Source organism: Chryseobacterium sp. LJ668, from assembly GCF_019613955.1.
GTDB lineage: Bacteria > Bacteroidota > Bacteroidia > Flavobacteriales > Weeksellaceae > Chryseobacterium.
On the sequence record NZ_CP080443.1, the window covers coordinates 2731716 to 2789386 of the forward strand.

The 57671-nt window shown below is 35.5% G+C and carries 42 protein-coding genes, 1 tRNA gene and 2 pseudogenes (2 of these 45 cut by a window edge); 20 read left to right on the forward strand and 25 right to left on the reverse strand.

The window, feature by feature from the left end; genetic code table 11:
• The 11 genes and pseudogenes from K0U91_RS12795 to K0U91_RS12845 form a co-directional block, all read right to left on the reverse strand.
• Window positions 1-685 carry the 5' portion of a hypothetical protein gene (locus K0U91_RS12795; RefSeq protein WP_220179925.1) on the reverse strand. Its footprint begins 8 nt before the window's first position, so the window shows 685 of its 693 coding nt (coding positions 1-685); the start codon lies at window positions 683-685; the stop codon falls past the left edge of the window.
• 544 nt (window positions 686-1229) lie between these two features.
• Complete coding sequence (locus K0U91_RS12800) at window positions 1230-2726, reverse strand: reverse transcriptase domain-containing protein (RefSeq protein WP_220179926.1); 1497 nt, start codon at window positions 2724-2726, stop codon at window positions 1230-1232.
• A 152-nt stretch (window positions 2727-2878) separates the two neighbouring features.
• Window positions 2879-2975: pseudogene (locus tag K0U91_RS12805) on the reverse strand.
• The gene (locus tag K0U91_RS12810; protein ID WP_220179927.1) at window positions 2966-3823 is read right to left on the reverse strand and encodes a hypothetical protein; all 858 of its coding nucleotides are present in this window, start codon (window positions 3821-3823) and stop codon (window positions 2966-2968) included. Before K0U91_RS12810 ends, K0U91_RS12805 begins: the two are co-directional and overlap by 10 nt.
• A 228-nt stretch (window positions 3824-4051) precedes the next feature.
• Window positions 4052-4678, reverse strand: a complete 627-nt coding sequence (locus K0U91_RS12815) for a hypothetical protein (protein WP_220179928.1) — start codon at window positions 4676-4678, stop codon at window positions 4052-4054.
• Between the two features lie 86 nt (window positions 4679-4764).
• Window positions 4765-5442, reverse strand: coding sequence for a hypothetical protein (locus tag K0U91_RS12820; RefSeq protein WP_220179929.1), 678 nt, complete (start codon window positions 5440-5442; stop codon window positions 4765-4767).
• 1 nt (window position 5443) lies between these two features.
• Entirely contained in the window at window positions 5444-6172 is a 729-nt protein-coding gene (locus K0U91_RS12825) for an ankyrin repeat domain-containing protein (protein ID WP_220179930.1), read from the reverse strand.
• A 45-nt stretch (window positions 6173-6217) separates the two neighbouring features.
• A complete protein-coding gene (locus tag K0U91_RS12830; protein ID WP_220179931.1) occupies window positions 6218-6589 on the reverse strand; it encodes a hypothetical protein in 372 nt (123 codons plus the stop codon).
• A complete protein-coding gene (locus K0U91_RS12835; protein ID WP_220179932.1) occupies window positions 6586-7293 on the reverse strand; it encodes an AAA family ATPase in 708 nt (235 codons plus the stop codon). The genes K0U91_RS12830 and K0U91_RS12835 overlap by 4 nt, the downstream gene beginning before the upstream one ends.
• A 165-nt stretch (window positions 7294-7458) precedes the next feature.
• Window positions 7459-7920: pseudogene (locus K0U91_RS12840) on the reverse strand (MepB family protein).
• 559 nt (window positions 7921-8479) lie between these two features.
• Window positions 8480-9211 (reverse strand): DNA-formamidopyrimidine glycosylase family protein, encoded by a 732-nt coding sequence (locus K0U91_RS12845; RefSeq protein ID WP_220179933.1) that lies wholly within the window; start codon window positions 9209-9211, stop codon window positions 8480-8482.
• Window positions 9212-9282: 71 nt separating this feature from the next.
• Here K0U91_RS12845 and K0U91_RS12850 point away from each other — a divergent pair, with 71 nt between their 5' ends.
• Window positions 9283-10638 carry a deoxyguanosinetriphosphate triphosphohydrolase gene (locus tag K0U91_RS12850; protein ID WP_220179981.1) on the forward strand — a complete coding sequence of 452 codons (1356 nt, stop codon included), beginning with the start codon at window positions 9283-9285 and terminating at the stop codon, window positions 10636-10638.
• A 69-nt stretch (window positions 10639-10707) separates the two neighbouring features.
• On the opposite strand, the gene K0U91_RS12855 is transcribed toward K0U91_RS12850, so the two are convergent.
• The 6 genes from K0U91_RS12855 to K0U91_RS12880 form a co-directional block, all read right to left on the reverse strand.
• A complete protein-coding gene (locus K0U91_RS12855; RefSeq protein ID WP_220179934.1) occupies window positions 10708-11781 on the reverse strand; it encodes an NAD(P)H-dependent flavin oxidoreductase in 1074 nt (357 codons plus the stop codon).
• A gap of 31 nt (window positions 11782-11812) precedes the next feature.
• Complete coding sequence (locus K0U91_RS12860; RefSeq protein ID WP_220179935.1) at window positions 11813-12265, reverse strand: nuclear transport factor 2 family protein; 453 nt, start codon at window positions 12263-12265, stop codon at window positions 11813-11815.
• Between the two features lie 2 nt (window positions 12266-12267).
• Window positions 12268-12999, reverse strand: a complete 732-nt coding sequence (locus K0U91_RS12865) for an SDR family NAD(P)-dependent oxidoreductase (RefSeq protein ID WP_220179936.1) — start codon at window positions 12997-12999, stop codon at window positions 12268-12270.
• Window positions 13000-13006: 7 nt separating this feature from the next.
• Entirely contained in the window at window positions 13007-13225 is a 219-nt protein-coding gene (locus K0U91_RS12870; protein WP_047446301.1) for a tautomerase family protein, read from the reverse strand.
• 34 nt (window positions 13226-13259) lie between these two features.
• Window positions 13260-13742 carry a YceI family protein gene (locus K0U91_RS12875; protein ID WP_310796507.1) on the reverse strand — a complete coding sequence of 161 codons (483 nt, stop codon included), beginning with the start codon at window positions 13740-13742 and terminating at the stop codon, window positions 13260-13262.
• Between the two features lie 159 nt (window positions 13743-13901).
• Window positions 13902-14474 (reverse strand): Crp/Fnr family transcriptional regulator, encoded by a 573-nt coding sequence (locus tag K0U91_RS12880; protein ID WP_220179938.1) that lies wholly within the window; start codon window positions 14472-14474, stop codon window positions 13902-13904.
• A gap of 217 nt (window positions 14475-14691) precedes the next feature.
• Here K0U91_RS12880 and K0U91_RS12885 point away from each other — a divergent pair, with 217 nt between their 5' ends.
• Entirely contained in the window at window positions 14692-15624 is a 933-nt protein-coding gene (locus tag K0U91_RS12885) for an SPFH domain-containing protein (RefSeq protein WP_220179939.1), read from the forward strand.
• 85 nt (window positions 15625-15709) lie between these two features.
• Here the strand turns inward: K0U91_RS12885 and K0U91_RS12890 are convergent, their stop codons facing one another.
• Both K0U91_RS12890 and K0U91_RS12895 read right to left on the reverse strand, forming a co-directional pair.
• Complete coding sequence (locus tag K0U91_RS12890; protein WP_220179940.1) at window positions 15710-16033, reverse strand: DUF962 domain-containing protein; 324 nt, start codon at window positions 16031-16033, stop codon at window positions 15710-15712.
• Between the two features lie 128 nt (window positions 16034-16161).
• The gene (locus K0U91_RS12895) at window positions 16162-17829 is read right to left on the reverse strand and encodes an amino acid permease (protein WP_220179941.1); all 1668 of its coding nucleotides are present in this window, start codon (window positions 17827-17829) and stop codon (window positions 16162-16164) included.
• A gap of 249 nt (window positions 17830-18078) precedes the next feature.
• Here K0U91_RS12895 and K0U91_RS12900 point away from each other — a divergent pair, with 249 nt between their 5' ends.
• The 18 genes from K0U91_RS12900 to K0U91_RS12985 all read left to right on the forward strand — a co-directional run bounded on the left by K0U91_RS12900 (window position 18079) and on the right by K0U91_RS12985 (window position 50156).
• Window positions 18079-21042 (forward strand): tetratricopeptide repeat protein, encoded by a 2964-nt coding sequence (locus tag K0U91_RS12900; protein WP_220179942.1) that lies wholly within the window; start codon window positions 18079-18081, stop codon window positions 21040-21042.
• Window positions 21039-21536: a hypothetical protein gene (locus K0U91_RS12905; RefSeq protein ID WP_220179943.1), complete on the forward strand. Its 498-nt coding sequence runs from the start codon at window positions 21039-21041 to the stop codon at window positions 21534-21536. The genes K0U91_RS12900 and K0U91_RS12905 overlap by 4 nt, the downstream gene beginning before the upstream one ends.
• A gap of 32 nt (window positions 21537-21568) precedes the next feature.
• Complete coding sequence (locus K0U91_RS12910; protein WP_220179944.1) at window positions 21569-23338, forward strand: TonB-dependent receptor; 1770 nt, start codon at window positions 21569-21571, stop codon at window positions 23336-23338.
• A 66-nt stretch (window positions 23339-23404) separates the two neighbouring features.
• A tRNA-Arg gene (locus tag K0U91_RS12915) sits at window positions 23405-23478 on the forward strand.
• 226 nt (window positions 23479-23704) lie between these two features.
• Complete coding sequence (locus K0U91_RS12920; RefSeq protein ID WP_220179945.1) at window positions 23705-25084, forward strand: rhamnogalacturonidase; 1380 nt, start codon at window positions 23705-23707, stop codon at window positions 25082-25084.
• Complete coding sequence (locus tag K0U91_RS12925; RefSeq protein WP_220179946.1) at window positions 25081-27936, forward strand: glycoside hydrolase family 2 protein; 2856 nt, start codon at window positions 25081-25083, stop codon at window positions 27934-27936. Before K0U91_RS12920 ends, K0U91_RS12925 begins: the two co-directional genes overlap by 4 nt.
• Before the next feature lie 5 nt (window positions 27937-27941).
• Entirely contained in the window at window positions 27942-29261 is a 1320-nt protein-coding gene (locus K0U91_RS12930; RefSeq protein WP_258561880.1) for a rhamnogalacturonan acetylesterase, read from the forward strand.
• A 212-nt stretch (window positions 29262-29473) separates the two neighbouring features.
• Entirely contained in the window at window positions 29474-32251 is a 2778-nt protein-coding gene (locus tag K0U91_RS12935) for a glycosyl hydrolase (protein ID WP_220179948.1), read from the forward strand.
• Between the two features lie 84 nt (window positions 32252-32335).
• Window positions 32336-33130: a DUF4350 domain-containing protein gene (locus K0U91_RS12940; protein WP_220179949.1), complete on the forward strand. Its 795-nt coding sequence runs from the start codon at window positions 32336-32338 to the stop codon at window positions 33128-33130.
• Window positions 33131-33377: 247 nt separating this feature from the next.
• Window positions 33378-35270 carry a rhamnogalacturonan lyase gene (locus K0U91_RS12945; protein ID WP_310796506.1) on the forward strand — a complete coding sequence of 631 codons (1893 nt, stop codon included), beginning with the start codon at window positions 33378-33380 and terminating at the stop codon, window positions 35268-35270.
• A gap of 25 nt (window positions 35271-35295) precedes the next feature.
• Window positions 35296-36459: a glycoside hydrolase family 88/105 protein gene (locus tag K0U91_RS12950; protein WP_219969317.1), complete on the forward strand. Its 1164-nt coding sequence runs from the start codon at window positions 35296-35298 to the stop codon at window positions 36457-36459.
• Window positions 36460-36691: 232 nt separating this feature from the next.
• On the forward strand, window positions 36692-37780 hold the full coding sequence (gene rhaT / locus K0U91_RS12955; protein ID WP_220179951.1) for an L-rhamnose/proton symporter RhaT: 1089 nt from the start codon (window positions 36692-36694) through the stop codon (window positions 37778-37780).
• 357 nt (window positions 37781-38137) lie between these two features.
• Window positions 38138-41185 carry a SusC/RagA family TonB-linked outer membrane protein gene (locus tag K0U91_RS12960; protein ID WP_219969315.1) on the forward strand — a complete coding sequence of 1016 codons (3048 nt, stop codon included), beginning with the start codon at window positions 38138-38140 and terminating at the stop codon, window positions 41183-41185.
• A gap of 10 nt (window positions 41186-41195) precedes the next feature.
• A complete protein-coding gene (locus K0U91_RS12965; protein WP_220179952.1) occupies window positions 41196-43256 on the forward strand; it encodes a RagB/SusD family nutrient uptake outer membrane protein in 2061 nt (686 codons plus the stop codon).
• Between the two features lie 294 nt (window positions 43257-43550).
• On the forward strand, window positions 43551-45653 hold the full coding sequence (locus K0U91_RS12970) for a bifunctional aldolase/short-chain dehydrogenase (protein ID WP_219969313.1): 2103 nt from the start codon (window positions 43551-43553) through the stop codon (window positions 45651-45653).
• Window positions 45654-45829: 176 nt separating this feature from the next.
• Window positions 45830-47107 carry a TIM barrel protein gene (locus K0U91_RS12975; protein ID WP_220179953.1) on the forward strand — a complete coding sequence of 426 codons (1278 nt, stop codon included), beginning with the start codon at window positions 45830-45832 and terminating at the stop codon, window positions 47105-47107.
• A gap of 396 nt (window positions 47108-47503) precedes the next feature.
• Window positions 47504-48889, forward strand: coding sequence for an FGGY-family carbohydrate kinase (locus K0U91_RS12980; RefSeq protein ID WP_219969311.1), 1386 nt, complete (start codon window positions 47504-47506; stop codon window positions 48887-48889).
• Window positions 48890-49004: 115 nt separating this feature from the next.
• The gene (locus K0U91_RS12985; protein WP_220179954.1) at window positions 49005-50156 is read left to right on the forward strand and encodes an alpha-hydroxy acid oxidase; all 1152 of its coding nucleotides are present in this window, start codon (window positions 49005-49007) and stop codon (window positions 50154-50156) included.
• Between the two features lie 21 nt (window positions 50157-50177).
• On the opposite strand, the gene K0U91_RS12990 is transcribed toward K0U91_RS12985, so the two are convergent.
• The 6 genes from K0U91_RS12990 to K0U91_RS13015 all read right to left on the reverse strand — a co-directional run.
• On the reverse strand, window positions 50178-50666 hold the full coding sequence (locus K0U91_RS12990) for a hypothetical protein (RefSeq protein ID WP_220179955.1): 489 nt from the start codon (window positions 50664-50666) through the stop codon (window positions 50178-50180).
• Window positions 50667-50800: 134 nt separating this feature from the next.
• Window positions 50801-51244: a nuclear transport factor 2 family protein gene (locus K0U91_RS12995; protein ID WP_219969307.1), complete on the reverse strand. Its 444-nt coding sequence runs from the start codon at window positions 51242-51244 to the stop codon at window positions 50801-50803.
• A gap of 128 nt (window positions 51245-51372) precedes the next feature.
• Window positions 51373-52419 (reverse strand): GntR family transcriptional regulator, encoded by a 1047-nt coding sequence (locus tag K0U91_RS13000; RefSeq protein ID WP_219969306.1) that lies wholly within the window; start codon window positions 52417-52419, stop codon window positions 51373-51375.
• A gap of 142 nt (window positions 52420-52561) precedes the next feature.
• The gene (locus K0U91_RS13005) at window positions 52562-53962 is read right to left on the reverse strand and encodes a pectate lyase family protein (RefSeq protein WP_220179956.1); all 1401 of its coding nucleotides are present in this window, start codon (window positions 53960-53962) and stop codon (window positions 52562-52564) included.
• 317 nt (window positions 53963-54279) lie between these two features.
• Window positions 54280-56415, reverse strand: a complete 2136-nt coding sequence (locus K0U91_RS13010) for a hypothetical protein (protein WP_220179957.1) — start codon at window positions 56413-56415, stop codon at window positions 54280-54282.
• A 75-nt stretch (window positions 56416-56490) separates the two neighbouring features.
• Window positions 56491-57671, reverse strand: the 3' end of a protein-coding gene (locus tag K0U91_RS13015; RefSeq protein WP_220179958.1) for a DUF4450 domain-containing protein. The gene runs 2383 nt beyond the window's last position; the window shows 1181 of its 3564 coding nt (coding positions 2384-3564); the start codon falls outside the window, past its right edge; its stop codon occupies window positions 56491-56493.

Genomic DNA, 57671 nt, shown 5'->3' on the forward strand with positions numbered 1-57671 from the left:
GACTAACAGGCGGCGTTTCCGGCAGTCCGCTTGGCGTATCATAAATGAGGTAATCGTTGTATTTGGCTTCGTTGGTTTCATAGAAAATATCCTGGCCGATGCCTGCGTATTTGATGAGCAGCTCATACAATGTATTGAGTGCTTCAATACGGCTTTCGGTAGCAACATCACGGTCAGAAATACCTTGAGCCTGTGCATCGATGGCTACATCCAAAATATCACGCTGCGTAATCAGGGTATTGATTTTGTCGGTAGTTAGACCTTCATCCGCAAGCTCGTCAAGATATTTCTCAGCCGTTAAGCTCATGATCTTGGCGACCCGTACGATCTCGGCATCACTTTGCTGGCTGATCTCTGCATTTCCGAATTCCTTGTACTTGGCACTTTGCTGTCCGAAAACATTTTCTGCCCTGTTAAAAATACTGCGCATGGATTTTTCCAGTGCTTTTCGGGCGGCATCTTTTTGTTCGGTAAGATCTATTTTAACGGCTTCCAGCTGCTCATCATTTGGGAAGTTGTCTACCGTGTTTCTGGCGGTGGTCAGTTCGGTCTTTTTGGCGGCGTTGTAGCCACGGTCTGTAAATTCGATGAGATCTCTGTCGATCAAAGTGATCATTTCATCTGCCTTCTGTTTTAGGACAGCATCGGTCAGTTTAAAATTGCGGGTAACCTGGTTTTTTTTCATAATGCAATTATTTTTTGTGTTTAAAAATTAGTTTAAAGTCTGTATATATTGATCAGTTACCATTATTGATCCTTCCGAAACGGCTGTAAAGTACTGAAATAGAACAACCTGTACTTGATTGCCTCAACGGAATGGTTGATCGCTTCAACGGAATGGTTGATTGCCGTAACGGAACCCTTGAACGTCTTCACGAAGGAGTTGATGCGCCCAACGGAATGCTTGAATGCTATTTCTAAGCGATTGAAGCGATCACCTAACTACTTTGACGCTACAACGAAATGGTTGACGGGTTTTTCGAAATCACCAATAGGTGTGATGCCATTGAATGGGCTGTTGAATCGTGTAATTGTGGGAGGTGCTGCATGAACTGCAGGGGAGTGGGTATAGATCATCATTTTGTTTTTTCTTCAACAAATATAAAAATATTTTTGAATAGTAGGGGATTGGTTTGTTTTTTTAATGGGAAAAACCTCGCGGGAGGGCAATATATTTGATTGTTTTAATAAAGATTATTATTGAACGCAAATTCGAAGACTTTCTATTATTAGTAATCATTGGAATTTCTGGTAATAAATTTAAGTTCAATTTTTAATAATTTTTCTTTTGATTTGATTACTTTTCTATAATCAACTATTTCAGTATGATCAATTATTTTTTTCAAACTACCATCTAACCACTCCGAATTCCAAATCTCTACATTTTTATTTATGACTTTTTTACATAGCAATTCTTCAAAAGTTATAGTTTTACCAATTGTTAGATATAGACGTTGAAACCAGATCATTATTAATGAGGAATTTGGAATAGATGTGAAAGATTTCTTAATATTTTTAATAATTATCTTTTTATCACTACCATCTTTAATTTTAGATAGAAAAATACTTAAAATTGCTATAGCTGTAGGAACTACTCTTGGGTTTTTAATAGCGATCTGTGTTGTGAGACTCACTAAAGTAATTACATCATAATCCGTTCTTTTTGATTTTTGCAAAACTTTTAAAAATTCTCTCATTTCTGTATCAATTGTTCCTGAATTTGGATAATTTTCAGAAAGAAAATATAGCTGCAATAACCACTTCTGTTTATTTCCAGCTATTCTTTTATTCAAAATCCAATATTTTTTATCAGATTTGATTGCACTTTTTATTAAATCATTTGAAGATTGTGTCTTCTCGGCATTGATTTTCAATCCTAATCCAGATAATATTTCTGCTAAGTATTTAGAAATTTCTTCTGCTAAAAGCGAATTATTTGTAAATATTCTGTAGTCATCTCTATATCTCAATATTTTATACTCTTCAATTTTTAGACTTTTTAATTTTTCAGATAATAGTAAATCAACATATCCTAAAAGAATCTCGGCAATAAAATCCATTAGCGCACTTCCTTGAGGTATTCCATTAGTTTGACCGTAGCTCATATCTTGCAAATGATTATCAATAATATTTCCAATACTGCCAGAATTTCTATTTACTCTTTTTTTTGCTTCCTCTTTCGTATGTAAAGCCCAAGGTATAGAATGAGTATAGATTGAACCATAGCAATCAGTTATATCAGTGTGGACAGTATATTTATATTCTAATGAAAGATGTAAAGACCTTTGCTCTATTAATTGCCACCATGACAAAATTTGTCCTCTTTTATCATCTTTATCTATTGTTATTGAGATGAGTGGTAAGCTATGACATTCTATATTTTTATTATTCCTAAATATTTTAAATCGATCAATAATAAATTTCCAATTTCCCTCATCTGTGATTCGATTAACAAGATTAACATATATGGCAGGATGTATTAATTGAAATGGTCTCCAAGCATATTTACCATCTTTATTTGTAATTAATTTATAATTAACATTTTCAAACTCACGAGGACTACTTGAACGAAAATCTTTTAAGTCACTATTTATAAGTTTTTCATCAATTTTATTTATAATTAGTTGAAAATTGAAATAATGTGGAAGCTCTAGACGTGAATATGATTCTTTTTTTAAAAAAAAAATTTTTGCTTCGTGAGAACTAACTTCGAGAATATTCTTCATTTAATAATAGTTATTAGTATTATTTATAAATGTCATGTACTCAAAGTTTAATTCTATTACTATTTATTTAATCACCATATTGGGTTAATAAAAACAATTCAATTTAAAATTTCAACTATCTTATAAAGATACCTTTAGTAGCATAACATTTGTGATGGTAATTGGGATCGAACCAATATATCTCCTTGGAAAAGGCTGTAAATAAAACATTTTCCAAGGGAACGCTCTAACCAGTTAAGCTATACCATCGCTTCAAGATCTTGATCTGATGGTTCAAAACCATACTCCATTTTACAAAAGCCTATAATTTTTTTTCTGTTTCTTTTGTCGGCTAAACTATAGTTTTTATAGCCATTTATTTTCATGAATTCGACAAATACCTCTTTTTTTATAAATGCTGATTGCTCAAAATTATGTATTATAAAATTATCTAAATAATTTGAAATACTCCTTACAATATTCAAAGAGTCAATAAGAATATTATATGAGATTTGATTTGCATTTTCATAGTTAGAAAAATCTATTCCTTGTAATTGCTTAGGAAGTATCTCATTCCAAAATAAATTTAGTTGTACTCCATTTACTTTTATAAATTCTCTAAAAGATCGACTGATATTATTAGAACTTTGATGAATAAGGCGATTTCGTTTGAATCGAATATAGTCTAAAGTTAATAAATATTTGGATTCCAGATCTTCTTTATTCAAGTTAAGTCTATTGATTACTTTTAATACAACAATATCATCATTATCAAATTTGCCTTCATTCAATTCCGGTAATGAATCATCAATCTTCTTTGCAAGTAAATATATCTCTTTTAAATAATTTTCAAAATATGAATAGATTATAGTAAAAATACCATTAAGAAGTGTTTGATTTGTTTTTTCATGCTCATCTTTTAATTTTGATAATCTAATATTATGCTTTTTAGAAAAGTCATTTTTTTTAAATATATCTGATGTTAACTTATTAGTTTTATCATTAATTACATGTGTATAATCCAAGCCAAATTGTGTCCAAACAAAAAAATAGTGTGTGAATGAATTATTTAAATTAGATAATTCTTGAAATAATATTTTTAATTGTTTGCTTCTCATATTATTATTTATGTTTTAGGACTATTAAAATTCTAATTATTATTTGTTAAGAATAATTATTACCCAAATTAAACTATTTATTTTAAGTATAAAAAGAATAATAACAAAGTTTTTAATTGGCTTAGAATAAACAAAAAAGTCAAACCCGAAGGTCCAACTACAATATAATATAATTAAACATGAATAAGGATAATGATCAATTATGTTGATTTCAGAACCAATTCTTGCCTAAAGTGTCTCGGCTGTAGTTTTCGAATTAAAGAAATCAATATATTCCGGGATCGAAAAAAAACTTCCCCGCTGATCTTCGATTTCTTCGATCTCTGAAACAATAGTTTTGTCAAATATATCAGAAACGTTTTTCTCTTTGAACCATTCAATGTTTGAAGGAAGCTTATTTAAGTTTTTCAAATGATGCATCAGTGTCATAATATGTGATCGGATATGGGTTGTAAATCTTCCTTTGGATCTAAAGTTTTGTTCAGAATGTTGACTTTTCATTCCTACAAAATAGGTTGTAGGATTTTCTTCTTCCGCTACAATATAGACGTAAAGAAGGCCTTCGAAGGTGATCAATAACAAATCTCTTTTTTCTTCAGTAAACTGCATGGCGCTTTCTTCTTCGTCTTGCAGTTCTATCAATTTTTCCAGTGAATAATCTTCAAAATAGGGGAAACTCAATAAGCAGTTGACGTTTCCAAAAATCTTAAGCCATTCTTTATACGCTAACGGAATTTTTTGAGAAGCTTTATCAATTTCTATTTCAGGAATCTCAATGAAACTGTGTTTTTCCTCAAGTTGATGGTCTATGAGAAAAGCTTTAAGGTCTTGGTAGAAAGTGATATATTTATTCATATGTGGTAAATGATGATTTAAAGTTTCGCCAATTTAGGATTAGTGTATTGCTAAATCAAAAACATATTTTTCTTAAAAGTAGATTATTATCGTGTTGTAATTCTAATGAATCCATCAATCCCATCTTTTCCGTATAAATTAACTGATTGTTGTTTTGATGTGTAATCTATCTGTTTTATATCCAACGTATTTAAATATTCAATGAGCTTACCTTCTTCATAGCTTGTAATTTTCTCATCAACCATTAATAAAGGATTTTCACCAAGCTCATTTTCGGTGATTTTTGCTTTCATAAATTCCAAAATATTATATTTTTTTTCGAAATCGTTTTGCAAACTATAATCAGTTGGTTCAGTAATTTTTAAATTATATTCCTTGATCAAATACCAGAATTTTTCTGACCAATTTCCTGTATCCCAGATTTTGATTTTTGAATTTAAAATGCTTTCAATTTCCGGTTTATTATGCTCGTTCTCGAGTAAAATTTCTGCCAGTAAATTAATATCGTATGGATATTTAGCATCCTTTAATTTATCCATCAGGATTTTATGATACAGATCCAGGTCTACTTTAGATTCTTTTAAATGGTAGATTACATTTCCTAAATCAACACCATTACTTATTTTAATATTTGATGAGATAAAATCAAATCGTTCATTTTTATTCATTTTTCTCAATGAAAAGCTATCGGCTGTTTTACAACAAACCAATAACAACAAAATGACAAACTGATAAAATGGAATTCTTGTTAGAATTTTCCTCATTCTATTTCATATTTTCCTGAATCAACTTCGCCACTTCCAGATGGTTTTTTTCTTTTGCAAAATCCAATGCTGTTTTGCCGTCTTTGTTCTTTACAGATAAATCAGGTTTGTATTGAAGGAGAAATCTTACTGTCTCAATTTTTCCACTTCCGGCACAATACATCATCGGAGTTTCGTGATCCTTATCAATGTTATTAATATTTGCCCCTTTTTGTATTAGAAATTCAGCAATATCGATATATCCTTTTCCGATTGCACTTGCAAATGGCGTTGCTAAATCTGCTGCCTGTGCATCAATTTCAGCTTTGTTTTCAACCAGAAGTTTTACTATTTCAAGCTTATTATTCCTTACTGCGAATCTTAACGCTGTCCAGCCATTTGCATCCTTATAATTCGGATTGGCATTCTTCTTCAAAAGTATTTCTACAACCTTAGTATATCCATCTTGAGAAGCTAAATTTAGAGGGGTTGCTGTTGTTTTTAAAGGCTTATTGACATCAGCTCCTTTTGCAATTAATAGTTCAACAAGCTTTTCGTTACCTGTTCCTGCGGCTGCATATAGCGGTGTAATCTGATGTTCTTTGGAAAATTGATTTGCGTCTTCACCTTTTTCCAGTAATTTATTTACTTTCTCGATATCCTGATCAGAAATAGCATTAAATATCTTTTGAGAATAAGCCAAGTTAGATGCTGATAATAGTAAAGCTAAAATAAGAGTTTTGATTTTCATGCGGTAAGGTTTATTTTAAAGGCTTAAATATAAAACATTATCTTTTTAGTCAGCCAAAATTCTGTAATCAAAAATTTCTTTTCTGCTTTTTAAAATGGAATCAAAATCTATGGGTTTAAACTTATTCTCCCTATGATAATATTGAAAGTCATCACGATAGATGGTGAGAATCTTTTCCATGATTTCTTTATCCCGATTTTGTAAATATTTTTCACAAAGACAAAGAGCCAATTCCTGTTTTGCAGATTCAAATCTCCATTGATTTCCGACCCTATTTTGACCGTTGATTTTGTGCTCTTTTTTTTCATCCAGAACATCATATTTAATCGTACAAGATTTAAAACTTACTTCTCCTGTAAACTTTTCAGCACAAGAAAAAAATATTGTAAAAAGAAAAAACAAATAGATTAATTTCATTTTCTAGATTCCAGTTGGCCAATTAAATTACCCTTCACCACCGTAAAAGCATAATCCTTCGCTTCAGCAAACGAAATTCCATAGCTCCTGTCAATATTCCTTAAATCTTCCGGGAATTTGGCGAGAAGACTGTCGTAAAAAAAATCCAGAAATTCTTGTGAAGGCATTTCGTATTTTATTTTCAGTTGGAAACGCCTGATGATAGCGGTATCGATGATTTCAGCGTGATTGGTGGCGCAAAGCAACAACGCATTTTCAGGATAATAGTCGATCAGCTGAATCAAAGTGTTGACGAGCCTTCTCATTTCTCCCACATCTTTGTCGTCGCTTCCACGAGCTTTCCCGATCTGGTCGAGTTCATCAAGAAAAAGCACAGACCTTTCTCTTGCAGCTTTGTCGAAAATCATTTTGATATTTTGCGAGGTTTCGCCGATTCTTGAGGAAACGATATTGCTGAGGTTGAGAATGATGATATTTTTTCCCAAAGCATTCGCAATGGCTTTTGCGGTCATGGTTTTTCCGCATCCTGAACTTCCTTCGAGAAGGATTTTATTGTTGACGGGAAGTCCATATTCAAATAATTCTTTGGCGTAGGTCTGTTCTTTGATAAGCTGTACAAACTGTTCCTTATTTTTAGGTTCCAGGAAAACATCATCGAGCGTTACTTCTTCTTTGTCCTGAATGATGAGATTGTACAGATTCATTATTTTGATTTATTAAAAGAGTTGTCGTGGCAAAGATAATTCTTTCTAAACTTTTTGTCGACAGAGTGGATTTTTTAGAAATTATGTCACTTCGAATAAATTTAAAAAGTATAGGGAAGTTTTCACTTTAACGACTGTACGAGTCTCACTGATTCTTGATATATTTTAATTCATGTTGAAACAATTTAACTGACAGACTTTTGTAAAAAAATCGTCATCTGAAAAATCAATGAAAAAATCCTTTTGCCACCTTTGGGTTTTCGTGGCTTGATTATTTTCAGGAGAATCCCAATTAGGATAGACTCTGAAACCTCTCTTTCCACCTTTAACAAGGGTAGTTAGAATGTTTTTCTGAATAAGAATTTGTTATGGAAAGAAGAAGAATCCTGATCTGTCATCATGATCACAAAAGATAATGTAAAAATCGAACGGATCTTCAGAAGTGAATGGTCCGGTTTGTTTGCTTTCAGGATTTCTCTTCCATAAAGTCACAAACTGACCGACTTTCGTGGGGGTGATTTTAGCCTTTCTGAATTTAATATTGAAATGATTCAACCGAAAACTGTAACCACAGTAATCTTCACATTCAGAATCTGGCTGGAGATGAGAAATGATCAAGCTTAGCACAGAAAACTGAATTTTGAATCTGCTCAAGACTTATAATCACTTTTTTATGTTTTTTGAATCTAACTTCGACTGAAATGAACAAAGATAGATCAGTCGTTGACTGCAAACATATTATTAATAATGATAAAGATATTTAGTTATTTTCTTTTTTTACAGTTGCGATGTAAGAAGAAACTAAAACTGCGCATGTTGCGATTCCGATGTAAGCGATCATATTGTTAATTTTTTAATTATTTGGTTTATTATTGTGAATTCTATAATGCAAAAGTAAGGGTTTTAATTTTACCTCCAAATTAAATATATATGATGTATATCAGGGTTTTATACATGTTTAGTTCATATTTACAAGAGTTTTTGATTTTATTATTCACCGATTTAATCAAAAAACATTAATCAAATAAATTATTCTATTCGCAAAAAATTGCAAATATGTTAATGTTTTCGTATTTTCTGTTTAAAATTTGACAATACCAAAATATATTTCAGCGGTAATTAGAAAATAAAAAAAGCATCCAATGAGAATGCTTTTTGTCTAAAATGATCTGAGAAAAAATAGAGATCAATACAATTTCTGATCGTTTTCACAAAAGAAACTGGTCCGTTTACTTTTTCCGGTATCTTTTTTAATCACTTCTAAACCGCAAATCGGACATTTTTTCTGATGATAAATCTGAAAATGTTTGCTCAAAACATTTGCTTTTTTCCATTTTTTAAAATCAAAACCATAATTTCGGGCTTCTGCGATCACTTCTTTCAGTTTTTTTTCCGGTAGATTTCCAATCAGACTTTCCGGATGAATGCCGGTCCTGAACAAAGCCTCATTTTTAATAATATTCCCAACGCCGGAAAATATATCCTGATTCATTAATGCATCACAAATCATCATTTTAGAAGCTGTTTTTAAAGTTTGCTCAGTTTTTTCGGGATTCCATTTCCTGCTCATGATATCGGCTTCCCAATTTATTTTTAATAATAAACTCTCATCTACAATTTTTACCACGCAGGTATAAAAATACATTCCGTCATCTTTAAAAGTTAATCCCAGTCGGAGCGTGTCAATATCTTTTCTTTTGTACAAACTATATGAACCGAACATCATAAGATGAATTTTGAAAATAATCGTATCAAAAATAAGATAAGTCTGTTTTCCAAAAGTTTTTATCTCGCGGAGAATTTCGCCATTGACTTTGGAAATTTCGGGAACTTCACTTCCGCTAACTTCAGTAACTTTTTCACCTACAAATTTTTGCAGATCTTCTTTCATCAGAACAATTGTTGGACCTTCAGGCATAGCTTTGTTTTTAAAGAAAAACTCAAATATTATTCCTTTAAAAGTAAAAATTGAATTAATTTTGGAAAATGATGAACTTGAATCAGATTTTTACGAATCAGCGCACAGGAAATAATCCACATACAAAAGCTTCACGAACAGATTTTCAAAGAGATTTTGACAGAATTATCTTCTCCTCGGCTTTCAGAAGACTGCAGAATAAAACGCAGGTTTTTCCGCTTCCGGGAAGTGTTTTTGTGCACAATCGTCTGACGCATTCATTAGAAGTTTCGTCTGTAGGAAGAAGTTTGGGAAGTGTTATCGGAGAATTTATTCACGATAATTATCAAAATGATCTGACGGAAGATTCTAAGAATTTTTATCTTCATAATTTAGGAAATGTAATTGCGGCAGCCTGTCTTTGTCACGATGTTGGAAATCCTGCTTTCGGACATTCAGGAGAAGATGCGATTGCGAGTTATTTTGATAAAAATGAAAAAGATTTAAAGTTAAAATTCTCAGAAAAAGAATGGGCAGATCTTGTTAATTTTGAAGGAAATGCCAATGCTATAAGAGTTCTCGCCCATCAGCAGCAAGGTAAAGATCTGGGTGGAGCACAACTTACCTTTGCCACATTGGCGAGTATTGCGAAATATCCTTGTGAAGCTGTAGCCAGAAAAAAAGGAATTCTGCACCGTAAGAAATTCGGTTTTTTTCAAAATGAAAAAGAAACTTTTCTAGAAATTGCTAAAGCAACAAACATGATTTCTGAGGGCGATGAGCCGCAGATTTTTAAGAGACATCCTTTTGTTTGGCTTGTAGAGGCAGCAGATGACATCTGCTACAATATCATCGACATGGAAGATGCTCACAGACTGGGAATTGTCTCAACAGCAGAATGTGAAAACCTCTTTTTTGAACTCGTAAAATCTGAAACCAATGATATTAAAAGGGTAAAAGATAAACTGTCTGCAATCTCAAACGATAATGAAAGAATATCTTATCTGCGCGCTAAAGTAATTAATGCTCTGATCAATAAATCTTTAGAAATTTATAAGCAGAATTTTAATAAAATTCTATCCGGAGATTTAGACAAGGCATTACTTGATATTTATAGAGATGAAAATAAAGCTTTAAAGGATATTGAAAGTTTTTCTATTGATAAAATTTACAATCACAAAGCTGTGGTAGAAATTGAAAACGCAGGCTACAATGTAATGTATGAATTGCTGAATCATTTTATACCCTCAGTTTTAAAAGTGAAAGAAGAAAGAAAATCATACGATAAAATGGCGCTGAAACTTCTGCCGCAGCAATTTGTTTACGAAGAGGGGAGCGATTATCAGAAAACTCTGGGTGTTATTGATTTTGTTTCAGGAATGACAGACAATTACGCAACAGATTTATATAGAAAAATAAAAGGAATTGATATCGGAATGACGATGTAAATTTTAGGTTAGGAAGATTGGAGATTGAGGCTGGGAGTTTGTTTAGTCAAAATGACAACATCCAGCAAATCAAACTAACAATTCATTTGCATCTTCTATTAATGAATGCATTAATGTTGATGCTTTTTTATGTTTTAAAATTGGAGCGATTTGTCCTGACCAGAAGAAAACCAATTCATGTTTTTTTTGTTCCAATGCTGCTTTTCTCATGGATGAAATGAAAGTTGTCTGCAAAGGAAATGGCAAGGTTTGATCTGTTGCTGTCAAGAGTTTTCTTGTGATTTCTGTGGTAATCCCGCGTCCTAATCTTCCTGTGTAAGCTCTGGAAAGGGTAGTGGATTTTGCGGCTTCTGAAAACAGAAATTCTTTGTGAATCGGCAATGCTCCGGATTCGTCGGTTGCTAAAAATGCAGTTCCGATTTGTGCGGCTTCTGCTCCTAAAGTCATTGCTGCAGCGATTCCGCGACCGTTGGCAATTCCGCCGGCGGCTACAATGGGAGTTTTCACTTTATCTTTAACCAATTGAATTAAAGCAAAAGTTCCCGTCGTTGAAAGTTCAGCTTTATCCAGAAACGAAGGTCTGTGACCGCCACTTTCAAAACCTGATGCGACAATCACTTCTACACCGATGTTTTCCAAAGCGATGGCTTCGTCTAACGTTGTGGCATTTCCCGCAACGATCGTTCCCTGATTTTTCAATCTTTCAATAATGTCCTGATCCAAAAGTCCGAACATGAAACTGAAAACTTTAGGTTTAATATCAAAAACAACCTGCAACTGATTCTGAAATCTCGACTCAAAAGTGGGTGGAAGCGCAGGAACCTCAATATTTAAGCTGTCATAATAAGGCTTGAAAATTTCAACCGTCTTTTTATATTGATTTTCAGTATGTTCCTCATCAATAATATCATGATCGTTTACCCAAAGATTGAGATTGTAAGGCTTGTCTGTCTTTAACTTTATCTGTTTATCAATTTCATAAATTTCTTCGGGAGACGATGTATAAGCTCCGAAACCGCCCAATCCACCGAGATTACTGACCGTAGAGGTTAATTCAACTGTTGATAATCCGCCACCAAAAGGTCCCTGAAAAATTGGATATTCTATGCCCAATAAATCTGTTATTCTGTTTTTATTCCACATGATTTTGATGATTTTGGTTTAAAATTTAAAATTAAAGTTCTACATCAGTTAATGTTTTGTTGACGATGAGCCATTTACCATCAATTTTATGGAAAGTTATAAAATTATAGTAATTAAAATCATACATTTTTACATTTAATTTTGCTGTGGCAATCGTGTTTATCACGTCGATAGAGATAATTGTCGGCTTAAAATCTTTCCCCGATTTTTGAGGACTTATTCTGCTTCCGACACCTTCAATATATTGTGTGGCGGTTTTGTAGTAAGGAACTCCTTTTATATCTCCGAAAAGAAGAGCATCTTTATAAAAAACCTGTTTTAGAAGCCCGGTATTTCCTTCATAAATTCCTTTAAAATAATATTGCTCGATGGCATTTCTTATTTCTGTTTCTTGTACTGTGTCTGTTTTCATGACTTTGATTTTTTGAGCAAAGCTGTTTACCGGAAAGATAAACAGCCATGCAAATAATAGTAGAACTTTCATTTTTACAATTGATGACCGGCGCCCATTCCTCCATCTACATTAATGATAGCGCCTGAGATAAATGTGTTTTTAGCAATAGCATGAACCATTTGAGCGACCTCTTTCGGTTCTCCAATACGGTTGATCAAGTGAATTCCTGCATTGTTATCGATACTTTCATCGTGCATCGGTGTTCTGATCAGCCCTGGTGCAACGACATTTACCCTGATATTATCTTTTCCGAATTCTGCTGCCAATTGCAATGTCAAAGCGTGAATGGCTCCTTTGCTCGAAATTGGTGCCGTTGACGGAGATTGTGCGATCGCGTGATACACAAGCGGAGTTCCGATATTGATGATCACTCCATCTTTTTGTTTCTGCATTTGAGGAATTACGGATTGCGTTGTGAAGAATGTTCCTTTTAAATTGGTATTTAAAAATTTATCTAAATAGTCTTCCGTAACTTCTAAAAACGGTTTGTTTTCGTAAATTCCTGCATTGTTGACCAATACATCAATGGAACCGAATTTTTCAATCGCTGTTTTTGCTAATTTTTCTCCAACGGCTTTATCTGCAACACTTCCTGCGACCATTGCAAGGTTTTCGCCTGCTCCCAATTCGTCGTAAACCTGTCGTAATTTTGATTCTGTTTGTGAATTTATGACCACATTATCACCTCTGTCCAGAAAATAACGGGCAATTTCCAAACCGATTCCTGATGATGCGCCTGTAACGATTACTGTTTGTTTTTTCATGTCTGATTTACTTTTTTTCAGTTGAAAATCCTTGTTCTTTCAGGACGGTAACCTGTTCTCCGGCGTATCCCCAGTTGTCGTCTTCTATTTCATTGATCACGATGTGTGTCAAGTGTGGATCTTTATTCAAAACTGTTGTTACAGCTTTACTTATTTCTCTGATTAATTGTTGTTTTTTTTCGCGATTAAGATCTTCGCGCAAAACATCTACTTTTATGAATGGCATGATGTTAAATTTTAAGGTTAATTTTAAATTTAGGTTAATTTGCGTCTGCAACTAAGTGAACATTCAAATCAAAATTGTTGAAGATCAAAGTATCTCCAAGATTGCTGAAGAAATTGGATGATCTGAATTTGATATTGAATTTTGTTCTGTCGATCACAATTTTAGTGTCTAAAACTGCAGCGTTATTTGTCTTCACGATCTGTAAAGTCGTTTCCAGTGAGTGTGTAATTCCTTTGATGGTAAGGTCTCCGGTTACGTGGTAAAAATTGTTTTCACCCGGTTCTGCGTGTTTGATCTCGAAAACTGCATCAGGAAATTGATCTGAGTTAAAGAAATCATCAGAAGCCAAATGATTGGCGAATTGTGCGTTTGTTTCAGAATCATCGATGTCAAGAATTTTGATTGATCTTGTATTGATGACAAATTTTCCTGAAGAAAGAATGTTGTTTTCAAAAGTGAAATTTCCTTCTTTTACTTCGATTGTTCCGTTGTGAGCTCCGGTTACTTTTCTTCCGATCCATTCAACTAAGCTGTTTTCGCTGTTACTTTAAAATTTTTTGTATCCATTTTGATTTGTTTTAAATGATGATACAAATGTCAGCTGATTAAAGAAAAATGTTACGTGATGTAGATCACGAAATATGGGGAGTTATGTGAACGGTTTTAACTGTAATATTTATTGACGTAGCCTGCTCAAAGTTTCTCTTGTAACTCCCAGATAAGAAGCAATCAGATGTTTTGGAACTAAATTGTATAGTTGAGGATACAACGCTAAAAGCTCTTCATATCTGAATTTTACATCATTATCCATGAAAGAAAGCAGACGTTTTTGAGCTGCAACATAGCCTTTATTCGTACGCCATCTGAAAAAATGCTCAACCTCATGAATTTCTTTACAGATTTTTTCTCGGTCTTCATTTGAGATTGATAAAATATTGGCACTGGTGATGCAGTCAACGTTAATGGTTGCTCTGTTTTTGCTGTAAAGAGCGTCAAAATCTGATACCCACCAGTTCGGCATTGCAAACTGCAGGATAAACATTTTCATATTGTCATTAAGGTAAAATGCTTTCAGGCAACCATCAACAACGAAATACTCGTGATCAACGGAATCTCCCTCTGTGATCAGCATTTGCCCTTTTTGTAAATTGATCATATTAAAATGCGAAAAAAAATAATCAAATTGTTCTTCATTGAGAGAAGCAAAGTTTGAGATATGTTCTTTTAATATTTCTTTTGGATCGGGCATAATGAGTAATTAGTAATCAAAATTAGGTTTTTTATTGAAATGTTTTCTATGTAAAAAAAGAATTAATGGTATCTTTTGAACATTATAATAAAGGTTTTTATTTTCGTAATATTAAATATAATTATTTTACTTATTTTTGAAGATATAGGCTTATAAATTTTGTCTTATATTGAAGAAACATAAATAACTTCTCTACATTTAAAAAAAATTATTAACTATGATATACTTAGGTATTTTGGTCTTTTTCGGACTTATTACATTATTCGCTTCTTTTTTCACCGTCAAGCAAGAATCTGCTGCTGTTGTAGAGAGATTAGGTAAGTTTTTAAAAGTGAGCCATGCTGGTCTGCATTTAAAAATTCCTTTTTTGGATCAGATTTCAAAACGCCTGAATCTTAGAATTCAGCAATTGGACGTTATTATTGATACCAAAACTCTGGATAATGTTTTTATCAAAATGAAAGTTTCCGTACAGTATCAGGTGATCAGAGAAAATGTAAAAGACGCTTATTACCGTTTAGAAAATCCTGAAAATCAGATTACTTCTTATGTATTTGATGTTGTACGTGCAGAAGTTCCGAAAACGAAATTGGATGATGTTTTCGTAAGAAAAGATGATATTGCTGTGGCTGTAAAAAGTGAACTTCAAGAAGCAATGCAAAGTTATGGTTATGATATCATTAAGGCTTTAGTAACTGATATTGATCCCGATGAGCAGGTAAAACATGCCATGAACAGAATCAACGCTGCGGAACGTGAAAAAACTGCAGCAGAATATGAATCTGAAGCGCAGAGAATAAGAATTGTTGCCGTTGCAAAGGCTGAAGCTGAATCTAAAAAACTACAGGGACAAGGTATTGCAGATCAGAGACGAGAGATTGCAAAAGGTCTTGAGGAATCAGTGAAAATGCTGAATGCTGCAGGAATCAATGCACAGGAGGCTTCAGCATTGATTGTGGTGACGCAGCATTATGATACTTTACATTCCATCGGAGCCAATAACAGAAGTAATCTGGTGCTACTGCCCAATTCGCCACAAGCAGCAAGCTCTATGCTGAATGAATTGGTTGTTTCTATGGCTGCAACGCAGAAAATGGATGAAGTCAATAAAGCGCATTTACCCGAACCTCCCAGAAATCATGAGCATTAATATAATTTAATGTAAATATAAATCCCTTTCAATAGATATTGAAAGGGATTTTTTATGTCATATTGATCTTAATTTGAAAAGATAATTACTCTTTATCTCTGGCTTTAAACTTCTGCTTCCCGATTAATAATTCAAAAAACAGTTTAAAATCTGACATTAAAGACCAAAGCGGATATTTAAAAGTTGCAGGTTGATTTCTCTCAATAAATGCGTGACTCAGCCATGCGAAACCATAGCCTAAAATCGGAATATACCACAAGAATCTTTCTTTTCCGGTGTAAATGACAAATCCAATCACTAGAAAAACAAACAGGATTCCAATGAAATGAAAAATTCTTGTTCCTAGTTTCTTGTGTTCATCGAGATAAAACTCGTAGAACTCATTGTATGTTTTGATTCTTTCGGACATGGTAGGTAGTTTTAAAGTTCTTATAAACTTTAGCAATAATTTCGCCAATTTAGTAGAATAATAAAAGAAAAAAGGCAATGCTGTAACGAATACAACATTGCCTTTTGTTGTTTTTAGTTTTAAATGAATTAAGCTTTTCTCAACTTGCTGTTTCTATAACCATAACAGAAGTAAAATACCAGTCCGATAATCAGCCAGACCCCAAACCATTTCCAGTTTGAAACCGCCATTCCCGTCAGAAGATAACAGCATGAAACTAGTCCTAATAAAGGAATTAATGATAAATTTTTTATAAAAGCCAGCGCCGACATTACAATGCACAGAATAAAAAATACCACCATCGAAATATTGGTTGCGAAATGATCTTCTGAAAATTTAAAGGTATCTGCAAAAAATGTTGGGAATAAATATTGAATTAAACCCGCTGACACAATGACAAAAATCGGAAAAATAAACTTTGAATTCACATACGGAATTCTGAATTTACCTTTTGTAGCACGCTCTTTAAGTTCTGCCTCGCTCTGTGGGGAAAGCATCAAAACGCCGCCGCAAACCAATACAAAAGCAAACAAAGTTCCTATGCTCGTGAAATCCAACACCATATTCTCGTTGGTGAAAAATATTGGAAGTCCTACAACCAACCCCGTAATAATCGTTGCAAATCCTGGTGTTTTATATTTCGGATGAATCTCTGAAAATTTATTTGGCATCAAGCCGTCACGAGACATTGTCATCCAGATTCTCGGTTGCCCAAGTTGGAAAACAAGCATCACGCTCGTCATTGCAACAACTGCAGCAATTGATACAATAAACAACATCCACTTTACGCCTTTTAAGGCAAAAATTTCTGCCAAAGGATCACTTACACCAAGCAATTGGTAAGAAACCATTCCGGTTAAAACCAATGCTAAAATGATATAAACAACGGTACAGATCACCAAAGAATAGATCATTCCTTTTGGCAGATCTCGTTGTGGATTTTTTGATTCTTCTGCCAAAGTTGAAACTGCATCAAAGCCAATATAGGCAAAAAATACCGCTGAAACTCCACCCATTACGCCGCCAAAACCGTTTGGCATAAATGGGGTCCAGTTGTCAATATCGACATAAAAAGCGCCGACTATAATCACCAGTACAATAATTGCCAATTTAATATATACCATGATGTTGCTGAAGTTTCTTGATTCTTTTGCGCCTCTGTAGACCAAATAAGTTATCATCACATTAATGATAACAGCGGGCAGATCAAAAATTATTTTTAAACCTCCGAAAACGGGTGCGTTTCTCCATGCAGCTAGACCTTCATCACCCTTACTGGTAGCAAATGCTTCCTTTGCAGATTGATAATTAATCGTCAGCCACTCCGGCAAATGAATATGAAAAGTTTCCAAAAGATTGGTAAAATAACCGCTCCAGGAGAAAGCAATGTAAATATTTCCGATAGAATATTCCATAATTAAAGCCCAACCGATAATCCATGCAAAAATTTCCCCAAAAGAAACATAGGCGTACGTGTATGCACTTCCGGAAACAGGGACCCTGGATGCAAATTCAGCATAACACATGGCAGTAAATCCGCAGGCAATAGCACAGATGATATACAAAATAACAACACCGGGACCTCCTGAAAAACATGCATTTCCTATGGCACTGAAAGTTCCGCCACCAATAATTGCAGCGATTCCAAAAAAAGTTAAATCTTTTACTGTAAGAACCTTATTTAGTCCGGAATGCTCGCCATCTCCACCTTGATTAATTGTCGCATTTGTTGATTTCCTTCTGAAAAGTTGATTCATTAATGTTGATATATATGTTGAAAAAAACAAATGTAATTATTTCTGTTAAATAATTAATATTTTCTTAATATTTCTTCTTAAAAAGTTAACAAGTATTAAAAATTAATCCACATATTAACAATATGTTAAAACCCTTGCTTATACAATATCTTTTCAATATTTTCGTTGATAATTTGTTGATAACTCTTATCATGAATTTAAAATCTAAGTCACAATTTAAAGGCTTCCAATTTTAAAATTTGATCATTAATGAAATCAAAAAAAATACTTTTAGCGGCTGCTGTTTTCTATTTTGGGTTATCCGAAGCGCAACAGTCACAGTACTTTATCCAAAAGGAAAACTACAGGTTTAATCTTGCTCAGAATCTTTATCAGACCAAAATATACAACGCTTCTCAATACGAATATGCCCGTCAGTATTTCTACAATCAGAATTTGGAGCAGTCAAAGAAAGAAGCCGCACAGTTTTTTGATAATGTGATAGGCGTTATTCTTCAGAAAAATCATGCAGAAGAAGGGTTAACAGCCTTTATGAAACAATATCCGAACTCTGCATATTTTGCTCAGGCAAATTTACCTTTGGCGGATTATTATTTAGCTAAAAAAGATTTTAAGGAAGCTTTGGAGACTTTAAAGAAAGTCAATCAATATCAACTGACCAAAGAAGAAAATACACAATATATTCTGAAATTGGGCTACGCTAAATTTATGATGGGAGATTCTAAAGGTGCAATTGATGCGCTGGAAGAAGCTCACAAAACTGCTGATGAATCTCAGAAAAGCGATATTGCCTACATGTTGGGTCATTTATATTATTCAAACAAGCAGAATGATCAGGCGTTTCAGTATTTTGATTCTGTAAAAGACCAGCCTAAATTTTCAAAGTTGGTGCGTCCATATTATGTACAGATGCATTACAATGATAAAGATTACGATAAGGCAATTTCAGAAGGAAATGCTTTATTGAACGAAGATATTTCTGCGTCTTACAAGGCGGAAGTTCATAAGATCATTGGTGAGTCTTACTTCATGAAAAATGATTATGAATCGGCTTATCCACATTTGAAAGATTATTTGAGCGTTCAGCAAAACCCGTCAGAAAACGATCTGTATGAAATGGGATTTGTGGCGGCCCAGCTTAAAAAATATGATGAAGCGGTTTCTTATTACAACCAGTTAATCAACAGCAATTCGGCGCTGGCTCAGAATGCGTATTATCAGTTAGGAAATGCGTATTTAGCGGTTGATAAAAAGCAGGAAGCGTTATCAGCATTCCGTTCGTCTTATCAGATGGATTACGATGCGAGTGTAAAACAGTTAGCTCACGAACAGTACGCAAAATTGGGCTACGACATCGGAAACCCGTTTGAAAGTCCAACAACGGTAATTCAAAATTACATTACAGCAAACCCAAGTGGACCTAAAAATGTAGAAATGAGATCGCTTTTGGTGAAATCTTATCTGTATTCAGGAAACTTTAAAGAGACATTAAACGCGATTGATAAATTAACGAATTCAACTCCTGAAACCGATAAAGTAGATCAGGAAGTTTCTTATTTATTAGGAACGGAAGAATTTAACAAAGGGAATTTTGATGAAGCTGAGAAATACTTTTTAAGAAGTTTAGAATTTGATTTAAATAAAGAATTCCACAGCAGAGCTTTGTATTGGTTGGGTCAGGTTTATTACCAAAAAGGAAATTATCCTTCTGCGATTGCCCGTTACGAGAAATTGACGAATGAAACTTTCCCTGAAAAGCAGCAGTTGCCTTACGACATAGGTTATGCTTATTTTAAATCTAAAAAATTCGATCAGGCTGAACAGTATTTTACACAATATCTAAAAAATCCAAAACCTGAATTTAAAAATGATGCAGAACTTCGTTTAGCTGATATTTATTATGCAAATAACAATCTCAACGAGGCAATTGCAATCTACGATAAAAACGAAGATGTTACCGATTATACTTTGTACCAAAAAGCATTGGCTTTAGGATTTAAGGATGAGAACGCAGCAAAAATCACCAATTTAAAATCATTGATTTCTAAGTATCCTTCATCTGAGTATATTGACGATGCGCAGTATGAAATAGGTGTTGCGTACGCGGCTCAGAATGATTTTGCTAATTCAAACGATTTCTTTGAAAAGGTTATTAAATCTTCTTCAGATAAAGACCTGGTTGCGAATGCATCAATTTACAAAGCACAGAATTTCATTGATCAAGATCAAAATGATAAAGCCTTGTCAGAATTAAAATCTTTAGGTGAACAATATAAAAATTCGGCTTACGCTCAGAAAATCGTTCAGGCTGCAAGACCGATTTTTATAAAAAATGGTGATGTTTCAGGTTACGCTGACTTTGCAAGAAATCTAGGGGTCAATATTGATGCATCTGAAATTGATGAAATTAATTTGTCTACCGGAAAACAATATTTCTCGAAGAAAGATTATAAAAATGCAATCGCTTATTATGAGAAATATCTGACACAGAACCCGACCGGAGAAGGTCTTTATCAGGCTAAATATGAATTGGGTGAAAGTTATTATCAGACGAATAATCCTACTAAAGCTTTATTGGTTTTAGAAGAAATTGCAAATGTTCAGAATGATTATCAGGATGATGCGCAGACTCGTGTTGCCCAGATTTACATTGCTCAGGGAAATTCTGCGGAGGCTAAAAAATATCTCGAAAACATCAGAAATTCTTCAGACATCAATATAAGAAACTACGCCAATGTAGAATTGATGAAAATGTATGCGGAAGAAAAGAATTTCTCAGAAGCTGAAAAATTAGCCGATGCTGTAATTGCCAACAACAAAAACTCAGCAGCAGTTATTGAAACAGCAAAAGTAATTAAGGCGAGAAGTCTGATGAATTCAGGGAAAGATAAATATGCTCAAACCGCTTATACTTCGCTCGAAAAATCTTCAAACACTGAAGTTGCGGCAGAAGCTCTTTACGCAAAAGCATTTTATCAGAACAAGGGAAAAGCTTTTAAATCTTCCAACGAAACCATCTTTAAATTAGCGAACAATTACGCTTCAGAAGATTATTGGGGAGCGAAAGCATTGGTTTTGATGGCGAAAAATTATATTGGGTTGAAAGATAATTATCAGGCGAGTTATACTTGCGATCAGATCATTTCAAACTATGCAGATTTCCCTGAAATTGTAGCAGAAGCGAAGGAAGTTAAAAAAATGATTAAGAAATGATTTTTTTAGAAGAGGATATTTCTTTTGAATATTCAACTTCCGAACCCATGAATCCAAGAATTTGTGCAGAATATTTTGCAACGATAATGGAAAGGAAAGGATTTGTTCTCAATTTTTCAATAGAAAGTTTAGAAATAGAAATTGATAAAATTTTAGAGAAATACTCAAAATCCGTAGACAGTGATCGGGAAATTTTAGAAGATTTTTTAACTTCATATATTGGTGAATCTCTTATCAGATTATTTGGAGGAGATTGGGACGGAAATTTTTATGGTCCCTTAAACCGAGTGGGAGTTAATTTTTATACATCCTATATTATAATAAATGATTTTAGATTTAACCCTAATCATTTTATAGCTTATTATTTTAGTAATGGTAAAAAATCTGAAGGAACATTTTATGATTACTTATATAAAAGAGATGAAAGTAGTGGAATCTTCCGAGATTTTTTAGGAGGAGGACTAATTAAAAAAATAAACAATAATATTCAATAGATTTAAAATCCTTTGTGATTAAAATTAAGAGTATGAACAAGAAAATTCAAATATTATCTATATTATTTCTAGGAATTTCGTCGGTGGCGTTTTCTCAGATCAAAGAGGAAAAACTGATTCTGAATAAGAAAAGAGAACCCGAAGTCAAGAAAATTGAGAAGAAAAAAACTTCAGTGGAAACAGTGAAAAACTATCCGCCGGAAGAAAAATCTGCAAATCCTGTAAAATATACAATTACAGACGTTCCTGCGGTTTCAGATTTTAAAACTTCAACCATTCAGAGTGAAGATGTTGCGCCAAAATTTGATGCAACGGCTCAGAACAACTATTTCCAATTTGGAATGGGGAATTATGGAAAGATTTTAGCAGATGCCAATATTTCTAAAACACTTGAGAACAAAATTGAAGTAGGAGCAGACGTTCATGTGCTTTCCACCAACGGTTTGAAAAAAGTGTATGCTTGGGATTCTGATCAAAGTTCGGCAACTTTAGGAGCTTTCCTCAATGCTTATGGCGAAAAAGGAAAAATCAATCTGAATGCAGAATACGGTTTAGATAAGTACAACTATTACGGTATTTATGCACTGACGCCTTCTGCAGATGTAGATTTGAAGCAGAAAGTGAATCAATTTAAAGTAAATGGATATTATGATTTTTATTCAAATGAAATTTTAAATGATGTAAGAGTAAAATCTTCATTTTTAAGTGACCATTTTGATGCAAAAGAAAATCAGGCTTCTATTTTGGCGAATCTTTCTAAACATGCTGTAAAGCTATCTGATAACGGAATCGTTTTGAATGCAGATTTAGGTTTAGGTTTGGAAACTGTAAAAACAGATTTTGCTTTACTAAATGAAAATTCTTCAACATTTTTTAATGGGAATATTGCACCGAAAGTAACGTTTGCAAAAGGTGAATCTTATTTGATGTTGGGTTCTTCATTTTCTTTTTTAAATGCGAGATATTCAAATTTAATATTAGCTGATGAGTTAAAAAATAATAAAACCTACTGGTTTCCACAGGCTGAATTTCAGGTGGCAGCAGCTAAGGAATTTAAATTCTATGGTGGAGTAGACGGTGGTTTAAAACTGAATACCTATAGCGAATTGCTGCAGGAAAATCCGTTCTTGGTTTCAGACCAGATGTTAAGACCTACGGAAACACAGTATCATTTTTATGCAGGTTTAAGGGGTGATATTGACGAAACTTTTAAATATGATGTCTCTGCAGGATTTGGAAAAATGAGAAACATCATGTTTTTTCAGGGGAATAATTTATTCGACAATACCTATACTTTAGACCGACCGGGTTATGATTTTGCAAACACATTTTCTGCCGTTTATGATGACGGAAATGTAAGCGATATCAAAGGTAGTTTACAGTATTTCCCGTTGGAAAACCTGATTGTTGATGCTGATGTAAGATTTTTAAAGTATGATTTAAAGAATTATGAAAATATTTATAATGTTCCTTTGGTCACAGGAAGCATTGGTGCAAAATATACTATGTTTGAGAAAAAGCTATCTTTAGGTTTCAAAGGAATCTTCGCAACAGACAGAACGACAAACTCTTACATGTTGGAAGGAGTGGGAAACCCGTCATTGATTTTCCAGTCAACAGAAGATACCAATGATAAAGTTGGCGGTTACGCAGATTTAAATTTGTCTGCAGAGTATAAAATTCATAAAAATTTCAGTATTTTCGCACTCGGAAATAATCTTCTGAGCTCAAAATATCAAACGTACAAAGGCTATAAAGTTCTTGGTGCACAAGTTTTAGGAGGTGTGAAGATCACGTTTTAGAGCTGGAGAGTGATAGAGTTCAATTTGCCTATAATTCTACCACTCTCAGACACTCAAAAAAAAAATGGCTGCGTAGTTCAACTGGATAGAATATCAGATTTCGGCTCTGAGGGTTGGGGGTTCGAATCCCTTCGCGGTCACACAAATTATTCATTTTATAAACCAATGAAATTTTCATTGGTTTATTATTTTTTTACGTCGGATTTTGTACTTATTTAGTTACCAATAGCTTTTGCAGTCATTCAACTTTATCATCAACTCTATCAACATGAAAGAGCAGGATGCTGTAAATCATCAGAATGTCTATTTTTATGAAAATGAAACAAGTTCCATAAAGGCTTAGTTAAGTTTTTCAATAAAATAATTATGAAATTTCAAAATACCTCAAACTTTATATTATCCCTGTTCGCACTTTTCATATTTTCGGCAAGTGTGAAAAGCCAGGATCTATTCCCCGACGGTACAAAAATTCCAAAATGGTTTAAAGAAAATAAACCGACCGACATTAGCAAATTAGGTAAAAAATACATCCTTACTGCTAATGGAATGAAGAACGACAGTACAATTCTCCAGACCAAAGAACTTCAGGCAATCATCGATTTGGCAGCTAAAAATGGAGGTGGAGTTGTTGTGGTTCCAAAAGGGACATTTCTCATCAGTTCTGTTTTCTTCAAACAAGGAACACATTTGCATTTAGAAAATGGGGCGAAACTAAAAGGAAGCGACAATATCAATGACTTTCCGGTGGTGACTACAAGGATGGAAGGTCAAACTGTTAAATATTTTCCGGCTTTGATTAACGCAGATGGATTAGACGGTTTCACGATTTCAGGAAAGGGAACACTTGATGGAAACGGACTTCGTTTCTGGAAATCATTCTGGAAAAGACGCGAATGGAATCCCAAATGTACCAATATGGATGAAATGAGGCCTAGAATTCTCTATGTTTCCAATTCTAAAAATATTCAGATTGAAGGAATAACGATTAAAAATTCACCATTCTGGAGCACTCATTACTACAAAAGTGATTTTGTAAAATTATTAAATTTGACAATCTTAGCTCCGAAAAAACCTGTAAAAGCACCAAGTACGGATGCAATCGACATCGATGCTTGTACAAATTTCTTGGTTAAAAATTGTTATCTTTCAGTAAATGATGATGCCATCGCTTTAAAAGGCGGAAAAGGCCCGAAAGCCGACAAAGATCCAAATAATGGTGAAAACAGAAATATCATCATTGAAGATAATACTTTCGGATTCTGCCATTCTGCATTGACTTGCGGAAGCGAATCGATTCACAATTACAATATCATTTTCAGAAATTCAACCGTGAATGGTGCTTCAAGATTATTGCACTTGAAAATGCGTCCTGATACGCCGCAACATTATGAATACATCACTGTTGAAAATATCAAAGGAAACGTAAAAACTTTCTTATATGTAAAAGGCTGGAGCCAGTTTTTTGATTTGAAAGGAGAAGAAGCGCCGAAAAAGAGATTGGCAAATAATATTGTTTTAAAAAATATCGATATCAGTTGTGAAACCGGTTTTGATATTGAAAAATCAGACTTATACGAGCTGAAAGATTTTACTTTTGAAAACCTGAAAATAAAAGCAATAAAGCCTAAAGAAGAAAATTTAGAGGTGATCAAAAGTCTGAAGAAGGACAAAGTCTCTATAATTCAAGTTGCTTCTTTAGCTCAGTCATATGATAAAAAAGACGATTCCGACATTGCCGCAAAATGAGTTGCTTTACAAAAATATTCTTTCTTTTATGCTTTTGCTCCAACTTTCTGCATGCTCAAAGTAAGCAAATCCAATTCCTGAGCGGGACAGATTCTGAGCATACAAAAGAATGGGATTTTTGGATAAGTGGAGGTCGGAAATCCGGAAGTTGGAGCAAAATTCAGGTTCCTTCTCAGTGGGAACAGCAGGGATTTGGCTCGTACAATTATGGAAGAGATTATGTGACGTACGGTAAAAATTTTAAATTTAATGATGAAGTAGGTTTATACAAACACAAGTTTCTAGTTCCAAATTCATGGAAAGGAAAATCAGTCAACATCGTTTTTGAAGGATCAATGACCGATACCGAAGTGAAAATTAATGGAAAGCTTGCCGGAGCAATTCATCAAGGTGCTTTTTATGAGTTTAAATATGACATTTCAGACAACTTAAATTTCGGAAAAGAAAATATTCTTGAAGTTAAAGTTTCAAAAATGTCCGCCGACAAATCTGTCAACAATGCAGAACGTCTTGCCGATTACTGGATTTTAGGTGGAATTTTTCGTCCTGTTTATCTCGAAGCTATTCCAAGTGAAAATATCTCATCGACAGCAATTGATGCAAAAGCAGATGGAACTTTCCGCTCAAATATTCATTTAAAAGGAATCCAAAATGTCAATAATTTAAAAGTAGAAATTTTTGATGTTGAAAATAATTTAGTTGGAGATTCTCAGATTTCAATTCAAAAAGGAGATACTTTAAAACAGATTCAATTTTCCGTTAAAAATCCAAAACTCTGGACAGCTGAAACCCCTAATTTATACAAAGCCAAATTCAGTTTAAACAAAAACAGGAAAAATATCTTCCAAAGTGAAGAAAAATTTGGTTTCCGAACGATTGAAATTCGAAAAGGCGACGGAATTTACGTCAACGGAACCAAAATCAAAATGAAAGGCATCAACCGTCACGTTTGGTGGCCTGAAACGGGAAGAGCTGTTAATAAAAACATCGATTTAATGGACGTTCAGCTCATCAAAGAAATGAATATGAATGCCGTTCGCTGTTCGCATTACCCACCCAATAAATCTTTTCTTCAGATTTGCGATTCGTTAGGTTTATATGTTTTGGATGAATTGGCAGGCTGGCAAAAAAAATACAGCACTGAAGTTGGTAAAAAACTCGTCAGAGAAATGGTTACGAGAGATGCCAATCATCCGTCAATCATTTTTTGGAGCAATGGAAATGAAGGCGGACATAATTTTGACTTAGATAGAGAATTTGCAAAATATGATCTTTCGAATCGTCCCGTAATTCACGCTCATCATAAGCCTGGAAATGCTTTCAACGGCATCGACTGCAATCATTACGAGGATTATTACAGCACTAAAAAAATTCTCGAAGGAGAAAATATTTATATGCCGACCGAGTTTCTGCACGCGCAGGATGACGGAGGTGGCGGAACTTCTTTGGCCGATTATTGGGAACTTCACTGGAATTCCAAAAAAGGCGCAGGCGGATTTCTCTGGGCGTTTGCGGACGAAGGTTTGGTAAGAACCGATTTTAATAATCAACTCGATGTGAACGCCATCAATGCTCCAGATGGAGTTGTAGGTCCGCATCGTGAAAAAGAGGGAAGTTTTTACGCCATCCGTGAAATTTACAGTCCGGTAAAAATTGATTTTAAAACGTTGCCAAATGATTTTAATGGAACAATTCCTGTTGAAAACCGTTATCATTTTACCAATCTAAATGAATGTCAGTTTGAATGGAAACTGGTTAAATTTAAAACACCATTTTCGTCAGAATCTGGATTTGATGTGATTCAAAAGGGAAAAGCAGAATCTCCGAATATAAAACCGACAGAAAAAGGAAATGTCAATCTCAATCTTCCTATAAATTGGAAAGAAAGTGAGGGTTTATTACTAGTTGCAAAAGACAAATTTGGTAAAGAAATCTACACGTGGACCTGGAAATTGAAGTCTAATGATGAAATTTCAAAACAATTTTCTAAATCTTTAATCAAAGAATTTCCGGTTTCAATGATCGAAAATGATTCGTTGTTTATTTTAAAATCAGACGATAAAGAATTTTCCTTTGGTAAAAAAGATGGATTATTAAAATCAGTTATTTTAGATAAAAAAGGTAAAAAAATGACCTTCCGAAACGGACCTGTTTTTGTGAACGGAAATTCGGAATTATTATCCTTCAAAGCTTTTTTAGAAGAAGGAAATGCGGAAATAGAAGCTCGTTTTAAAGATGGCAAAGTAATAGTTTGGAAACTGAATCATAATGGAATTTTAGAATTAAATTATGAATATTCGCTTTCCGGAGATTATTCGTTTGCGGGAGTAAGTTTTGACTATCCTGAGAATTATGTGATCAGCGCAAAATGGCTGGGTAAAGGCCCATATCACGTTTGGAAAAACAGAACGCAGGGACAGACTTACAACGTTTGGCAAAATCTAAAAAACTCAACCCGAACAGGATTTTCACCTTGGGTTTATCCCGAATTTAAAGGATATTTCGACGATATTTCTTGGTTGCAACTCAATACAGTAGAAGGAAAAATCACGGTTGGAACGAGAGAAGAAAAAATGTTCGTCAGACTTTTTGATTTTTACGGAATTTATGGTGCTGAAGGTTATCCAAAATTGCCAACAGGAAATATTTCTTTCCTTGATGCGATTCCGTCCTTGGGAACAGTTTTGGCGTTTAACATTAATAATGATACTGCGACATTAGGCCCAGAAAGTGAACCGAATCATTTGAACGGAACATTCAAAAGAACATTATATTTCTACTTTGGTTTGCCCGATTTGGGTGATGAAAATAAGCAGTTTACAATGCCGAAAGAAAATATTTTAACAGATTAATGATGATGAACTGGATAAAATTTTTGACACTTTTCTTAGGTTCGTTTTTGTTTGCGCAACAGACGGCTTTCAAATTTGATTTTGGTACAGACAGAACTGAAAAAGGATTTATTCCAATTACTTCAACTACGAAATTTAATACGAAAATAGGTTACGGTTTTATGGATATTTCCGGTTTGAAATCCATTGACAACGGCGGAAATGCATTGACAGGAGATTTTATTACCAGTGACAAACCTTTTTATTTTTCGGTAGCAATTCCTGAAGGAAATTATAATATCATATTAAATTTAGGCGATACAAAAGGAATCTCTGAAACGACTGTTCGTGTAGAAAACCGCCGTCTAATGTTGAATGATGTGAAGACAAAAAAAGGCGAAATTGTAGAAAGACAGATCACTGTTCACGTCAAAGACAGCATTATCCGAAATCAGGAAGGAACTCAAATTGGAATTGTAAAATTAAAACCTCGAGAAAGAAAATACCTGCATTGGGATAATTTACTGACGATGGAATTCAATGATAAATCTCCAAAAGTGTGCTCGGTCGTCATTCTGCCTAACAAAAAAGCAAAAACCATTTATCTGACGGGAGATTCGACGGTTGTGGATGCACAATACGAACCTTGGGCATCGTGGGGACAAATGTTACCGTATTTTTTCGTTCCAAATGAAGTCGTGATTGCCAACTACGCCGAAAGCGGAGAAACTCTGAAAGCCTTTGAAGACCGTCGCAGAATCAATAAAATCTGGAATAAAATACAACCGGGAGATTATCTTTTCATTCAATTTGGGCACAATGATCAGAAAGCTGGAAACAGCACCAAATCCGGCTATAGGAAAAGACTAAAAGAATGGATTTTGAAAGCGAAACAATTGGGAGTAATTCCGGTTTTGGTGACCTCAATGAACCGCAAAGTTTTTGATGAAAATAATAAAATCATCAATACATTAGACGATTTTCCTGATGCAATGCGCGAAATTGCAAAAGAAGAAAAAGTCGAATTAATTGATTTGAATGCATTAAGCAAAACCCTGTTCGAAGCGATGGGACCTGAAGACGCTAAGAAAGCATTCGTGCATTATCGCGCAAACTCTTATCCCAATCAACCAACTGCTTTGGCAGATGATACGCATTTTAACACGTATGGCGCTTACGAATTGGCGAAATGTGTCGTGAAATCTATAGTAGACCAAAATTTACCTTTAAAGAAGTATATTTCAAAAAATTATAAAAGTTTTAACCCAAATAAACCAGACAAAGTTGAGGACCTCCACTGGCCTGAATCTATCTTTATGGAATCTCTAAAGCCTGATGGAAATTGAATTTTAAACGCTTTAGAACACTTGAGTTTTAAAGCTTAAAATGATTAATAAAAAGATTTACGCAAGAAGAAAATCAGAGATTTTCAAAAACTAATGTGTTCTTCTAAAAAACCGAAACACTCACTTAAAAATAACTTATGTGTCCAAAAGCTTTTGTGACTTTTGTAGTTAAATTGTAAAGGTTGAGTCAGGTTCTCATTAAATCTAAAATAATGAAAATTAAAAATATAGTCAGTCTAACTCTCATGTTTTTTGCCTTCGGAAATATCTCCGCACAAAACCCGTGGCCAAAGACAACCGAGACCACAAAACCATGGACACGCTGGTGGTGGATGGGAAATGCGGTCGACGAAAAAGGTGTAGATAAACAATTGACCACTCTAAATAAAGCCGGTTTCGGAGGTGTGGAAATCGTGCCGATATACGGAGCAAAAGGTTTCGAAAAAGAATACCTCAATTATCTTTCTCCGGAATGGATGAAAATGCTTCAGTTCACGACCAGCAAAGCTAAGAGCTTAAATATGGGTGTCGATATGGCAGTTGGGACAGGTTGGCCGATTGGCGGACCACAAGTCGACGAAAATGATGCGGCGACCAAGATGATTGTTCAGACTTACGAAATTCAACCGAATGAAAAATTCTTAGAAAAAATTGTTCTCAAAGATGAAAAACAGAAGAATTTAAAATCAGTAAAATTAGATATTGTAACCGCTTACAATGAAAAAAATGAAGCGGTTGTTTTTACCGACAAAATCAATGCTGACGGAACTTTACACTGGAAGCCATCTTCAGGCAAGTGGACAATCTACGCCGTTTTCGTTGGAAATACTTTACAAAAAGTAAAACGTGCCGCTCCTGGTGGCGAAGGGTATACATTAGACCATTTTTCGCCCAGTGCTACAAAAGATTATCTGGAAACTTTCGACAGAGCGTTTGGAAATTCCAACTACGGGATCCGCTCTTTTTTCAATGACAGTTATGAGGTTTACAATGCCGACTGGACGCCTGATTTTTTAAACGAATTTAAAAAAAGAAGAGGTTACGATTTAAGTCCATACATCAAATATCTCTTGAGCAATGAGGAAAATGAAATATCAGGAAGAGTAAAATCCGATTACAGAGAAACCTTGAATGAATTGATTTTAAACAATTTCACCAAAGATTTCACCAATTGGGCACATTCCAAAAACTCCAAAAATACTAATCAGGCACATGGTTCGCCTGGAAATCTGCTGGATTTATATGCTGCTGTTGACATTCCTGAATCTGAAACTTTTGGAAGTTCTATTTTTGAAATTCCGGGGTTGAAAAGAGATACTGCAGACATTCAAAAATCAGATATGCCGGATTTCAATATGCTGAAATTTGCTTCTTCTGCCGCGAATGTGACTGGCAAGAAATTAACGTCCAACGAAACTTTCACTTGGCTAACCGAGCATTTTAAAACCTCTTGGTCGCAGGCAAAACCTGAAGTGGAACAGGTATTTTTATCGGGAATCAACCACGTTTTTTACCACGGAACAACTTATACGCCGGCCGATGTTCCGTTTCCCGGATGGCTGTTTTATGCGTCTGTGAACTTTGTTCCTGAAAACAGTTTATGGCCGCATTTAAAAGGATTAAATTCATACATCGAAAGGACTCAATCTGTTTTGCAGAGTGGAAATTCGGATAACGAACTCCTGATATACTGGCCGGTTTATGATCAATGGGCAAGTCCGAAAGGAAAGGATGTAACCTTCAAAGTGCATAACGTTGAAAAATGGCTGCAACCAACTCCGATGTATGAAAATCTGAATACACTCAATAAAATGGGGTATTCCTTAGATATGATTTCGGACAAAATGATTGTCGAATCGAAATCAGAAAATCAGAAAATTAGGACGTCGAAGGAAGGTTCTGATTATCAGGTTTTGATTATTCCTGAACTGACTTATTTGCCCGAATCGACTTTAAAAAACATTTTGGATTTGGCCCAAAACGGGGCATCAATTATTTTTCAAAACGAACCAAAAGATATTCCCGGAAACTTTGAGGTTGAAAAAAGAAGAACGCAGTTAAAATCTTTATGGAACCAGATTCCGTTTCAAAACAAGGCCGGAAATGTGAAATTTGCCAACGTCGGAAAAGGAAAAATTGTGCTAAGTTCGGATATTGCAAAAGCTTTGGAATATTTAAAAATTGAAAGAGAAAAGCTAAGCGATACAGGTTTGAAATTCGTGAGAAGGCAGTTTGAAGGCGGAAGATATTACTATATCGTTAATCATACTTCTAAGGAAATCAATCAAAATATTCCTTTAAATTTTACAGGAAAACAAGTCACTCTGATGAACCCTGAAAATGGAGATTACGGACTTGCAGAAACTCAGAATAATTCAGTGCGAATTCAACTGAAATCGGGAGAATCTTTAATTATAAAAAATACGGAAGACATTTATACCTCAATTCCGAATTGGTATTATACAGAAAAAACCAGTGTACCAATTGTCTTAAATCAACCTTGGGAACTGACTTTCAAAGAAGGCGGTCCCGAACTTCCGAAATCCCGAACTTTAAAAAGACTTGAACCCTGGACAAACTTCACGGAAGATGCTTCAACACAGAGTTTTTCGGGAACAGGATTGTACAAGACCACTTTAAATTTGAAGAAAAAAAATGCAGACGATTATCTGTTGAAATTTGACAAACTCTACGAAAGTGCAAAAGTGATTATCAACGGTCAGGATGCAGGAATTGTCTGGAGCATTCCGTTTGAAATCAACATCGGAAAATACCTGAAAAAGGGAAAAAATACCATTCAGATCGAAGTCTGCAACTTAATGGCCAACAGAATCCGGGATATGGACAAAAAGAAAATTCAATGGCGAAATTACCACGAAATCAATTTTGTGAATATTAACTACAAACCGTTTGACGCATCTAATTGGAAAGTGCAGCCTTCCGGTCTGGATGGCGAAATTCAAATAATTCCTCTACATTACTCAAAATAAATTGTATGATGGTTAAAGTTATTATATAAAAATCTTTACCAAATTTGCTTTAAAACAGACTCAGTGAAATAATAAAATAAAAATATGAGACAAAACATAGTAAAAACAGTCGCATTAGGAACTTGCCTGTTGACATTTGGCTTTTCCTATTCTCAAAAGAAAGTCGTGTTAGATAACTTTTTCAACAACGAAAAAAAAGCTGACAAAGAAACCGGAGAAGTGAAATCATGGCATTATACATGGGAAGACACCACCAGTAGCGGGTTTTCTTTGTTAGGCGAAATCTTCACAAAACAGGGCGCGAAAATCAGCACTCTTAAAACTGCTCCCGCAAAAAAAGATTTGAAAAACGCAAATATATATATCATCGTAGATCCCGATATCGATAAAGAAGCTTCTGAAGGAAAGGCAAATTTAATAGATCCTGCAACCGTTAAAAATTTGGTGGAATGGGTGAAAAAAGGCGGCGTTTTAGTTCTGTTGAGCAACGATCACGGGAATTCAGAATTTGAACACTTCAACAAACTCGCTGGAGAATTCGGAATTCATTTCAACGACGACAGTTATAACCGGGTACAGGGAAGAGAATTTGAGCAGGGTGCAGTAAACGTTCCCGCAGGAAATGAAATTTTCTCAGCTCAAAAATTATACATGAAAGAGGTGAGTTCGATCAATGTAAAAGCACCCGCAAAACCTATTTTATCCGCAGAAGGTAAAAATATTGCCGCTATCGTAAAATTCGGAAAAGGAACTGTTTTCGCACTGGGCGACCCTTGGTGCTACAACGAATATACAGATGGTAAAAAATTGACTGCAGATTTTACCAATTATCAGGGAGCAGAAGAATTGGCGAAATGGTTGTTGAAACAAAGTAAATAACATAAAGATTTAAACCTGTGTAATCGATTGAATCTGTTTGATTTTGGACAGCTTAATCCGCCTTCCACTCCTGCTTTTGTGCTCGTCGTTCCTGCTTGCAAAAAGAGCTCCGTTCAAGTCGGGCTGTGAAAGATTCAGCGTTAAATCTTTGTCAAGGATTTAAACATTAATAAAAACGAACCTTAGCTTGTTTACAAAAGTAAGTTGACAAACGAGGCTTTACCAAAACATAAAAATTTTACTAACTATGAATTGTAGAATTATGAAAATCAAATATATATTTATTAGCTCCGCTATTTTTCTTTCACAAACAATTTTTGCACAAAGACAAATGGAGTATCTGAAAAGAGGAATCGTTGCCATACCTGCAGAATCAGGAGTTTTCGTGAGTTGGCGTTTGCTCGGTACAGAAGCTCAGAATACCTACTTTGATTTGTACCGAACAGAAGGTGATGCAACCAAAAAACTGAATGAAAAACCTCTTTTGAATGAAACGAATTTTTTAGATAAAACAGCCAACAAAGCAAAGAATTACACTTATTTCGTCAAATCAAATACTCAGGATAAATTGGTTGATATTGATTCTGCAAACTATGTAGCGAATCAAAAAACATATTTTTCAATTCCTTTAAAAACTCCTGCAGGTTACACGCCTAATGACGCGTCAGTTGCCGATTTGGATGGAGACGGAGAATATGAAATCATCCTTCATCAAACAGGAAGATCGAAAGATAATAGTCAGAAAGGAGAAACCGACCCGCCCATCATTCAGGCTTATAAAATAGATGGAAAGCTTTTGTGGGAAATCAATTTAGGTAAAAATATTCGTGAAGGGGCACATTACACGCAGTTCTTGGTGTATGATTTAGACCAGGACGGCAAAGCGGAAATCGTCATGAAAACTGCCGATGGAACCAAAGACGGAAAAGGAAAATTCATTGGTGATCCAATAAAAAATTACGTCAATAAGAACGGAATGATTCTCTCCGGACCGGAATACCTGACTGTTTTCGACGGACAGACGGGAGTGGAAATTAATACAGTAAATTATCAGGTTCCAAGATTTGCAGAAAGTTTAAACCCAACCGATGAAGAAATGACAGAAACATGGGGCGATGCAAAAGGTAACAGAATAGACCGCTTTCTTGGCGCAGTAGCATATTTGGATGGTAAAAAACCAAGTGTGATTATGTCGAGGGGTTATTATACGAGAACAGCGATTGCAGCTTGGGATTATAAGGATAAAAAGCTAAGTTTGAGATGGCTTTTTGATACCGAAAGTTCGGAAGAAAATAAAAAATACCGTGGACAAGGAAATCATAACCTGAGCATTGCCGATGTGGACAATGACGGAAAAGACGAAATCGTTTTCGGAGCAATGACGATTGATAATGACGGAAAAGTATTGAACAGTACCGGTTACGGTCACGGCGATGCTTTACACGTCGGTGATTTAGATCCTTCAAATCCCGGACTTGAAATTTTCGATATTCAGGAAAGATTTGATGATGCCGGTGCCCATTTCAGAGATGGAAAAACCGGAAAAGTTTTATGGAAACTGCCCTCTCTGGTTTACAGTAAAAATGGCAAATATCAAGGCCCGGGAAGAGGTTTATCTTTAAATATTAATCCCAGATATGATGGTGCAGAATCTTGGGCAGCTGGAGCAGGACTGAAAGGAATTTACGATACAAAAGGAAAAAAAATAAGTGATCAGAATCCTCCTGCCAATATGGGAATCTACTGGGACGGCGATTTTTTAAGTGAAATCTTAGACGGAACAAACATCTCGAAATGGGATTGGAAAAATGAAAAATCGAATTTGATTTTTGATGCTAAAAATTTTCAGTGTGAATCGAATAACGGAACAAAGAAAAATCCTGGGTTGGTTGCCGATTTATTTGGAGATTGGCGTGAAGAAATAATGTACAGAACAGCTGATAATCAGGAATTGAGGATCTTTTCAACAACAATTCCGACAAAACACAGATTGTATACTTTGATGCATAATTCGCAGTATCGTTTGAGCATTGTCTGGCAGAATGTGGGTTACAATCAGCCTCCGCATACCGATTATTATCTTGATGAATCGGTAAAAGAAATTCCGAAACCAAATATTTTCACAAAAAAACTTAATTAAAATTGATTAATAATAAATTTAAAATATGAAAAGATCACTCATCAAAAATGGTGTTTTTGCATTGATCATTGCAGCTTTATATTCTTGCACAGCACAAAAACAAACCTCTGCTGGTAAAACAGAACTTCCGAATAAGAAAGAAGTACTGGAAGTTTCTAGACGGGCCAATCAATATTTCATGAATAAATGGCCGGATACAGGCAAAGATATTGTCGGCAAAAAAGTATGGCCAAGTAATCTCTGGACACGTGCTGTTTACTATGAAGGATTAATGGCACTTTATAAAGTAGATCCGAAAAAAGAATACTACGATTATGCAGTTTCTTGGGCAGAAAACCACAAATGGGATTTGATGCGCGGTACATACACCAGAAATGCAGATCATCAGGCTTGCGGACAAACATACATCGATCTCTATGAAATTGATGGAAAAAAACACCCTGAAAGAATTAAAAATGTAAAAGCCGCAATGGATAGCATGATTGCTACCAGTAAAGTCGATGATTGGTGGTGGATTGATGCACTGCAAATGAGTATGCCGATTTTTACAAAATTGGGAAGAATTACAGGTGAGCAGAAATATTTTGATAAAAATTACGAAATGTATGCCTACACCAAATACAAGCACGGTGGTAATGGATTATACAACCCTGCAGACAAAATCTGGTGGAGAGACAAAAGCTTCGTTCCGCCTTATAAAGAACCGAATGGAGAAGATTGCTACTGGAGCAGAGGAAACGGCTGGGTAGTGGCTGCTTTGGCTAAAACTTTAGCAGATACCCCGAAATCTGATCCTCATTACCCCGAATATTTGCAGGATTACAAAGATTTATTAGCAGCATTACTTCCTATCCAAAGGGAAGATGGTTTCTGGAATGTAAGTTTGCATGATCCTACGAATTTCGGTGGAAAAGAAATGACCGGAACTGCTCTTTTTGTGTACGGAATGGCATATGGTGTCAATAACGGATTGATTGACAGAGACACTTATCTGCCTGTTCTCATTAAAGCTTGGAATGCCATTGCAAAAGATTCTGTTCAGCCAAATGGTTTTTTAGGCTGGGTGCAGGGAACAGGAAAGGAGCCTAAAGACGGGCAGCCACTTTCTGTAAATAAAGAACCCGATTTTGAAGATTATGGTTTGGGTTGCCTTTTGCTTGCAGGAAGCGAAGTTTATAAACTGAATTAATAATTAAATCTACAAAAACACATTCAAAAAGAAAATCAGAGCAGAAGTTCTGATTTTCTATTTTTGCAACGAAATATTTAATCATATAAAATTATGGTGAGAAAAGATAATTTTAAAATGAGTTTGATTGATTACAAATAGCCAATACCTTTGAGGTTTTGTAAGCATGACACTACAAGATGCTCAGTTGCTTCCATATCATTAATTTTCAGATTCAACCAATACGATCATTATGAATGCATTATTAGGAGTTTTATTTCATTTCTTGGGAGGATTTTCTTCAGGAAGTTTTTATTTGCCATATAAGAAGGTAAAAGGCTGGTCTTGGGAAACTTATTGGTTGATAGGTGGTGCATTCTCCTGGATTATTGTTCCGCCTTTGGCAGCATTTCTTACCATACCTGGTTTTTGGGACATTATACAAAATGAGAGTTCTTCCATTTTAGGACTTACGTTTTTGTTTGGTGCATTATGGGGAATCGGGGGTTTTACATATGGTTTAGGCGTTCGTTACTTGGGCGTTGCATTGGGAAGCAGCATTATTCTTGGGCTTTGCATGGTTTTTGGCTCGCTGGTTCCGTCTATTTATTATGAATTTTCTCCTCAGTCAGGAAAGGATAATATTGGTCTGATGTTCTCCAGCACTTGGGGACAGTATGTATTATTAGGGCTTTTAATTTGCGTTGTCGGGATCATTATCAGCGGAAAAGCGGGTATGATGAAAGACAAAGAACTTCACACAGAATCTATAGACCCGCACGGTGTTGCAGTAAAGACTGAATATAAATTTGGTTTAGGTTTAATTGTTTCCATTATATCAGGTGTTTTGAGTGCCTGTTTTAATTTTGGTTTAGAAGCCGGAAAGCCAATGGCTAATGTTGCCAATGAAGCTTGGAAACTGGCAAATCCTGGCCAGGGTGAATTCCTGTTTCAGAACAATGTAACCTATGTAGTTGTCCTTTGGGGTGGTATGGCGGTCAATTTGATCGGTTGTCTTTATCTGGCTTATAAAAATAAATCTTACACAGATTACACAAAAAAAAATGTACCGGTCTTCAAAAATATAATGTTCTGTGCGCTTGCCGGAACAATGTGGTATTTACAGTTTTTCTTTTACGGGATGGGAGAAAGCAAAATGGGGAACGGCGCGAGCTCATGGATTTTACACATGGCATTTATCATTTTGATCGCCAATCTCTGGGGTGTCATCATCAAAGAATGGAAAGGTGTCTCCAAAAAAACCATTACTACTATTTCCATAGGAATGTTTGTGTTACTGGTATCTATTTTGATTGTAGGCTACGGTAATTCTCTAAGATAATCTAAAGTAATTTTAAAAGTGTTTTTAAAACTTACGATTCATATTAGTTATATTTAAATTAATTATTTTTTAAGACACTGATTTTTTTCAGTGTCTTTTTTTTGTTCAATAATGTCTTTTTTAGTAATGCCAATTACAAGAAGAGTTGCTATTATGATATAGATCTTTGTTGTAAAATCCAAATTTTATGTTAGATTTTTTAATTAAATCACCAATAGTTTCATATATTACTGTAAATATGTATAAATATTTAAGATAAATTAAGAATTTTACAATGCAGGATATTGCAGGATGCCAGAACTTTCGCAACGGTGTACTTTGGTGACAGAATTAAGTAATGTAATTAAAAATTAATATATGTCATTAATAATTAAACACAAGAATTATAAGCCGCTCATCGCACCGCTATTTTTGCTTGCGTCTGGCTTAATGTTCGGGCAACAAACTGTAAGCGATACTGCAAAAGTAGATACTAAAGATATCGAAGAAGTAGTCGTTATCGGTTACGGTACAGTTAAAAAATCAGATTTAACGGGATCAGTATCTTCGGTGTCTGCTAAAGATCTTGCTGCAACACCGGCAATGAATGCTTTACAGGCACTACAGGGTAGAGCAGCCGGACTAAATATTGTCACGGCAGGTGGTGCTCCGGGAGCTGGGGCTAACGTTACGGTGCGTGGTGGAGCTTCCATCACTCAGGGTACAGATCCTCTTTACATCGTAGATGGTTTCCAGTTAGACAACGCTTTAAATATTATCAACCCAAATGATATCGAAAGTATCGACGTTCTGAAAGGTGCTTCTGCGATCGCAATCTACGGCTCACGTGGTTCCAACGGGATTATCGTTATTAAAACGAAGAGTGGAAAAAAAGGAAAAACCACCATCAACTATAATTCCTTTATGACGTTTGACATGCTTTCAAAGAAACTGAATATGGTTTCTAATGCTGAGCAGTATGTTAAATACCAATACGAATTGGCTCAGCTTGGCGGAAAAGCAGCACAGTGGAGCAATGTTTTTGATAATAGTTTGGGAACAGATTCTCCGGGTTTTTACACTGGAGCTTTTAATAGAATTACCAATCGTTACGCTTCTGCTCCTACTTTGGATTGGCAGGATAAGGTTTTTGGAGGCACAGGAATCACCCAAAACCAAAATTTCAATATTTCTTTGGGTAATGAAAAAACCCAGGCTTTCATCAGTTATAATTATAATAAACAACTTGGTATTCTTGCCAATCATGATGAAACCCGTAATTCATTGCGTGCTAATATCAAATCTGAATTGTATAAAGGTGTCAGAGTAGATTTTGGGTCAATGTTTACTTCCCAATCTGTGAATGGAGGAGGTTCGTATGGTGGAATGAAAAAGGTTCTTTTACAACCTATAACCGGTGGAACAAAATTTACATTAGATCAGTTATATAATACACAGACCTTTGGTGATTTTTCTGCCTTCGATTCTTCTTACGACACAGAAAATCCTTATATAGAAAATAATGCCTCCACAAGTAATGCACGTTCACGTTCGTTTGTTGCGAATGCTGGTTTTGAAATTGATTTTCTTAAAAACTTTACACTCAGAACTTCCGGACAGTATACATGGAATAGTAGCAAAGCTACTTCATTTTCGGATGCGAACTCCAGAGCCTTCCTTACAGATCCTGTAAATACAGGTATCAATGGAAGTATTGGAAACAGAGAATCTTACAGTTATCAGATCACCAATACCGTGACTTATAATAAGACTTTTGCAGAAAAACACAAGGTTACCGCCCTTGCCGGTACAGAGTCCATATATGGAGTATCTGAAGGTAACAGTATAACACTTATTAAATTCCCATCACTACTAAATTACGGACTGGATCAAATTGATAATGCTACTGTAAGAGATAAAAGTGTAAGTCCGTCAACACCCGTTACACTGCTTTCATACTTTGGACGTGCAAACTATAATTATGATGACCGTTATCTTTTAACAGGTACAATACGACGTGACGGATCTTCAAAATTTTATCAGGAAAACCGATGGGGAACTTTCCTTTCTGCTGCTGCTGCTTGGCGTGTGTCTCAAGAAGGTTTCTGGAAAGATCATAAAATTAATAATATTATTAATGATTTCAAGATAAGAGCTGAATATGGGGAAACCGGAAATAATGACATTCCAAGTAATTTGTGGAGAACCAATGTAGTGTCTACAGACTATCCTTCGAATAACACAATAGGTAACCTGGCATTAGTAACCAGCCCAACTTATGGTAATATTAATCTGCAGTGGGAAGCCATGAAAGCGACCAATTTTGGGATAGATTTAGCATTTTTCAATAATAGAATAAAACTAACATCAGAATATTATAAAAATGATGTGACCAAGATGTTATTGCTAACCGTCCTCCCGGCTCATACAGGTTATTCAAACAAACAAGATAATGTTGGAACAATGACCAATAAAGGATTTGAGTTTACATTGAATACTATCAATTTTCGATCAGAAAACTTCAGATGGACTACAGACGCTAATATTGGCTTCAATAAGTCTAAAGTAACTGCTCTTGATGATGGAAGAACTTTTAGACAATTTACTGTTGGAAGTAACAGAGGCGGCCAGGTAACTTACTATGCCACAGTGGGCGAACAGTTAGGAGATATGTATGGGTATGTCTATCAAGGCATTTATACGACTGATGATTTTACACAAGCACCAAATGGTACTCTTACTTTAAAACCTGGCGTAGTGAAACCTGCTACAGGAACTCCAAAACCGGGAGATATGAAATTTGCTGCAGATAATGAAGCCGGGGATCAGTTTACAAGAAAATTAGTAAAAATAGGAAACGGTACTCCAGACTTTATTGGCGGGATTAGTAATAGTATTTCTTATAAAGGTTTTGATTTCGCAATGTTTATGAAATTCAGTGTGGGTGGTGATATTTATAATGCTACCAAACAAAGTTTGAGTCCGTACGCTTTATACCAGAACGTCCCTACAGAATTTGGTGACAACTTTTATCATTTGATTGATCCTAATACCGGGCAGGCAACTACAAATTTAGTAAGATTGAAAGAACTAAATCCTGATGAGGGATCTAAGCTGTGGAGTTTAAGCAATACCAATACAGCTAATATAACATATCCTTCTTCATATTATGTGGAAGATGGATCTTATCTGCGAATTGCTCAGGTAACTCTTGGGTATAGTTTGAATAGAGAATTTCTAGAGAAAATTTCAGTAGCTAATGCGCGTATATATGTTACAGTTAATAACTTAGCTACAATTACAGGGTATTCTGGCTACGACCCGGAAGTTACAGCAGCGAGTGGTGTATCAGTAACACCAGGCTATGATAGTTCTGCTTATCCGCGTTCAAGAAGTTACACTCTTGGTATCAATTTAACTTTCTAATATTTAAATCATGAAAAATATATTTAATAGACACAATCTTATAAAGAAACTACTACTAGTTCCAGCTATTTTAGTAACATTAATGAGTGTTAACTCATGTAGTGAAGATTTTTTAGACCAGCCATCACCTAATACATCCGATACTCAGTCGATATTTGAAAGCTTGGAAACGGCAGATCTTTTTGTTCAGGGTTGTTATAGAGGTATAGTTCCTACAGAGATGTTTTATCAGTTAGGAGCGGGTGATACAGTGGTTCACTCTGCGGAAGATGGTACAACAAATAATTCCAAATACAATATTTGTAATTATTTCTACGATGCAAAAACACCTTACACACTAACGGGGGTATATTCAGTTATGTATGCATCGATAGAGAGAACCAATATTGCGATCAGTGGATTAAGTAAAATGCCGGAAAGTCCCAAACGTAATGCCTTACTGGCAGAAGTAAAAGCCCTTCGTGCATTTTGTTACTATAATTTGATCAGAGTATATGGAGATGTTCCTGCAGTCTGGATACCGCTAGTGGAAGCAGATCCTAATGATCCCAATACTTTATATCCAAAACGTTCCTCTCGTGATGGGATCTATGATCGTATCATTGCTGATATGCAGGGATCAGTTAATGATTTGCCAACTACCGGAACATCTGAGCGGTTGAAAAAAGCATCAGGCAATGCTTTACTGGCAAGAATTGCATTGTATGCGGCAGGTTATTCTTTAAGATGGGATCTAAATACCGGAGCGCCTGGAACAATGTCTCGTCGCCCTGACAATGCAAGAGTTCAGCAATTGTATCAAATTGCAGATGCAGCATTAGAGTCTGTAATTACTGGTGGTACCAACAGTTTGGTGCAGGCTCAAAGTGGTAAAAGTGGTTTTGAAGCAATGTGGTTCAATTTCTGCCAGAGAAAATTTGGAGTGAGTGATCCGGAAATGCTTTGGCACATTGCGGAATACGGACCTAATACAAACTCAGCTTTTGGCGTCTATGCTATGGAAGGTTCTCGTGGCGGTACATATGGCTCACGTAAAGCATTACAGTTTATTTTACCAAGTTATTATCTGTCATTTAATCCTGGTGATACGCGTAGAGATGTTTCTTGTACTTCTTACAGTATTTATTTCTTAAATGCCGGTGCAGCAACAGATACCTGGGTCAATGTAGGAACTACTTACTCATGTATCTTACCGGGTAAATTCAGAATGGGATGGGGTGTTGCACCACAGGCTGCAGATGCCCGTAACCTGAACATTCCAATTATCAGATATGCAGATGTTTTACTAATGTTTGCAGAAACTCAAAATTATTTGAATGGAGGACCTACTGCTAAAGCAACAGCTGCTTTACAGCAGGTGAGAACTCGTGCAGGAATTGGTTCATTACCAATACCCGGTGGCCAACAGGCGTTTGAAAATGCTTTAGTTCAGGAGCGTAAGTGGGAATTTGCAGGAGAATTTAATCTTCGTACCGATTTGATCAGAATGAACCGTATTGCAAGCGAAATTGAAGCTACAAAACTGGCAATGAAAAACTTATCAAACCGTACAGGGGCATATGCAGCTACACCAACTCTACGTCTTTATAAATTTGAAAAGAATGCGCAGGTTTATGGTGATCCGTTCTTGGCACTTAAATATATTGATTTGACTAATCCTGTTCAGATTGCAGCAGCTTCGGCAGTGCCTACAAGTTCAGCAGGTTACGCAGCATATCAAACCACTTTGGCAGGTATAGTGACTGCAAACGGACAAACTGTAGCTGCCGGTGACAAATGGTATCCTACAAAAATGTTTGAAGCCTATACCAGTACTTTTAACGGTAATGCAAGGAAAGCAGTAGGATTTACAGGTGGATTTAATGCCATTCAGGTTGGAGCAATTATCTATACAAAACCAACAGGTTCTGCTGAAAATGGAGGCACTTATCCAAACTGGATCGAAGGTGGTGGTGATGGTCTTTTCTACGGATTTGTACCGAATAAAACAGAATTGCTTCCATTTGCATCTGCTTCTGCTGGTCATCCGATGGTTGATAATCCTAACCTTACTCAGCTACCGGGTTATTAATCAAATAATCACTTAGAGACTGTTTGAATTTTAGAAATTAAGAATGTTAGCTTAAAAGCAGCTTGTATACTTCTTGATGATTGAAATTCAAACAGTCTTTTTTATCACAAAATATTAATTGATTTACAGCCTCAATTAGATTGTTACAGTTCGTACTGATAGAGGAATTGAATGATAATAGAATTTAAAGTTAATTGATCTTTAAATCACCAATTCATCAGTACAGTGCGGGATGCCGCAGAAAAATAAACAATCTAAATTTGGTTAAAATTCAGAAAACAAAAAGAAAAACAAATGGAAAACGTAAAAACATTTAAATACGTAGATTATTTATGGGATGAAAGCAAAGCTGCATCTCTTGGTGATGACCAGGTGGCTTTATTTTTATACCGTTCAAACATATTAGGAGCAGATTTAAGAATTACCAATTATGGCGGTGGTAACACAAGTTGCAAAACCATCGAAAAAGACCCGTTGACCAATGAAGAAGTTGAGGTAATGTGGGTAAAAGGTTCAGGTGGCGACATCGGAACTTTGACAAGAAAAGGAATCGCCGGATTATATACGGAAAGATTAAGAAATCTTAAAAATGTTTATGGAGGTCTTGCAGACGAAGATAGAATGGTAGGTTTATTTGATCATTGTATTTTCGATTTGGAAAGCAAAGCTCCTTCTATTGATACGCCGCTACACGGTTTACTTCCATTTAAACACATTGATCACCTTCATCCCGATGCTTTGATTGCAGTAGCTGCCGCAAAAGACAGCGAAGCAATTACGAAAGAAATCTGGGGTGATACAATGGGTTGGGTTCCATGGCAGCGTCCTGGGTTTGATTTAGGTTTACAGTTGGAAAAATGTTTAGCCGATAATCCGGGAATCAGAGGAATCGTTTTAGGAAGCCACGGATTATTTACTTGGGGTGATACTTCTTACGAATCTTACATGAACAGTTTGGAGGTGATCGAAATGGCTTCTGAATATATCGCTAAAAAAATCCAAGAAAAAGGACAGGTTTTTGGCGGACAAAAATTAGAATCTCTTCCAGCTGACGAACGTAAAAACAAAGCTGCTCAGATCATGCCTTTGCTAAGAGGTTTGGCTTCTTCTGAAAACAGAATGGTAGGTCATTTCACAGATAGCGATGTTGTTTTAGAATACATCAACAGCAATGATTTGGAAAGATTGGCCCCACTTGGAACTTCTTGCCCGGATCACTTCTTAAGAACGAAGATTCAACCGCTAGTGTTGACTTTAGATAAGAATGAAGATTTAAGCGATTCTAAAGCTGTTTTAGAAAAATTAAATCCTCTTTTTGAACAATACAGACAAGAATACAAAGATTATTATGAAACTTGCAAGCATCCAAACAGTCCGGCAATGCGTGACCCGAATCCGGTAATCATCATTTATCCTGGAGTGGGAATGTTCAGTTTCTCAAAAGATAAACAAACGACCCGTGTTGCCAACGAATTTTATGTGAATGCCATCAATGTAATGCGAGGTGCAGAAGCAATTTCTGAATACACATCCTTACCAAGACAGGAAGCTTTCGACATCGAATATTGGTTGCTGGAAGAAGCGAAATTGCAAAGAATGCCGAAAGAAAAACCACTGTCAAGAAAAGTGGCAATCATAACCGGAGCAGGTGGCGGTATCGGACAAGCTATCGCCGACAAAATGGTTCAGGAAGGTGCGGTAGTTGTATTCACAGACCTTAATCAGGAAGCTGTGGAATCTGTAACTGCAAAATACACAAAAGATCAGGCGGTATCAGTTCCGTGTGATGTGACGAATGAAGAATCTATTGCCAACGCATTTAAAGAAGCTGTTTTAGCATTCGGTGGAGTAGATATCATCGTGCATTCTGCAGGTTTGGCGATTTCTAAATCTTTAGAAGATACAACAACTAAAGACTGGGAATTACTTGAAAATGTATTGGTAAAAGGTCAGTTTTTAATGGCGAAAAGCGGTACTGAAATCATGAAAAAGCAGAATTTAGGCGGTGACATCGTCAACATCGCAAGTAAAAACGGTTTAGTTGCCGGACCAAACAACGTAGCCTACGGAACTGCAAAAGCAGCTCAACAGCACATGACGAGATTATTGGCAGCAGAATTAGCCGCTGATAAGATCAGAGTCAATGTGGTGAATCCTGACGGTGTAATCGTTGGAAGTAAAATCTGGGAAGGCTCTTGGGCAGAAGGCCGTGCAAAAGCAAACGGAATTTCTGTAGAAGAATTGCCTGCATTTTACGCAAAAAGAAATTTATTAAATGAAATTATTCTTCCTGAAGACATCGCAAACGGAGTTTTCGCATGTGTGGCGATTTTAGATAAAACAACAGGAAATATCATCAATGTAGATGGCGGAATGGCAAATGCGTTCCCGAGATAATATTTAATGCTGAAAAAAAATATTTAATTATTAAATTGGAGGCTTACTATTTTGTTAAGCCTTCAAGTAATAAGAATAAATCTTCTGTATAAAGAGCCACGAAGTGGCGACATATAAGTAGCACAGGGTAAAACACTGTGAGCAAATATGAATAAAGATTTTTTAAAAATCAAATCATGATTATAGGAAAAGATATCATTGAACAACACAATAAAAACGAAGTTGAAAATTTCAATTCAGACTTCACATATTTATCAGATAAACTAACAAAATCAGGAGCAAACGTTTCAGATATTGTTAACAAAATCGCCGACTTTCAGGTAGCAATTCCAAGCTGGGCTTTAGGCGCAGGCGGAACCCGTTTCGGAAGATTTTCTTACGGTGGCGAACCTGCTGTTTTGGAGCAGAAATTAGATGACGTTGGATTGCTTCACGCGCTGACTCATTCTGCTGGAGCGGTTTCACTTCACATTCCATGGGATATTCCAAGTGATGTAAGTGCTTTGAAAGAAAGTGCGGCGTCTCACGGATTGATCTTTGATGCGATGAATTCAAACACGTTTCAGGATCAGCCGGATGCTAAACATTCCTACAAATTCGGTTCTTTAAATTCTGTTAACGAAGATTCCCGAGCTTACGCTGTTGAACACAACAAAGAAGTGATCAGAATCGGAAAAGAATTAGGTTCAAAAAGCTTAACTGTTTGGTTGGCTGACGGAGCGAGTTTTCCTGGGCAGTTAAATTTCCAGACTGCTTTATCAAACACTGAAAAAAGCTTAAAAGAAATTTATGCAGGAATGCCGGAAGACTGGAAACTGTTTATCGAGTACAAGCCTTACGAACCGAATTTCTATTCAACAACCATTCAGGATTGGGGAACTTCTTTCATGTTGGCCAATGCTTGCGGTGATAGAGCTTTCACTTTAGTAGATCTTGGTCATCATTTACCAAACACCAATATAGAGCAGATCGTTGCAACTTTAATGTACAAAGGTAAATTGGGTGGTTTCCACTTCAACGATAGCAAATATGGCGATGATGATTTGACGGTTGGTTCTATTAAACCTTATGCTTTGTTCCTGATCTTCAACGAATTGGTTTACGGAATGGAAAACAACGCCAACAATCCGTATCCTGCATGGATGATCGATGCAAGTCATAATATCAAAGATCCTTTAGAAGATCTGTTACAATCTTTGGAAGCCATTTTAATCGCTTATGCTCAGGCACTTTTGGTTGATCAGAAAGCTTTAAAAACAGCACAGTTAAACAATGATGTCGTAGCAGCACAGGATATTTTGCAGAATGCGTACAGAACAGACGTTCGTCCGTTGTTGAAAGCCGCAAGATTACAGACTGGTGCAGCCTTAAACCCGATTGCTGCTTACAGAAGTTTAAAGGTGAGAGAAACCTTGATTTCTGAAAGAGGCTGGGCAAAAGCAACCGGATTATAAAATCCGTTTCAATTGATAATTTCAACTTTCAGGTGCAATTGGAAGTTAATTATATATCCTTATATAGTACCGTTGAGTAGAGAGTGTTTGGAAATTAGGGATACTTCGTTAATTGGGAAATCAGTGGATTTTTTTCTTAATTCTCTTAGTTACTAAACACTCCTTAATGGTTTTAAATTTTTTTTTAAGAACACGATGATATTTTTTATAAAAAAGATTAAATTATAAAGAACTTTGTTTTCTTCGCTAAGTGGAACGCCTTTGCGAACTTAAAAACATTTAGCATTTAAAAAACTTTGCACACTTTGCGTTAAAAAATAGTAGAACAATTCTAAAATCACATTTGAAAAAAAGCTAGTCCCCATTTTATAATAAATTATTAAATTCATTTCAGGAATGTCAAAAAAAAAGGTAACCATCGTATTTGATATTGGGAAAACCAACAAAAAGTTTTTTTTATTTGATAAAAATTACAAAGAAGTGGTGCGTGAATACACCGAACTTCCCCTTACCACTGATGAAGATGGTTATCCTACAGAAGATCTTGCAGCACTTCAAAACTGGATCAAAGATAATTTCAATGCCATTCTTGATGATGAAAATTATGAAGTGAAAGCCATTAATTTTTCGACTTATGGAGCAAGTTTTGTACATCTCGATCAGAAAGGAAATGTTTTAACGCCGCTGTACAATTATACCAAGCCGATGGATCAGGATATTCTTGATTTATTTTATGAAAAACATGGCAGCAAACTGAAAATTGCCCGCGAAACCGCATCTCCTCAAACGGGAATGCTCAACTCCGGACTGCAATTATTCTGGTTAAAATACAAACATCCGGAAGTTTTTAAAAAAATCCGTTACAGTCTGCATTTACCTCAGTATTTATCGTATTTATTTACAGGAATTTGCGTTTCAGAATTTACCTCAATTGGCTGTCATACCAATTTGTGGGATTACGACAAAGCAGATTATCACGACTGGGTGTATGAAGAAGGAATTGATGCCTTGCTGGGACCCATCGTTCCGACATCGGCAAGTATAAACACTTCGTACAGAAACAAAAAAATTAAAATCGGTGTTGGAATTCATGATAGCTCATCAGCACTATTACCGTATATTTTAAGTAAAAAAGAACCGTTTTTATTGCTGTCAACAGGAACTTGGAGTATTTCTTTAAATCCGTTTAATGATGAAAGTTTAACGGATGAAGATATCGAAAACAACTGTCTGAATTACATGAGAATCGACGGCAAACGTGTGAAAGCGTCCCGTTTTTTCATGGGAAATGAATACAAAATTCAGGTTGAAAAATTGTGTGATTATTACGGAAAAGAATATGGTTTTCACAGAGAAGTACAATTTGATCAGGATTTGTATCTGCGGCTGATGAAAAATAAAAATATCTATTTCCGTTTTGAAGGGATTATTTTAAAACGAAAAATGATTACAGCTACAGATTTAAATTCATTCTCAACCTTTGAAGAAGCTTACCATCAATTGATGATCGAGTTAATGGATTTGCAGATTCACACCATTACCAACGCTATTGGAAATTCAGAAATTAAAAATATTTATATCGACGGCGGTTTCACAGACAATGATGTCTTTATGAAACTGATGTCGCATCATTTCCAGCATTACAATGTGATGTCTACGCATTCTCCGTTGGGATCGGCTTTGGGTGCATCGATGGTAATTTCTAATAAAAAAATAGACGAAACGTTTTTACAGCAGCATTATCAGATGAAAGTGCTGCAGCCACTTATTCTTAATCTATAAATTGGTTGGAAGCTGGAAGTCAGATGCCGAAAATTAAAATGAATATTATTGATAATCATCCAGTTTTCAAAATAAAACATCCATCACCCAACAATAAACATCCAACAACTAAGCTATGTCCTTTCCATTTGATACCAATTATGCCTCGCTTGAACTTTTAATTGAAAGAGCAAAGAAAAAAATGCCCCGTTTCGCTTTCGAATATTTGGACGGAGGCTGTAATGAAAATATCAACCGCGACAGAAATACGAGCGAATTACGAGAAGTTTTGCTTCGTCCGCAATACTTGAACAACAATTACACGGAAGCCAATATGGAAACGGAATTATTTGGGGTAAAATATTCTGCTCCATTCGGGATTTCTCCTGTTGGTTTACAAGGTTTGATGTGGCCCAATGCTCCGGAAATTTTAGCAAAAGCAGCTTTTAAACATAATATTCCTTTCATTTTAAGTACGGTAACGACCAGCAGTATCGAAAGAATTGCAGAACTGACGGAAGGAAAAGCTTGGTATCAACTGTACCATCCTAAAGAAGAATGGTTGCGTGATGATATTCTTGACCGTTGTGAAGCTTCTGGTTATGATGTTTTGTGTGTTTTATCCGATGTTCCAACTTTTGGTTACAGAGCAAAAGAGATCAGAAACGGTTTGGCAATGCCACCACAGCTGAACTTCAGAAATGTTTCCCAGGCTTTGGCAAGACCGGAATGGTGCCTTGAAATTTTGAAACAAGGCGTTCCAAGTTTTAAAACGATGGAAAAATACATGGACAAAAACATGAACGTAAAACAGTTGGGACAGTTCATGAACTCTACTTTTTCCGGCAGATTAAATTCAGACAGAATCAAAGCCATCCGTGACAAATGGAAAGGGAAATTAGTCATAAAAGGCGTCGCTTCCGACGAAGATGCAGCAGAAGCGGTACGTTTAGGATTTGATGGAATGATCATTTCCAATCACGGCGGAAGACAGTTGGATGCCGGAGAATCTACGATTGCCGTGGTAAAAGAGATCAGTGAAAAATACAAAGGTCAGATTAAAATCATGATGGACAGCGGCGTAAGAACCGGTCCGGATGTTGCCCGTGCTTTGAGTTGCGGTGCTGAATTTACCTTTATGGGAAGAACGTTTATGTATGCAGTTGGAGCGCTTGGTGATAAAGGCGGAGACCATATTATTGAAATGCTGAAAATGCAGTTCAGACAGGTGATGGAGCAGGTTTGCTGTGATACACCGGAGGAGTTGCAGAATTTTAGGGTGAGGTGACTTTATTTTGGCGCTACGCTGTTATCTGCTGCTGTATTTTTTCTCGGTATTTATTTTAATTTCGGAAATGATATCATGAGTATAATCATCATTTTCGATTTTTGTATTTTTTACCAAAACACCGTTTACGTACTTTTCTTTAGTTTTATTTCTAAAATTAGTTACATAAATTGTATCTGTCTCTTTTTTTAATCTATCAGGACTTTCAAAACATTCAGTTCTAGAAACAGTAAACAAAATAGAGTCACTTTTAGAGCTAAATAAATAATAACTTTCACTATTGCACATCTCTCCACTGCTTTGCAAGATTAATAGTTTTAATTTTGAATTTACGAAATAGGATTTTTGCGGATATAAAATAAAATGAGTATATTCAAATGTTTCAGCATTATTTCTATTAATGGAATCTTTGAAGTCATTTTCAAATTTTATGTAAATTCGGTCGTTCGGAGTTGAGCAACTTAGTAAAGTGAAAATTGAAATGAGTATTATTAAAATTTGTTTCAACATAGTTTTGTTCAATAGCAAATACTCAAATATACTCAATCGAATCAAATAGAAAATATAGAAATGTTATAATAGCCTGTTCGATAAAAAACTTACAGTAATAATTAGACCAATTAAATTGTTTAAAACTTAATTAATCACTTTTTCTTCTCCGATTTCACCGCCTGTCTCGCCAGCAATTTCCAATCATTTTTCACCTTGGTCCAAACCAGCAAAATATCCAGAGTCACATCACCCGGAGCTTTTCCCAGATCAGCAGTGGTGGCATAAAAATGATGACGGACAATCGCAGTATTTCCAACGATTTGTATATTTTGATTAGTAATATCAATGGTCAAAAAATCAGATTTTTTGCTGACCAATTTTTCTACAAATTCTTTAGCATCATCAATATGCCCTCCGGAATGTCCGTAAGTCAACTCAGGTACAATTAAGGATTCTAATGATGTTTTATCTCCGCTGATCATGGCTAACCTCAGTTTTTCTGCGCCATTTGTCACAGCTTGTATGTCATTTTTTTTCTGCCCGTAAACAGTGATTGCTACCAAAAAACTCATGGCAAAAATTAATTTCTTTATCATTTTAATTAAATATTTTTTGTTGGAATTTTGTGAAAAATTTCAAGTTATTTTTGATAAATATTTGGATTGTGCTATATCAACTATAATTTTCATCAATCATCAATCATCAATCATCAATCATCAATTATCTATAGTGATTCCCTCTGAATAAATTTAAACACATTATTCACCTGCTCCTTCTTATTTTTCAAAATCATGTATGCTGCAGATTCCCCCATTGCCTTAAAATCTGTTGTAATCACCGTAATTCCAAGCAATTCTTTCAAAGGCGTTTCGTTATAGGAAATGATACCGATGTCCTCACCTAATTTCAGATTTTTTTGACGGATTTGTTTCACCAGATTCACCAGATCACGCTCACGAATGGTGATGAAAATATCTTTATCCTGCAGTTCCATGTCAGGATAGATTTCATCAAGAATTTCATAATCGAGTTTAAAATCTCTGCAAAACTTTTCAAAACCTCTCACAATACGGAAAGGATAAGGATGAATAGATTTGTCGGGATATACCAAAATGATCTTCTCGTACTTTTTTATTTTATCTAGACCTTCTTCTAATGCGTTGTATATATCGTGCTCAAAATCTTGAAAAATAGAGCCATATTCTCCCGAAATATTGGGTTTTGTATTGTCTAAAAGCAATAATTTATTCTTAGGAATTTGTTCGATCATGTCTAAAACTTCCTGTGTAGAGCTGGTATGTTTATATTGCTCATCACGAAAATGTGGCATCACCACATAATAATCAAACCCACCGAGATTCTTTTTTAAAGAATTAATAAAAAGCGTTTCGTCACAGTGATAGATGTACATTTCAACATTGCCTTTGGTACCGATGGCGTTCACAAAATAATTGTAAATCATCATCTTATAGGTACTGGGCTTGTTGATCAGAAAGAAAATATTGATAATGTCATTTTTATTTACCCGAGAAATATAATAACCTTTCCCTTTCACAGATTCAATGATTTGCCTTTTGCGAAGCTCTTTATACGCCTTTTCCACTGTATCTCTCGAGAGAAAGCAAGATTCGCTGAGTTCATTGATAGAAGGAATTTTTTCTCCTATTTTAATCTTTCCACCGTCAATTCCGTTCAGGATAGAATCTACAATCTGCTTGTATTTCGGGACTCTGGAATTTTCATTGATATTGATTTCTAAAGTGTCTGACATGATATTGAATGGATATTTCCAAAATTGCTTATGAATATACAAGTTACAAAATTTATGTTAACCAATGCAATTATGTTTAATTAATATCTGTTGATATTCCATGTAAGATCCTTTTATCGATAAAATTAATTACTAAATAATATTACTTTGTCAGATTATTCATATAAATTTCAATATTTAAATAGTTATTGCACACTTTGCTAGCTTTCAATGCATCTGATGAATTGTTAGGATTAAGGCCCATTTTTATTTCGATAGCATCAGGAATTCCATCAGAGTCACTGTCTTTTGCGCTTTGATAGGCTGGAAAATCTCCCAGTCCCTCATTAGTGAGCGGTAGATCATTTTCGGTAAATATATACAGGCCTTTTTTCCCTTTTGAAAAGGCTTCCGAGATAATTAAATTGTCTACATCATCACGATCCGGGTAATTGGCACCGGCATTTTTAATTACATAATTAAAAGCTTCGGTTGCTGAAAGATCAGGTTTTGAGCACGGGTACGCAAACGGGACATCCACAAAATGCAATGGAGTTTCTCCGGGATATCCGGTTGTGCTGTGAGGCACGAGAGTTCCATCAAGAACGCCGTTTTTATTATTATCGTGATAATTTCCGGATTCGTAAAGATAGAAAGTATTCGTTCCTCTGCTGAATGGTGTTGTCTGGTTTTCAACATTTAAAGGTCCGGCCACAAAATAATTATTAATGATATTAACTTCAGATTTTTGTACCGAGCCGCCCATAATATATCCATCTCCGGAAACTAAATGTCCATTGGTATTTCCCAGATTTCCAAAATTATAGATGACATTGTTGATAAATTCATTTTTTCCTTTTACTTTAGGATTTCGTGTCTTGTTACTCGCATACAGCGATTTAATAATACTGATATGACCAACGGTCTGAATGAGCCCTCCCGCCGAATGATTATAGAGATTTAAACCTTGTGCAACAATTGAATTCTGGATGGTAATGCTATCGGGTTCAGATCCTCTGGAATCCCAATTGACCGAGAAAACCTCATCCATTCCCCATGAAAAAGACATATGATCCAGGATGATATTTTTCCCGTTGGAAATGCCGGAAGCATCGGTGTTTTTAGAAACTTTATTTTTATTTCCCAATCTTATTCTAAAGTATCTTGCAATCGTATGATCAGCTCCCGAAAAAGAAACTTTCTGACCGGATAAGACAATTCCTCTTCCCGGAGCGGTTTGTCCGGCAATGGTAAGATTTTCTGAAATGGTAATCGGAGATTCTAAATTGATAATTCCACTTACAGAAAACACAACAAACCTTCCCGGTCTGCTAACGGCATCACGAAATGAACCTTCACCATTGTCATTCAGATTTTTAACAATATAAATCTCAGGATTGGCAACTCCTCTTGCGCCTTTCGCAAATTTACCAAAACCTTCCGCTTCAGGAAAAGCCAAAGTTTTTCCCGATTTACAGTTATCTGTATTTAAATTTTGGTAATTCTGAGCTTTACAAAATAATACAAACATTGAACAAAAACACGCTACAGTTATTTTTTTCATAATAAATTATATGATAACAATTTAGCTTCTTAATTGTGCTAAATTATCCTGCACTATGCTGCTGCTATTAATTTTCGCAAGATGTCATAAAATGTAAATTTATAACAACAATATCAGAGGATGACATTATTTTGCAGAGCTACTCCTGATACTTGCTCTTTAGTAGCAATAAGTTTGCAGGAGACAATTAATTATTTCAATCTGAGCTCCGTAGGAGCGAAACATCTTTCTCAAACCCTAAAACTCACCAACCCTCAATCTATCATAAAAAAAGCCTGCCATTTCTGACAGACTCAAACTAATATGAATGTAAATTTTTAAGGCATTTTCTTAAAACCTTCGGCCTTTATTTTCCAAGAACCGTCTTTCGGGAAACCAGGAAATTGTCCTGTTGAGCTGTCCCAACCCTCAAGCATCATCGCAACAGTCGTCAAAACACCGCCATTTCCCGGAAGATAAATTCTGAGACGTTTATCCTGAAAATTATGTCCGTTCTTAAGGTATGTATTAGTCTGAATGTTCATGAAAAGTGCATCCAATGCTTTATTCGGAAGTCCCAATCTTGCTGCGTTCATCGCCGTCATCGGAAAATCCCAACCCCAGGTATGTTCCCAGTTCCATCTTTCCCAAACGATATCAAGGGTATTTTTCATTATTTTTTTGTCCAGTTTCTGTGATTCAGGAACCATTCCTAAGGCGCCTAAAACTGCAGGGTGGTCGGTCATCCATTTTGGAAAGGTGAAAGAATCTTTTGCCGATTCTGTCGATAAGTAAACTCCATCCTGAACCGGAAGCGGAGCCAATTTATTAATGACATCATCCCATTTTTTATCTCTCGGCTGTCCTAATCTTTCTTTCCATTCCTGAGCAATTTTCAGCGACCAATCCCAATACGCAACTTCGTAAGTCGGGTTATAAGTGTCTTTTGCAGGGAAAACTTCCTGTGCAGGAATCACACCTTTCCCTAAATTATAACGGTTTTTCTCTTTATCATAAGTCGCAAAGTCAGCCATAAAATCAGCGGTTGCAAAAATCAGATCTTTGTATTTTTCCAATACTTTTTTGTCCTTGCTATTGCGGTACAAAAGTTCGGTCATATAAATAATGTGTGGCTGTTCCCAAATCAAAAATGCAGCAACGGAGGACGGACTTTCATTGCCTTCGTTATCCGACATTTTAATCCATCTAACGCCTTTGTAACCTTGTCTTTCCGCTAGTTTTTTAGCTTTATCAAAGGTTCTGAAATAATAATCAAGTTGTTTTTCCAAAATTTCCGGTCTTCCCCACAATGCGAAATGAACGCCGTGCCACCAATGCATTTCAGTGTGTGGTTTTCCGTACCAGCTGTTGAATGTCAAACCCGTTTCCTGAGGCGGATTACTTCCTCCGCACTGTACTTTAGTTAAATATTCTGACAACACAACTCTTCTTTCCAATTCATTGGCTCTTGGATCTGTACTTCCTTCAAAATCAACGGCAGCACCGCTTTCCCAGAAATTTTTCCAGCCTGAAGTACTTTCTTTTTCAGCATCAGCAAATAAAGTTCTACCAGATTTTGGATTTTTAGCTGAAAATTCAACACTTAATTCAACAATTTTATTTTTCGAAGAAGGTTCATAGACGAAATAATGTTTGCCGGCTTCACGAAGTTTTCCTTCCGTAAAATTGAATTGAGTATAATAATCCGTACTTTGTAGTTGATGCTGAATTAAACCTTGCGTTGATTGTGACGCAACGATTTTCGAAGAATGGTCATTTTCGTTTCCGTAAAAAGCCGCATCATCCAAAAACTGACCGGTAGGGGAAGGGTAGCGTGCAAAGACTTTCAGTTTCCCTTTAGCCACCAAATCAGATTCTATTTTTACCCCGACTTTATCTGAATTCTGAAAAGAAGCCGTCCAAACTTTTACCGGAGTTCCTTCCAGAGAAAATTCACTCGTAATAATTCCTGTCCACAAATCAATTTTCTGACTGATGTTGGTTAAATCTGAAATTTTTGCTTTCTGACCATCTTTTTTAGTCAGTTCAATCCCAATGTTCCCTAACTGCAGACGGTGTTGGTTTACACGGAAATATTCAACCGCACCTTTGTTGCGTTCAGGTTCTTTTAGTTGAACAGAGTATAAAGCTTTTCGCCCGTCATTGTTAAAATCGTAAGGTTTTAAAGTCTCTTCAAATTTGTAATTCTCCTTATTCGGAAAACTGTTCCAGCCCCATTCCGACTGAGTTCCTAAAGAAACTCCGTTTTTGTAATATTCAGGAAACGACTGCATTCCGGTGATGTCAACCGTGTAGGCAAATTTTCCGTTTCCGACCGTTAAAGTGGATAAAGTATCTGCTTTTACATTGACGATATTATGTCGCTGAACGACCTTCTTTCGGTCGATTTTCTGGGCATTCAGTGAAGAAAATCCCATTAGGAAAATACTTAGGTATATTGTAATTTTTTTCATTTTTAATAATTTTATTTTTATCATCCACGAATGCACGAATAATTGAATAAAATTCGTGCATTCGTGGTATTTAATTTATTTCAAAACCGTCGCACTCATCACTCCGATGACTACATCATTGCTTACGGCCGATAATTTTATCGATTTTAATTCTTTATTCGCATCAATCGGCAAATCCAGAATCGTTGCAGAACCACCATCAACCTGACGGTCTGTAAATCCTTTGATGCTTGAATATTTGCTCAACGTTCCGCCTTTATACAATTCTCCCGTTTTCAGTTTCACACGATACGGAATTTTATCATCAGGAATTTCAAACGCAAAATTATCATCAAACAAATCCTGCTCAATCGGCCACCAGTTTGTTGGATTTTTCAACTCTAATTCTGTCATTGAACCATCAACATATTGAACGGTAATTTTTCCATTCACAATCTGCGACTGCATCGGATTCGTAGAACCCGCCATCAGAAAATAAATTTTCTTTCCTTTACCTGAAATTGAAATTTCAAGAGCGTCAGAATAATTATCCCATTGACTCACAAACGCAATATTTTTATCCGTTGTATTAATTAAAAACGGAATTCCCAGAAAATCAACTTTGCCGTTTTTTCTTTTGTTCATCAATCCGCTGTCATCAATTTGAGCAGTGATTAACGGGTAACACCAGTTTCCGATTCCCTGCCAAGGAAGCTGTAAAGTAGGAACTTCAAGCCTTGGCGAAAGGTATTTCTGATTGAAAATATCGGTCACTTTTTCATTGTATTTCGAAGCCAATGAAATGTTGTTGAATTGACCTTGATTCTCAATTTCCCAGTCTGTGATTTCAATATTTTGCTTGATTCCGTTGTAGTCAAGTAAAATTGAATTGGTTCCTTTGCTTAAATAATTTGAAGGAATTTCAATCGAGGCACTTTGATTTTTTTGAACTGAAAAAGTTTTGTTTAAACCATTCACAGAGAGTTTTCCATTAATTGGATTGGATGATTTTGATTGAATCTGCAGTTTTTTATTCACCCATTTTATGTCCAAAGGAAAACGGATATCCACATTCACAGGTTGCCACCAAGTCGTCCCGTTTTGCTCGACTTGTATGAAAAAAGTTCCTTTTCTTTCTTCTTTAACCAAATCAAACTGATTCCCATTTCGGGTTTTAATTAATTCCTGTGGGTCAAGAATATCTTTAATTTTCTTTTTTGAATCAAAATTCAACTGAAGACTTTCAGAAATATAATTGGTGAAATCGATTTGCTCAT

Coding starts and splice junctions, on each gene's coding strand:
- K0U91_RS12865 (WP_220179936.1), bottom strand. CDS start 12,999: ATGAAAAAACAAACAGTAATCGTTACAGGCGCATCATCAGGAATCGGT.
- K0U91_RS12885 (WP_220179939.1), top strand. CDS start 14,692: ATGATATACTTAGGTATTTTGGTCTTTTTCGGACTTATTACATTATTC.
- K0U91_RS12965 (WP_220179952.1), top strand. CDS start 41,196: ATGAAAAATATATTTAATAGACACAATCTTATAAAGAAACTACTACTA.
- K0U91_RS12990 (WP_220179955.1), bottom strand. CDS start 50,666: ATGTTGAAACAAATTTTAATAATACTCATTTCAATTTTCACTTTACTA.
- K0U91_RS13005 (WP_220179956.1), bottom strand. CDS start 53,962: ATGAAAAAAATAACTGTAGCGTGTTTTTGTTCAATGTTTGTATTATTT.
- K0U91_RS12935 (WP_220179948.1), top strand. CDS start 29,474: ATGAAAATTAAAAATATAGTCAGTCTAACTCTCATGTTTTTTGCCTTC.
- K0U91_RS12895 (WP_220179941.1), bottom strand. CDS start 17,829: ATGAATCAACTTTTCAGAAGGAAATCAACAAATGCGACAATTAATCAA.
- K0U91_RS12945 (WP_310796506.1), top strand. CDS start 33,378: ATGAATTGTAGAATTATGAAAATCAAATATATATTTATTAGCTCCGCT.
- K0U91_RS12820 (WP_220179929.1), bottom strand. CDS start 5,442: ATGAGGAAAATTCTAACAAGAATTCCATTTTATCAGTTTGTCATTTTG.
- K0U91_RS12970 (WP_219969313.1), top strand. CDS start 43,551: ATGGAAAACGTAAAAACATTTAAATACGTAGATTATTTATGGGATGAA.
- K0U91_RS12800 (WP_220179926.1), bottom strand. CDS start 2,726: ATGAAGAATATTCTCGAAGTTAGTTCTCACGAAGCAAAAATTTTTTTT.
- K0U91_RS12980 (WP_219969311.1), top strand. CDS start 47,504: ATGTCAAAAAAAAAGGTAACCATCGTATTTGATATTGGGAAAACCAAC.
- K0U91_RS12870 (WP_047446301.1), bottom strand. CDS start 13,225: ATGCCATTCATAAAAGTAGATGTTTTGCGCGAAGATCTTAATCGCGAA.
- K0U91_RS12850 (WP_220179981.1), top strand. CDS start 9,283: ATGAACTTGAATCAGATTTTTACGAATCAGCGCACAGGAAATAATCCA.
- K0U91_RS12890 (WP_220179940.1), bottom strand. CDS start 16,033: ATGTCCGAAAGAATCAAAACATACAATGAGTTCTACGAGTTTTATCTC.
- rhaT (WP_220179951.1), top strand. CDS start 36,692: ATGAATGCATTATTAGGAGTTTTATTTCATTTCTTGGGAGGATTTTCT.
- K0U91_RS12975 (WP_220179953.1), top strand. CDS start 45,830: ATGATTATAGGAAAAGATATCATTGAACAACACAATAAAAACGAAGTT.
- K0U91_RS12825 (WP_220179930.1), bottom strand. CDS start 6,172: ATGAAAATCAAAACTCTTATTTTAGCTTTACTATTATCAGCATCTAAC.
- K0U91_RS12855 (WP_220179934.1), bottom strand. CDS start 11,781: ATGTGGAATAAAAACAGAATAACAGATTTATTGGGCATAGAATATCCA.
- K0U91_RS12920 (WP_220179945.1), top strand. CDS start 23,705: ATGAAATTTCAAAATACCTCAAACTTTATATTATCCCTGTTCGCACTT.
- K0U91_RS12880 (WP_220179938.1), bottom strand. CDS start 14,474: ATGCCCGATCCAAAAGAAATATTAAAAGAACATATCTCAAACTTTGCT.
- K0U91_RS12995 (WP_219969307.1), bottom strand. CDS start 51,244: ATGATAAAGAAATTAATTTTTGCCATGAGTTTTTTGGTAGCAATCACT.
- K0U91_RS12845 (WP_220179933.1), bottom strand. CDS start 9,211: ATGCCTGAAGGTCCAACAATTGTTCTGATGAAAGAAGATCTGCAAAAA.
- K0U91_RS12830 (WP_220179931.1), bottom strand. CDS start 6,589: ATGAAATTAATCTATTTGTTTTTTCTTTTTACAATATTTTTTTCTTGT.
- K0U91_RS13000 (WP_219969306.1), bottom strand. CDS start 52,419: ATGTCAGACACTTTAGAAATCAATATCAATGAAAATTCCAGAGTCCCG.
- K0U91_RS13010 (WP_220179957.1), bottom strand. CDS start 56,415: ATGAAAAAAATTACAATATACCTAAGTATTTTCCTAATGGGATTTTCT.
- K0U91_RS12900 (WP_220179942.1), top strand. CDS start 18,079: ATGAAATCAAAAAAAATACTTTTAGCGGCTGCTGTTTTCTATTTTGGG.
- K0U91_RS12910 (WP_220179944.1), top strand. CDS start 21,569: ATGAACAAGAAAATTCAAATATTATCTATATTATTTCTAGGAATTTCG.
- K0U91_RS12925 (WP_220179946.1), top strand. CDS start 25,081: ATGAGTTGCTTTACAAAAATATTCTTTCTTTTATGCTTTTGCTCCAAC.
- K0U91_RS12860 (WP_220179935.1), bottom strand. CDS start 12,265: ATGAAAGTTCTACTATTATTTGCATGGCTGTTTATCTTTCCGGTAAAC.
- K0U91_RS12815 (WP_220179928.1), bottom strand. CDS start 4,678: ATGAATAAATATATCACTTTCTACCAAGACCTTAAAGCTTTTCTCATA.
- K0U91_RS12810 (WP_220179927.1), bottom strand. CDS start 3,823: ATGAGAAGCAAACAATTAAAAATATTATTTCAAGAATTATCTAATTTA.
- K0U91_RS12905 (WP_220179943.1), top strand. CDS start 21,039: ATGATTTTTTTAGAAGAGGATATTTCTTTTGAATATTCAACTTCCGAA.
- K0U91_RS12960 (WP_219969315.1), top strand. CDS start 38,138: ATGTCATTAATAATTAAACACAAGAATTATAAGCCGCTCATCGCACCG.
- K0U91_RS12950 (WP_219969317.1), top strand. CDS start 35,296: ATGAAAAGATCACTCATCAAAAATGGTGTTTTTGCATTGATCATTGCA.
- K0U91_RS12835 (WP_220179932.1), bottom strand. CDS start 7,293: ATGAATCTGTACAATCTCATCATTCAGGACAAAGAAGAAGTAACGCTC.
- K0U91_RS12930 (WP_258561880.1), top strand. CDS start 27,942: ATGAACTGGATAAAATTTTTGACACTTTTCTTAGGTTCGTTTTTGTTT.
- K0U91_RS12940 (WP_220179949.1), top strand. CDS start 32,336: ATGAGACAAAACATAGTAAAAACAGTCGCATTAGGAACTTGCCTGTTG.
- K0U91_RS12985 (WP_220179954.1), top strand. CDS start 49,005: ATGTCCTTTCCATTTGATACCAATTATGCCTCGCTTGAACTTTTAATT.